Origin of the sequence: Burkholderia sp. HI2714 (genome assembly GCF_002223085.1) — a bacterium.
Lineage (GTDB): Bacteria > Pseudomonadota > Gammaproteobacteria > Burkholderiales > Burkholderiaceae > Burkholderia > Burkholderia lata_D.
On sequence record NZ_NKFM01000036.1, the window covers coordinates 1 to 57,671 of the forward strand.

General features: G+C 67.7%; 46 protein-coding genes, 1 rRNA gene, 1 pseudogene and 1 riboswitch (1 of these 49 running past the window's edge). Of the genes and pseudogenes, 26 read left to right on the forward strand and 22 right to left on the reverse strand.

Annotated features, from left to right (window positions below):
- The first annotated feature begins 2 nt into the window (after window positions 1–2).
- Window positions 3–115 (forward strand): 5S ribosomal RNA (gene rrf, locus CFB82_RS20225).
- A gap of 635 nt (window positions 116–750) precedes the next feature.
- A complete protein-coding gene (locus tag CFB82_RS20230; RefSeq protein ID WP_089485023.1) occupies window positions 751–2,175 on the forward strand; it encodes a DHA2 family efflux MFS transporter permease subunit in 1,425 nt (474 codons plus the stop codon).
- A gap of 274 nt (window positions 2,176–2,449) precedes the next feature.
- On the opposite strand, the gene CFB82_RS20235 is transcribed toward CFB82_RS20230, so the two are convergent.
- The 3 genes from CFB82_RS20235 to CFB82_RS20245 form a co-directional block, all read right to left on the reverse strand.
- Window positions 2,450–3,193 carry a 2OG-Fe(II) oxygenase gene (locus CFB82_RS20235; protein ID WP_089485024.1) on the reverse strand — a complete coding sequence of 248 codons (744 nt, stop codon included), beginning with the start codon at window positions 3,191–3,193 and terminating at the stop codon, window positions 2,450–2,452.
- Window positions 3,194–3,495: 302 nt separating this feature from the next.
- Window positions 3,496–5,088 carry an inorganic phosphate transporter gene (locus CFB82_RS20240; protein WP_089485025.1) on the reverse strand — a complete coding sequence of 531 codons (1,593 nt, stop codon included), beginning with the start codon at window positions 5,086–5,088 and terminating at the stop codon, window positions 3,496–3,498.
- 185 nt (window positions 5,089–5,273) lie between these two features.
- A complete protein-coding gene (locus CFB82_RS20245) occupies window positions 5,274–5,861 on the reverse strand; it encodes a histidine phosphatase family protein (RefSeq protein WP_089485026.1) in 588 nt (195 codons plus the stop codon).
- 49 nt (window positions 5,862–5,910) lie between these two features.
- A riboswitch (cobalamin riboswitch) is annotated at window positions 5,911–6,048 on the forward strand.
- Between the two features lie 33 nt (window positions 6,049–6,081).
- Here CFB82_RS20245 and CFB82_RS20250 point away from each other — a divergent pair.
- The 3 genes and pseudogenes from CFB82_RS20250 to CFB82_RS20260 form a co-directional block, all read left to right on the forward strand.
- On the forward strand, window positions 6,082–6,291 hold the full coding sequence (locus CFB82_RS20250; RefSeq protein WP_089485027.1) for a CbtB domain-containing protein: 210 nt from the start codon (window positions 6,082–6,084) through the stop codon (window positions 6,289–6,291).
- A gap of 13 nt (window positions 6,292–6,304) precedes the next feature.
- Entirely contained in the window at window positions 6,305–7,027 is a 723-nt protein-coding gene (locus tag CFB82_RS20255; protein ID WP_089485028.1) for a CbtA family protein, read from the forward strand.
- A 92-nt stretch (window positions 7,028–7,119) separates the two neighbouring features.
- A pseudogene (locus CFB82_RS20260) lies at window positions 7,120–7,453 on the forward strand (5-methyltetrahydropteroyltriglutamate--homocysteine S-methyltransferase); the annotation flags it as partial.
- Between the two features lie 86 nt (window positions 7,454–7,539).
- Here CFB82_RS20260 and CFB82_RS20265 read toward each other — a convergent pair.
- The 3 genes from CFB82_RS20265 to speB form a co-directional block, all read right to left on the reverse strand.
- Window positions 7,540–9,042 (reverse strand): purine-cytosine permease family protein, encoded by a 1,503-nt coding sequence (locus CFB82_RS20265; RefSeq protein ID WP_089485029.1) that lies wholly within the window; start codon window positions 9,040–9,042, stop codon window positions 7,540–7,542.
- Window positions 9,043–9,214: 172 nt separating this feature from the next.
- On the reverse strand, window positions 9,215–10,540 hold the full coding sequence (locus CFB82_RS20270; RefSeq protein ID WP_089485030.1) for an MFS transporter: 1,326 nt from the start codon (window positions 10,538–10,540) through the stop codon (window positions 9,215–9,217).
- Window positions 10,541–10,595: 55 nt separating this feature from the next.
- Window positions 10,596–11,552, reverse strand: a complete 957-nt coding sequence (gene speB, locus CFB82_RS20275; RefSeq protein WP_011353980.1) for an agmatinase — start codon at window positions 11,550–11,552, stop codon at window positions 10,596–10,598.
- Window positions 11,553–11,690: 138 nt separating this feature from the next.
- On the opposite strand from speB, the gene CFB82_RS20280 reads away from it, so the two are divergent.
- Window positions 11,691–12,602, forward strand: a complete 912-nt coding sequence (locus tag CFB82_RS20280) for a LysR family transcriptional regulator (RefSeq protein ID WP_069253045.1) — start codon at window positions 11,691–11,693, stop codon at window positions 12,600–12,602.
- Window positions 12,603–12,728: 126 nt separating this feature from the next.
- On the opposite strand, the gene CFB82_RS20285 is transcribed toward CFB82_RS20280, so the two are convergent.
- Entirely contained in the window at window positions 12,729–13,193 is a 465-nt protein-coding gene (locus CFB82_RS20285; RefSeq protein ID WP_046549763.1) for an Lrp/AsnC family transcriptional regulator, read from the reverse strand.
- A 134-nt stretch (window positions 13,194–13,327) separates the two neighbouring features.
- Between CFB82_RS20285 and CFB82_RS20290 the strand changes: the two genes are divergently transcribed.
- From CFB82_RS20290 to CFB82_RS20300, 3 genes are all read left to right on the forward strand, one after another.
- Entirely contained in the window at window positions 13,328–13,954 is a 627-nt protein-coding gene (locus CFB82_RS20290) for a LysE family translocator (RefSeq protein ID WP_089485031.1), read from the forward strand.
- 248 nt (window positions 13,955–14,202) lie between these two features.
- Window positions 14,203–15,795 carry a S53 family peptidase gene (locus CFB82_RS20295; RefSeq protein WP_089485032.1) on the forward strand — a complete coding sequence of 531 codons (1,593 nt, stop codon included), beginning with the start codon at window positions 14,203–14,205 and terminating at the stop codon, window positions 15,793–15,795.
- Between the two features lie 75 nt (window positions 15,796–15,870).
- The gene (locus CFB82_RS20300; protein WP_089448346.1) at window positions 15,871–17,547 is read left to right on the forward strand and encodes a S10 family peptidase; all 1,677 of its coding nucleotides are present in this window, start codon (window positions 15,871–15,873) and stop codon (window positions 17,545–17,547) included.
- Between the two features lie 75 nt (window positions 17,548–17,622).
- Here the strand turns inward: CFB82_RS20300 and nadE are convergent, their stop codons facing one another.
- From nadE to CFB82_RS20315, 3 genes are all read right to left on the reverse strand, one after another.
- Complete coding sequence (nadE, locus tag CFB82_RS20305; RefSeq protein ID WP_089485033.1) at window positions 17,623–18,471, reverse strand: ammonia-dependent NAD(+) synthetase; 849 nt, start codon at window positions 18,469–18,471, stop codon at window positions 17,623–17,625.
- A 242-nt stretch (window positions 18,472–18,713) separates the two neighbouring features.
- Entirely contained in the window at window positions 18,714–19,583 is an 870-nt protein-coding gene (locus tag CFB82_RS20310) for a DMT family transporter (protein WP_089485034.1), read from the reverse strand.
- Window positions 19,584–19,764: 181 nt separating this feature from the next.
- Window positions 19,765–19,950, reverse strand: a complete 186-nt coding sequence (locus tag CFB82_RS20315) for a hypothetical protein (protein WP_006480515.1) — start codon at window positions 19,948–19,950, stop codon at window positions 19,765–19,767.
- 208 nt (window positions 19,951–20,158) lie between these two features.
- Here CFB82_RS20315 and CFB82_RS20320 point away from each other — a divergent pair, with 208 nt between their 5' ends.
- Both CFB82_RS20320 and CFB82_RS20325 read left to right on the forward strand, forming a co-directional pair.
- Complete coding sequence (locus CFB82_RS20320) at window positions 20,159–20,917, forward strand: DeoR/GlpR family DNA-binding transcription regulator (RefSeq protein WP_069252505.1); 759 nt, start codon at window positions 20,159–20,161, stop codon at window positions 20,915–20,917.
- A 105-nt stretch (window positions 20,918–21,022) separates the two neighbouring features.
- Window positions 21,023–22,816, forward strand: coding sequence for a phospholipase D-like domain-containing protein (locus CFB82_RS20325; RefSeq protein WP_089485035.1), 1,794 nt, complete (start codon window positions 21,023–21,025; stop codon window positions 22,814–22,816).
- Window positions 22,817–22,891: 75 nt separating this feature from the next.
- Here CFB82_RS20325 and CFB82_RS20330 read toward each other — a convergent pair whose 3' ends face one another.
- The 3 genes from CFB82_RS20330 to CFB82_RS20340 form a co-directional block, all read right to left on the reverse strand.
- Window positions 22,892–23,566: a TetR family transcriptional regulator gene (locus CFB82_RS20330; RefSeq protein WP_069252503.1), complete on the reverse strand. Its 675-nt coding sequence runs from the start codon at window positions 23,564–23,566 to the stop codon at window positions 22,892–22,894.
- 116 nt (window positions 23,567–23,682) lie between these two features.
- Entirely contained in the window at window positions 23,683–24,951 is a 1,269-nt protein-coding gene (locus CFB82_RS20335; protein WP_089485036.1) for an NAD(P)/FAD-dependent oxidoreductase, read from the reverse strand.
- A 157-nt stretch (window positions 24,952–25,108) separates the two neighbouring features.
- The gene (locus CFB82_RS20340) at window positions 25,109–26,689 is read right to left on the reverse strand and encodes an amino acid permease (RefSeq protein ID WP_089485037.1); all 1,581 of its coding nucleotides are present in this window, start codon (window positions 26,687–26,689) and stop codon (window positions 25,109–25,111) included.
- A gap of 594 nt (window positions 26,690–27,283) precedes the next feature.
- Between CFB82_RS20340 and amaB the strand changes: the two genes are divergently transcribed.
- Window positions 27,284–28,795 carry an L-piperidine-6-carboxylate dehydrogenase gene (gene amaB / locus CFB82_RS20345; protein ID WP_069252500.1) on the forward strand — a complete coding sequence of 504 codons (1,512 nt, stop codon included), beginning with the start codon at window positions 27,284–27,286 and terminating at the stop codon, window positions 28,793–28,795.
- Window positions 28,796–28,900: 105 nt separating this feature from the next.
- On the opposite strand, the gene CFB82_RS20350 is transcribed toward amaB, so the two are convergent.
- On the reverse strand, window positions 28,901–31,348 hold the full coding sequence (locus CFB82_RS20350; RefSeq protein ID WP_089485038.1) for a DUF3772 domain-containing protein: 2,448 nt from the start codon (window positions 31,346–31,348) through the stop codon (window positions 28,901–28,903).
- Window positions 31,349–31,799: 451 nt separating this feature from the next.
- Between CFB82_RS20350 and CFB82_RS20360 the strand changes: the two genes are divergently transcribed.
- From CFB82_RS20360 to CFB82_RS20375, 4 genes are all read left to right on the forward strand, one after another.
- Window positions 31,800–33,218: an MFS transporter gene (locus tag CFB82_RS20360; RefSeq protein ID WP_089485040.1), complete on the forward strand. Its 1,419-nt coding sequence runs from the start codon at window positions 31,800–31,802 to the stop codon at window positions 33,216–33,218.
- Window positions 33,219–33,605: 387 nt separating this feature from the next.
- A complete protein-coding gene (locus CFB82_RS20365; RefSeq protein ID WP_089485041.1) occupies window positions 33,606–34,925 on the forward strand; it encodes a hypothetical protein in 1,320 nt (439 codons plus the stop codon).
- 160 nt (window positions 34,926–35,085) lie between these two features.
- Window positions 35,086–36,198 carry a porin gene (locus tag CFB82_RS20370; RefSeq protein WP_089485042.1) on the forward strand — a complete coding sequence of 371 codons (1,113 nt, stop codon included), beginning with the start codon at window positions 35,086–35,088 and terminating at the stop codon, window positions 36,196–36,198.
- 10 nt (window positions 36,199–36,208) lie between these two features.
- Window positions 36,209–37,261, forward strand: coding sequence for a nucleoside hydrolase (locus CFB82_RS20375; RefSeq protein ID WP_089485043.1), 1,053 nt, complete (start codon window positions 36,209–36,211; stop codon window positions 37,259–37,261).
- Between the two features lie 47 nt (window positions 37,262–37,308).
- On the opposite strand, the gene CFB82_RS20380 is transcribed toward CFB82_RS20375, so the two are convergent.
- The gene (locus tag CFB82_RS20380) at window positions 37,309–38,220 is read right to left on the reverse strand and encodes a LysR family transcriptional regulator (RefSeq protein WP_089448332.1); all 912 of its coding nucleotides are present in this window, start codon (window positions 38,218–38,220) and stop codon (window positions 37,309–37,311) included.
- Window positions 38,221–38,314: 94 nt separating this feature from the next.
- Here CFB82_RS20380 and CFB82_RS20385 point away from each other — a divergent pair, with 94 nt between their 5' ends.
- From CFB82_RS20385 to CFB82_RS20400, 4 genes are all read left to right on the forward strand, one after another.
- Complete coding sequence (locus tag CFB82_RS20385) at window positions 38,315–39,664, forward strand: NCS2 family permease (protein ID WP_089485044.1); 1,350 nt, start codon at window positions 38,315–38,317, stop codon at window positions 39,662–39,664.
- A 47-nt stretch (window positions 39,665–39,711) separates the two neighbouring features.
- Window positions 39,712–40,812, forward strand: a complete 1,101-nt coding sequence (gene add, locus CFB82_RS20390; protein ID WP_089485045.1) for an adenosine deaminase — start codon at window positions 39,712–39,714, stop codon at window positions 40,810–40,812.
- A gap of 403 nt (window positions 40,813–41,215) precedes the next feature.
- Window positions 41,216–42,478 (forward strand): hypothetical protein, encoded by a 1,263-nt coding sequence (locus tag CFB82_RS44035; protein ID WP_235986590.1) that lies wholly within the window; start codon window positions 41,216–41,218, stop codon window positions 42,476–42,478.
- 54 nt (window positions 42,479–42,532) lie between these two features.
- Entirely contained in the window at window positions 42,533–44,452 is a 1,920-nt protein-coding gene (locus CFB82_RS20400) for a WG repeat-containing protein (protein WP_089485046.1), read from the forward strand.
- 46 nt (window positions 44,453–44,498) lie between these two features.
- On the opposite strand, the gene CFB82_RS20405 is transcribed toward CFB82_RS20400, so the two are convergent.
- Together CFB82_RS20405 and pdxR are read right to left on the reverse strand one after the other, a co-directional pair.
- A complete protein-coding gene (locus tag CFB82_RS20405) occupies window positions 44,499–46,727 on the reverse strand; it encodes a penicillin-binding protein 1A (RefSeq protein WP_089485047.1) in 2,229 nt (742 codons plus the stop codon).
- A 192-nt stretch (window positions 46,728–46,919) separates the two neighbouring features.
- On the reverse strand, window positions 46,920–48,434 hold the full coding sequence (gene pdxR, locus CFB82_RS20410; RefSeq protein WP_089485048.1) for a MocR-like pyridoxine biosynthesis transcription factor PdxR: 1,515 nt from the start codon (window positions 48,432–48,434) through the stop codon (window positions 46,920–46,922).
- 123 nt (window positions 48,435–48,557) lie between these two features.
- Here pdxR and CFB82_RS20415 point away from each other — a divergent pair, with 123 nt between their 5' ends.
- Window positions 48,558–49,196 carry an FMN-binding negative transcriptional regulator gene (locus CFB82_RS20415; protein ID WP_089485049.1) on the forward strand — a complete coding sequence of 213 codons (639 nt, stop codon included), beginning with the start codon at window positions 48,558–48,560 and terminating at the stop codon, window positions 49,194–49,196.
- A gap of 55 nt (window positions 49,197–49,251) precedes the next feature.
- On the opposite strand, the gene CFB82_RS20420 is transcribed toward CFB82_RS20415, so the two are convergent.
- Window positions 49,252–49,833, reverse strand: coding sequence for a thioredoxin family protein (locus tag CFB82_RS20420; RefSeq protein ID WP_089448326.1), 582 nt, complete (start codon window positions 49,831–49,833; stop codon window positions 49,252–49,254).
- A 227-nt stretch (window positions 49,834–50,060) separates the two neighbouring features.
- Here CFB82_RS20420 and CFB82_RS20430 point away from each other — a divergent pair, with 227 nt between their 5' ends.
- The gene (locus CFB82_RS20430) at window positions 50,061–50,801 is read left to right on the forward strand and encodes a response regulator (RefSeq protein WP_034190595.1); all 741 of its coding nucleotides are present in this window, start codon (window positions 50,061–50,063) and stop codon (window positions 50,799–50,801) included.
- Window positions 50,798–52,120, forward strand: coding sequence for an ATP-binding protein (locus tag CFB82_RS20435; protein ID WP_089485050.1), 1,323 nt, complete (start codon window positions 50,798–50,800; stop codon window positions 52,118–52,120). The genes CFB82_RS20430 and CFB82_RS20435 overlap by 4 nt, the downstream gene beginning before the upstream one ends.
- A gap of 78 nt (window positions 52,121–52,198) precedes the next feature.
- On the opposite strand, the gene CFB82_RS20440 is transcribed toward CFB82_RS20435, so the two are convergent.
- The 4 genes from CFB82_RS20440 to CFB82_RS20455 all read right to left on the reverse strand — a co-directional run bounded on the left by CFB82_RS20440 (window position 52,199) and on the right by CFB82_RS20455 (window position 54,897).
- A complete protein-coding gene (locus CFB82_RS20440; protein WP_089485051.1) occupies window positions 52,199–52,810 on the reverse strand; it encodes an alpha/beta fold hydrolase in 612 nt (203 codons plus the stop codon).
- A gap of 62 nt (window positions 52,811–52,872) precedes the next feature.
- A complete protein-coding gene (locus CFB82_RS20445; RefSeq protein WP_089485052.1) occupies window positions 52,873–53,607 on the reverse strand; it encodes a metallophosphoesterase family protein in 735 nt (244 codons plus the stop codon).
- A 111-nt stretch (window positions 53,608–53,718) separates the two neighbouring features.
- Complete coding sequence (locus CFB82_RS20450; RefSeq protein ID WP_089485053.1) at window positions 53,719–54,252, reverse strand: GNAT family N-acetyltransferase; 534 nt, start codon at window positions 54,250–54,252, stop codon at window positions 53,719–53,721.
- A 12-nt stretch (window positions 54,253–54,264) separates the two neighbouring features.
- The gene (locus CFB82_RS20455) at window positions 54,265–54,897 is read right to left on the reverse strand and encodes a LysE family translocator (protein WP_089485054.1); all 633 of its coding nucleotides are present in this window, start codon (window positions 54,895–54,897) and stop codon (window positions 54,265–54,267) included.
- Between the two features lie 304 nt (window positions 54,898–55,201).
- Between CFB82_RS20455 and CFB82_RS20465 the strand changes: the two genes are divergently transcribed.
- The 3 genes from CFB82_RS20465 to CFB82_RS20475 form a co-directional block, all read left to right on the forward strand.
- Window positions 55,202–56,395 carry a porin gene (locus CFB82_RS20465; protein ID WP_089485055.1) on the forward strand — a complete coding sequence of 398 codons (1,194 nt, stop codon included), beginning with the start codon at window positions 55,202–55,204 and terminating at the stop codon, window positions 56,393–56,395.
- 100 nt (window positions 56,396–56,495) lie between these two features.
- The gene (locus CFB82_RS20470; protein ID WP_089485056.1) at window positions 56,496–56,927 is read left to right on the forward strand and encodes a GFA family protein; all 432 of its coding nucleotides are present in this window, start codon (window positions 56,496–56,498) and stop codon (window positions 56,925–56,927) included.
- 466 nt (window positions 56,928–57,393) lie between these two features.
- Window positions 57,394–57,671: the beginning of an SMP-30/gluconolactonase/LRE family protein gene (locus CFB82_RS20475; protein ID WP_089485057.1), read on the forward strand. 1,645 nt of this gene lie beyond the right edge of the window; the window shows 278 of its 1,923 coding nt (coding positions 1–278); it begins with the start codon at window positions 57,394–57,396; its stop codon lies beyond the right edge, outside the window.

Consider the following 57,671-nt stretch of genomic DNA (forward strand, 5'->3'; position numbering starts at 1 on the left):
TGCCTGATGACCATAGCGAGTCGGTCCCACCCCTTCCCATCCCGAACAGGACCGTGAAACGACTCTACGCCGATGATAGTGCGGATTCCCGTGTGAAAGTAGGTAATCGTCAGGCTCCCTAAGCCAGAAACCCCCGCCCGAAAGGCGGGGGTTTTTGCATTTGCGCGGCGGAATGAAAAGGGACCGGGGTGGACAGCAGGCTGGATACAGCTCCGCGTTACTCCTCCCTCCAGGCACGTTTCGCTGCGCTGCACGTCAACCTGGCGGAAACCAAGGTGTCGAATGCGCCGACCAGGCCTCCAATGTTCTCGGCCTTTCGCAGTGCCGCACGTCAATCTGGCTGGAATCGGTGCGTCGAATGCGGCGACGCAGATCCTCACTGTTCTCGAGCGATCTACAGCGCTGCACTACTGAAATCTCCCGACGCTCTCTCTGTACCACATATCACTCGACCTCCAATTAGTCCCCATCAGACGTCGATTTATCCACGAATGGCACTGTAATGGCTGACGATGAGCGACGTTTGTCGAAAATGGCTAGTGATTGATATGTTCGCGATCGTCGACGCACACAACGAGCTCAGCGCCAAATCGTCATAAAAATCTATGCGCATAAAGTCCATTCGGGCGACATGCGCGGCAGAGCGGGATGCAAGCCCTTCGGGGTAATATCGCCATTCGTCCCGATTCCCGGCGCTTCCAGGCAACCGCGGGTGATCGGTTCCTCCGTATTCCGTCTCCTGCACAGTTCATGACTGACAGCCCAGCCCAAGGTGGTCGGACGACCGACTTCTTGCCGTATCTCGTCGCCGCGACGTTCTTCATGGAGTACCTCGACACGACCGTGATCGCGACCGCGCTACCGCAAATGGCGCGCTCGTTCGGTGTCGGGCCGAACGCGTTGAGCCTCGGGATGACGGCCTACATGCTGGCGCTGGCAGTGTTCATCCCGATCAGCGGCTGGATCGCGGACCGCTATGGCTCGCGCACGGTATTCGCCAGTGCAATCGTCGTCTTTACCGGTGCGTCGGTGCTGTGCGGGTTGTCCGAGGGTGTCGTGACATTCACCGCCGCGCGCCTGCTGCAAGGCGTCGGCGGGGCGATGATGGTGCCGGTCGGGCGCATGATCGTCGTTCGCAGCACCGAGAAAGCGAAGCTGATGCGCGCGATCGCGACGATCACGTGGCCAGGCATCGTCGCACCTGTCGTCGGGCCGCCGATCGGCGGCTTCATCACGACCTATGCGTCATGGCGGTGGATCTTCCTGCTGAACGTCCCGTTCGGCATTGCCGCACTGGTCTGCACCTGGCTGATCGTCCGGAACACGCGGGCCGACGAGCAACGGCCGCTCGACTGGCTCGGCTTCGTGCTCGCCGGGGGCGCGCTGACCTGTCTGCTGATCGGCACCGAAGCGGCCGGCCAGCAGGACGTCCACTTTACGCGCGCAGCCGTCCTGGTGGGTGCAAGCGTGCTGTTCGGCGTCGCCGCCTGGTGGCATGCACAACGTTGCGCGCATCCGCTGCTCGATTTCACGACATTGAAAGTGCCGACGTTCTCGGTGACCGTGATCACCGGGTCGATCACGAGGATGGCCATCAATGCCGTACCGTACCTGCTGCCGCTGCTGTTCCAGATCGGTTTCGGGCTGTCGCCATTCCAATCCGGCCTGCTGCTGCTCGCGAGTGCGCTCGGCAATCTCGGGATGAAGGCGGGAACGTCGTGGATTCTCGACCGCTACGGCTTCCGGCGCGTCGCTCTCGTCGACGTGACGATAGTCGGCCTCTTCACGATCGCATGCGGCTGGCTGACTGCATCGACGCCGCTGGTGATCACGCTGTTCGTCGTATTCGTCTACGGACTGACGCGGTCGATGCAGTTCACGACGCTCGCCACGCTCGCCTATGCGGATATCCCGGCCCGGCAGACAAGCGCGGCCAGCACGCTGTGGAGCGCTGCGCAGCAGATGACGATCGGGATGGGCATCGCGTTCGGTGCATTGTCGCTTCGACTCGCGGCGTGGGTGCGGGGCGATGCGGTCGGCATGCACTACGTACTCGACGACTTCCGCTGGGCATTCGTCGCAGCGGGCGTACTCGCATTGCTGACGTTGCCGGGCTATGCACGGCTCGCCTCCGATGCGGGCGACCGGCTGCGGGCAAATGTGGCGCGCGGCTAGGCCGGGTTTTCTGTCGACTGTGTGCGGCGACAGGTGAGCGTCTGGGCTCTCTGTCGGGCACTCCAAACATGGGCCCTGCGCGCAGCGACGGTTTGACGAGAAGCGAAAAGGTCATCTGTCATGGTGGCTGACCGAACTGACCGCCTGGTAATACCCGTTCGCGAAGAACCCTGATCGATCACGCGCGATTGGCACGCCGGATGCGCAGTATGTCCCGCGAAAATTCACCGGCGTGGCGGATGGCGCGGCAGCGTCGTGTTCGTTCCGATAGCCGTCACTGCGCGTCATGGAAGATGATGCCGACCGTGTGGCGATGGCCGCTCCGAATCCGGCTGACGCCGTGGCGCAGGTTGACGCGATAGACGCCGCGCGTTCCCTGCACGGGCCTGCCGTGCACGGCGAAGATGACGGCGTCGCCTTGTGTCAGCGGCACCACTTCCGCGCGCGACTGCATGCGTGGCCGCTGTTCCGTCAGCACGAATTCGCCGCCGGTGAAATCGCGGCCCGGCGCCGACAGCAGGATCGCGACCTGGAGCGGAAACACGTGCTCGCCATACAGGTCCTGATGAAGGCAGTTGTAGTCGTCGGCGCCGTATTGCAGGATCAGCGGCGTCGGTCGTGTCTGTCCTGCCGCGTGGCAGCGATCGAGGAAGGCCGTGTGGTCTGCCGGATAGCGGACGTCGATCCCGAGTGCCTTGTTCCAGCGATTCGCGATTGGCGCGAGATGCGGGTAGAGCGTCGCACGCAGCTCGGCGATGACCGCGGGGAGCGGATACGCGAAATACTTGTATTCGCCGCGACCGAACCCGTGCCGCGCCATCACGACGCGCGAGCGATAGCGTGCATCGTGCGGATAGAGCGATGCAATCGCCGCGCACTCGCTTGCCGAGAGCAGGCCGGGGACGCGCGCGCATCCGTAGCGATCGAGATCGGCATCGACAGTCGTCCAGTCGATCGCGTCGACGCGTGGCGCAATGTCGAGCGATTCGACGGCAGGTTGCAGGTCGGCAATGTTCACGGGCGTACCTCGGTTCGTCAGCAATGTGGCGCCATGCGGTCGTGCGGAATGCTTCGGGCATGTCGTCCGCACGGTTGAGTCCACGGCAAATGTTGATGAGCCCAGTCTACGGATGTCCATGCGCCGGCGCGCTCCAGATCTTGCGCTTCAATTCGGGAAAGGAATAGGGTGAGCGCTCGCGACGGCATGGGCGCACCGAGTGCCTCGACGAGTCGAATTGGAGAGGCGGAGAAGCGGAGAAACGAGGGTCGAATTTTCTACGGCGGGTGGCCGGCTCCTGCCGGGCCCCGCCGCATCACCGCTTACGCCACCGACCGGAACAGCCAATAGAGCCCGCCGGCAAGCACGATCGACGCCGGCAGCGTCAGCACCCACGCCAGCACGAGGCTGCGCACCGTGCCCCACTGCAAGCCCGACCCGTTCGCCGCCATCGTGCCCGCGACACCCGACGACAACACGTGCGTCGTCGACACCGGCAATCCGTACACGTCGGCCGCGCCGATCGTGAGCATCGCGACGAGTTCGGCCGACGCGCCCTGTCCGTACGTCAAATGCTGCTTGCCGATTTTCTCGCCGACGGTCACGACGATCCGCTTCCAGCCCACCATCGTGCCGAGGCCCAGTGCGATCGCGACCGCCACCTTCACCCACGTCGGAATGAACTTGGTCGCGTGGTCGAGCTGCTTGCGATAGTTGTCGATCGCGAGCTTGTCGTCGGCGGCGAACGCGGGCTGACCGGACTTCTCGATCAGGCGGATGGCTTCGGATACCAGATACATCGTATTGCGCACGTTGTCGACGTCACGTTGCGGCACGGCCGCCATCGAGCCCGATGCACCGACCGCGGTCGCGAGCGACGCGGACAACTGCTGCACGGCGGGGATCACGGCAGGCGTCAGTTGGCGATGCTGTACGTAAAGCTCGACGTCGGCACGCGGGTTCGAGGATGGTGCAACGCCGTTCGTGTACTTCCCGAACGTCGCGGCTGCCTGGTTCGCGACCGCCACGAAGGTCTGTGTCTCGGCCGGCGTGACGGCCTTGTTCAGCGCATAGGCGGTGGGCACCGTGCCGATCAGGATCAGCATGATGAGTCTCATCCCTTTCTGCCCGTCGTTCGAGCCGTGCGCGAACGACACGCCCGTGCAGGTCAGGATCAGCAGGCAACGAATCCAGAACGGCGGCGGCTGGTCCTTCGGCGGCTCCTTGTACAGCTCCGGAATCCGCACGAGGGTTTTCAGCACGAGCAGCAGCAGCGCCGCGCACAGGAAGCCGACGAGCGGCGAGAGCAGCAGCGACTTGCCGACGCCGAGCGCCTGGCCCCAGTCGACGCCGCTCGTGCCGGACGGCCCGTGCATCAGCTGGTTCATCAGCCCGACGCCGATGATCGACCCGATCAGCGTATGCGAGCTCGACGACGGCAACCCGAAATACCAGGTCGCGAGGTTCCATACGATCGCGGCGATCAGCAGCGCGAACACCATCGCGAAGCCCGCACCACTGCCGACCTGCAGGATCAGCTCGACCGGCAGCAGTTGCAGGATGCCGAACGCGACGGCGCCGCTCGAGATCATCACGCCGAGGAAGTTCCACAGGCCGGACCAGATCACCGCGACGTTCGGTGTCAGCGAGTGCGTATAGATCACGGTGGCCACCGCGTTCGCGGTGTCGTGGAAACCGTTGACGAATTCGAAGCCGAGCGCGATCAGCAGCGCGGCGCCGAGCATCAGGTACGGGAACAGCGATCCTTCGCGCATCGGCGACAGATCGTCGATCAGGTGCGTGGCGATATAGATCGCGCCGATCGCGAGCACCAGCAGGAAGACGGCATAGCCGAGCTGCTTGGTACGCTCGACGGAACCCGAATTGCTCGGGGCAGACGAAGCAGGCTGATTCATGACGGTATCTCGTAAGGGAACCGCGACCGATCCTAGCTTCGGCTAGCAGTCAGTTTGATGACAGCAGGGACAACGGACGGCGTGTCTTACAGCGACGTAAGGTGAACATCGCCAGGCAATTGCGGTACGACGCGACACGTCGGCTGGTGTCGTGGTCGATATCGCGAACGCAACATGGCAGGCTGCTACGGCGCAGTGTCGCGCCGATCGTCGTCGGCGATCAACGTCCATCCGTGCGGCGCCGCAGCGAATGTCGTGCACGACAGCGGTGCGACGTCGATGCGGGTTGCCGCGCCGGGATCCAGTCGCATGGCATGTGCGACGGCCGCGCGAACGATCGGCGCATGCGTGATGGCGACGATGTCGCGGCCGTGTTGCAGCGCGTTCAACCATGTGCCGACGCGGCGCATCGCTGCATCGAACGATTCGCCGCCGTGCGGCGACGCGCAGGGATCGCCGATCCACGCGCCCAATGCGTCCGGCATGTCGCGCGCGAGGTCGTGCAGCTGCTTGCCGCGCCAGTTTCGGTAGTCGATGTCACGCAGCGCGTCATCGATGTCGGCATGCAGGCCGAGCGCATCGGCGGTCTGCACCGCGCAGCGGGCCGGGCTGCACAGCACGAGCGCGCCGGTCACGCGTGCCCACCGGTCGCGCAGCGCCGCGGCGTCGGCGAGCCCGTGCGCGTCGAGCGGGTCGTCGTCGGGAAACGTACCGGTGCGCATTGCCCGGGTCGAGGCGTGTGCGATCAGGCGCAGCGAGGCATGCGTGTTCATGTCGTTTTTCGGATGATCCGGGACGAGTGAATTCGATCACCTGTCGCCGCTTCAATACGCGAACGTTCGCGCGTACAATTCGCCCGATACGAAACGCGGAAGCCGGTGCAATCCCGGCGCGGTCGCGCCACTGTAACCGGTGATCCATGATCCCGGAAGCCAGACCTGCCTTCGTACCCATCCAACATTTGTCGGGGCGCGATTCCCCTGAGGTGCATCCATGAGCGAAGCAGTGCTGAAGCCGGCGATCGTGCCGGCACCCATCCCCGTCCGCGAACTGTTGCCGTGGGCCGTGTTCGTCGGCTTGATCCTGTTGCTCGCGCTGTATTTCGTCGGTGCGGAACAAGGGGCGACGTCGCTCGTGCCGGGCATGTATGTCCACGAGTTCGTCCACGACGGCCGCCATCTGCTCGGCTTCCCCTGCCACTGACGCGGAGTTCACGATGGTCGGAAAGCTGCTCATGCGCGGGATGCTCGCAGGCATCGCCGCAGGCCTCCTCACGTTCGGTTTCGCGAAAATCGTCGGCGAACCGCAAGTCGATCAGGCAATCGCCTTCGAGGAGAAAACCGAAGCCGCCCGAGGCGAAGCGCCGGAACCCGAATTGGTCAGCCGCCACACGCAAGCCGGCCTCGGTCTGCTGACGGGCGTCGTGACCTACGGCGCGGCATTCGGCGGCCTGTTCTCGCTGGTCTTTGCGTATGCGTATGGCCGAGGCAGCCGTCTCCCGGCACGGCCGCTGGCTGCGTGGCTTGCACTGGCGTCGTTCGTCTCGCTCGTGATCGTGCCGAACATCAAGTACCCGGCCAATCCGCCGTCGGTCGGCGACCCCGACACGATCGGCTATCGCACGGGGTTGTTCTTCCTGATGATCGCGATCTCGGTCGCGACGATGGTGTTCTCGGTCAGCGTGCGCCGCCATCTGCTGGCGAAGCTCGGGCAGTGGAACGCGTCGATCGTCGCCGGGCTCGTGTTCGTCGCGATCATCGCGGCCGTGCAGATCGGGCTGCCGTCGGTCAGCGAGTTGCCGGCCGATTTCCCGGCGGCCTTGCTGTGGAAGTTCCGCGTGGCGGCCATCGGCATGCAGGTGATCATGTGGACGACGATCGGCCTGCTGTTCGGCGCATGGGTCGAGCGCGGCGAACGCATTGGCATGCGCGCCGCCTGACGCGCATCACCCCGGAGCGCGCCTGGCGCAGCATGCGCGGCGCGCTCCACGTCGATTCGCGCGCCAGCGCGACGAACGCGGCCAGATAGTCGATCGACGAGGCCGCGCTGCGCGAAGGGCTGCCGCCGCGCCGCGCGCAGTGGGGCGAGTACTTGAAGTGGGCGGTCGAATCGTTCCGCATCACCGCGAACGGCGTGCAGGAATCCGAACGAAATCGGACCGGGCGTGTACGACATTCATTCGCCGAACATCCCGACGCAGGCGCACATCGTCGGCCTGATGAAGAAGGCGGCCGAGCGGATTCCGGCGGAACGCCTGTGGATGAACCCGGACTGCGGCCTGAAGACGCGCCAGTGGGCGGAAGTGATTCCGGCGCTGACGAACATGGTCGCCGCCGCGAAGACGCTGCGCAACGCGGTGCAATAACGCGCGAAGGCTGCGTGCCGGCCGCCGCGATCGATGGTCGGGCGGCGCGGCCGGCGACGTGATTCATTCCGTGACGGGCTACGTGATCATGCGCGCTCGTGTTCGAGCGAGTCCGCGAGCGTCTCGGGTGATGGTGTCTCGGCAATGATGCGGCGTTCGCGTGCGAGGTCGAGCGACCGCGACAGCAGCCAGTACGCAGCACCCGCGACGACCAGGCCGACGAGCCACGCGATATCCACGCCGCCGAGCATTCGAGCGAACGGCCCGACGAAAATCTCGTGGTTCGCCTCGGCGTCGAAGATGTAGAAGAACGGCACCATCGCCGCGAAGCCGACGAGGTAGGCGACGATGCCGAGCGGTTGCCATGCGCCGTAGAGCCCGTTCGGCACGAAGAAATGCGCGATCGCATAGTGACCGCGGCGCACGAAGAAATAGTCGACGAGATTCACGGCGGTCCACGGCACGAGGAAGTAGAGCATCAGCGTCAGGAACGTCTGCAGCAGCGCGATGCCGTTGCCGCGGATCGCGAATACGCAGGCAAGCACGAACGTGCTGATCGCGATGATCGATGCAACGCGCGCGCGGCGCGTCGGCCGGATCGGCACGATCGAATCGACGGCGGTCAGTACGGTCAGCATCGCGCTGTACGCGTTGAGCGCGATGATCGGCAGGAAGCCGACCAGCGAGACGATCGCGATCAGCTTGCCGAGGCCCGGCATGAGTGACGTGCCGACGTCGTTCATCGCGACCAGCGCATCGGCCGCATGCAGCTTCTGCGCGAGCCACGCGCCGAGGCCGATCATCCAGGTGCCCGACAGCGACGCGCCGGCGAAGATCACGGCGATCAGCTTCGCACGGCTCGTGTTTTTAGGCAGATAACGCGAATAGTCCGACACATACGGTGCATACGAAATGTTGTAGCTCGCGGCGATCGCGAATTGCGTTGCGAACGCGATCCAGTTGAAGCCCGGCGCGGCAACCGGTGCAATGGTGGCAGGTGCCGGCGTCGCATGGCCGAACGCGAGTGCGAGTGTCACGAGCGCATAGAGCGGCAGCGTCGCGATCAGCGCCCACGTGAAGGTCCGATGCATCAGGTCGTGGCCGTAGATGGCGAGCAGCGCGCCCGTCGTCACCGCGGCGACGGCGACGAAGCCGCCGTCGATGCCGAATACGTTGTGCACGCCGTCGACCATCAGCGATACGTTGACGACGTTGAAGCCCACGAACACGAACAACGTCGCGAGCAACGCAACGATCACGCCGCGATAGCCGAACTGCGCGCGCGACTGGATCATCTGCGGCAGCCCCATCTCGGGCCCCTGCGAGCCGTGAAACGCCATGAAGATCGTGCCGAACATGATCCCGAGCGCGCCTGCGAGCGTCGTCCAGCCGGCGGACAGGCCCATGCCGGGCCCGACGAAGCCGATCGAGATCGTGAAGAAATGGAAGTTGCCGAGGAACCAGAACGGGCCCTGGCTGGCGAGCTTCGCGTGGCGCTCGTGTTCGGGAATGTAGTCGATCGAGTGGTGCTCGATCGCAAGGCCGGCCGATTCGGTGCGACCGAGATCGAGCGTGTCGGGGCGGGTCATGACGACTTGTCTCCTGGGTCGTGCGCGGTTCGGCAGTGCGACCGCGTGCGCCAGCCTGCCGCGACGTCTGCGTGGCAAGCGATGAATAGCGTGGAACCGGGAGGCGGTGCGACGCACCGCCGAGGCGTACAACGAAAAACGGGCAGGCGAAGTGCCTGCCCGTTGCGAGAGGTTACGCGGTGCGTGCGCCGCGCGGCAGCGGCGTTTCCTTCCGGTTCGTCGCGCCCGAATCGTCGATGCTCACGCGGCGCGAGATCAGCCACACGCACAGCGACGACACGATCGCGGCGCTCGTGTACTGGAGCGCGAGCGGCCACCATTGCGGCGCGGTGTTCTGCGCGATGATGGTCGCGACGAGCGGCGTGAGGCCGCCGGCGAGCGCGCCGCACACCTGGTATGCGATCGAGATCGCCGTGTAGCGGATGCGCGCGACGAAGATGCCGCTGACGAAGCCCGCGACCACCGAGTAGTAGCCGGATTCCGCGAGCGTCGCGAGGCCGACGCCGACCGTGATCGACAGCGGCGTGCCCATGTGCACGAGCGGCAGCATGACGAACGGGACGACCGCGGCCCATGCGCCGGTGATCAGCAGCACGCGCGTGGTGCCGAAGCGCTGCGCGAGGAACGCGGCCGCGAGCTGCACGACGAACTGCAGCACGGCGACGATCGTCATGCAATGCAGCACCATCGACCGGTCGAGCGACAGGAACTGCGTCGCGTAGCTGATCATGAAGATGTTGCTGAAATACACGCCGGCGATGCCGTACACGTTCGCACCGATCGCGAGCAGCAGCAGCGGCCAGTACTTGAGCGCTTCGCGCAGCGGCTTTTGCGCGATGTTGCCGCTCTTCTTGACTTCCTCGAACTCGGGCGACTCGGACACGCTCGCGCGGATCACGAAGCCGACGATCAGCAGTACGGAACTTGCCAGGAACGGCACGCGCCAGCCCCAGCTCATCATGTCTTCCTTCGACAGCGTGCTGATTGCGCCGAACGCGAGCATCGACAGGATCAGGCCGCTCGCGCTGCCGAGCTGCGCGAACGACGCGAAGAACGTGCGCTTGCCTTCCGGCGCATGCTCGCCGGCGAGCAGCACCGCGCCGCCCCATTCACCGCCGACCGCGATGCCCTGCAGCACGCGCATCAGCACGAGCAGGATCGGTGCGATCACGCCGGCTTGCGCATGCGTCGGCAGCAGGCCGATCGCGACCGTCGACACGGCCATCAGCATCAGCGTCGCGAGCAGCGAGCGCTTGCGGCCGAAGCGGTCACCGAGGTAGCCGAACATCACGCCGCCGAGCGGCCGCGCGAAGAAGCCGACCGCGAACGAACCGAACGACGCGAGCAGGCTGATGAAGCGGTTTTCGCCGGGAAAGAACAGCGGCCCGAACACGATGGCGGCGGCGGTCGCGTAGCTATAGAAGTCGTACCACTCGATCGTGGTGCCGACGAACGACGCGAGCGCCGCCCGCTTGGGTTGCTTGACGGAAGTCCCCATCTTTATGTGTGCTCCTCTGGAATCCTCTGATTTGGAATAGGTGGCGGCGCGGGGATCAGTCGCGGTACGCGACGCCCGGCAGCACGCACAGCAGCTCGTACGCGAGGTTCGCGCCGAGCAGCGCCGTGGTGCCGAACGGGTCGTACGGCGGCGCGACTTCGACGAGATCGCAGCCGACGATGTTCAGCCCCTTCGCGCCGCGGATGATCTCGAGCGCCTGCGGCACCGTGAGGCCCGCGATTTCCGGCGTGCCGGTGCCCGGCGCGTAGGCCGGATCGATGCCGTCGATGTCGAAGCTGATGTAGACGGGCGTGTCGCCGACGCGCGCGCGCACTTCTTCCATCAGCGGCGCGAGCGACTTGTTCCAGCACTCCTCGGCCTGGACGACGCGGAAGCCCTGCTCGCGGCACCAGTCGAAATCCTCGGCGGCGTAACCCGTGCCGCGCAGGCCGATCTGCGTGACCTTGTCGCCGTGCAGCAGGCCTTCCTCGACCGCGCGGCGGAACGGCGTGCCGTGCGCGATCTTTTCGCCCATCATCGTGTCGTTCACGTCGGCGTGGGCATCGACGTGGATCAATGCAACCTTGCCGTGCTTGCGGTGGATCGCGCGCAGGATCGGCAGCGCGATCGTATGGTCGCCGCCGAGCGTGATCGGCTTGCAGTCGTGCTCGAGGATCGCGTCGTACGCCGCTTCGATGCGCGCGATGGAATCGTGCAGGTTGTACGGATTGATCGCGACGTCGCCGATGTCGGCGATCTGCAGCGAATCGAACGGTGCCGCGCGCGTGGCCATGTTGTACGGGCGCAGCAGCACGGATTCGGTACGGATCTGGCGCGGGCCGAAGCGCGCGCCGGTGCGGTTGGAGGTGCCGAGATCGAACGGCACGCCGACGAAACAGGCGTCGAGGCCTTCGGCGCTCGCCACGTGCGGCAGGCGCATCATCGTCGCGATGCCGCCGCAGCGCGGCATTTCATTGCCGCCGAGCGGCTGGAAATGGGTGTGGTCGTTCATGGCTGTCTCTTCCGATGTGGGGTTGCCGTATCATGCGACGCGGCTTGACGCACAGTTTTACGCGCTCGGCCCGGAAAGAAGAATGCGAAGATATCGACGTAAACATCGATTTTCATCGATGTATGGAAGGGGATGAACGTGCTGGGGAATCTGTCGACCCTCGATCTGCGGTTGATCCGCGTGTTTCTCGCGGTCACGGACGCGGGTGGCGTCTCGGCCGCGCAGGCCGTGCTGAATGTCGGGCAGTCGACGATCAGCGCGCAGCTGTCGTCGCTCGAGACGCGGCTCGGCTACCGGCTCTGCGAGCGCGGCCGCAGCGGTTTCCGGCTCACGCCGAAGGGCGAGCGCTTCCATGCGATGAGCCGCAAGCTGCTCGCGGCGCTCGACGAATTCGGGATGGCCGCGCGGCACATGGACCGCCAACTGGTCGGCACGCTGCACATCGGCCTGATCGGCCATACACCGGTGAGCCAGAACGCGCGGATCGCCGAGGCGATCGCCGCGTTCCGCACCCGCGACGAGGCCGTGCGTTTCTCGATTTCCGTGCGCGCGCCGGGCGATCTCGAGGAGAAGCTGCTGAGCGACGAGATCCAGATCGCGGTCGGCTACTTCTGGCACCGCGTGCCGACGCTGCACTACACGCCGCTGTTCATCGAGCGCCAGGTCGCGTACTGCGGGCGCGGCCATCCGCTGTTCGACGGTGCCGGCGCGCTGACGCCGGCCGACGTCGCGGGCTTCGAATGGGCGTGGCGCTCGTATCCGCTGCCCGAAGCGCAAATGTCGACGACGCCCGACCGCGTGACCGCGACGGCCGACAACATGGAGGCCGTCGCGCTGCTGATCCTGTCCGGGCACCACCTCGGCTATCTGCCGCAGCACTTCGCGGCGCCGTACGTCGCGCAGGGGCTGCTCACGCCGCTCAATCCGGAGCAGCTGCGCTACGACGTGACGTTTCACATGGTCGTCGCGCGCAACGGGCGCGGCAATCCGCTCGTGGAAGCGTTTCTCGAGGATCTCGAACACGCGCACCAGCCGCCCGACATCGCATAGGCTGCCGGCCTCAACAATGTGGACGAGTGTTGTGGCAACGTGCTCCGACGCGGCCCACATCGATCGGTGTCGAAGTGACGAACCGGGCGACGGGTTCGGCTTGCGTGTGCCGACCGCCCGGCGGCATCACGGCACCGGCAGCCCCGCGTCGTGCTTGACCTCGCGCAGCGACAGCGCCGATTCGATCGACGTCACGCCCGGCAGCATTCGCAGCGATTCGCGCAGGAACGTGCCGTAGTCGTCGAGGTCACGCGCCACGACCTGCAGCAGATAGTCGGCCGTACCCGCCACGTTGTGGCACGCCAGGATCCGCTCGATGCCGAGCACCTCCCGCTCGAAGCGGTCGGCGGTCTTGCGGTCGTGCGTCGCGAACCGCACGAGCACGAATGCGACGACACCGAAGCCGAGTGCCTGGCGCGACAGCTGCGCGCGGTAGCGCTCGATGTAGCCGTCGTTTTCGAGGCGCTTCAGGCGCCGCGCGCAAGGGGTCTCGGAAAGACCCACGGAATCGGCGAGGCGGGCGATCGGCAGGCGGCCGTCGCGCTGCACCGCGGCGAGGATGGCGCGGTCGGTTTTGTCGAGTTCGGTCATGTTGGCGGAATCCTTTTCTGGATTTCGAGATTGTGGCGGATTCCCCTATGGATCGCCAATCCTGAACCAAAGATGGCCAATAATCCCTCGCCCTCTGGCGGCACCATATCGTCGTAAGAGGACAGGGGCAGACCATGATTTCCACGCATTTGCTGTTGATTTATCTCGCCGCGCTGGCGGCCGTCTATGCCGTGCCGGGGCCGGACATGGCGCTGGTGCTGCAGACCAGCATCGGCCGCGGCGTGCGGCCGGGGATGGCGGCGGCGGCCGGCCTGTCGCTCGCGCGCACCGCGCACGTGACGCTGTCCGCCTGCGGCGTCGCGGCGCTGATCCGCAGCGCGCCGTGGCTGTACGAAGTGATCCGTTACGGCGGCGCGCTCTATCTCGCCTATGTCGCGATCCAGGTGTTCCGTTCGCCCGTGTTCGCGCTCGGCGACGGCGATGCGGCGGCGACGGCGGGCGAGCTGCGCCAGTCGTTCGTGAAGGGTCTGCTCACCAACCTGCTGAACCCGAAGGCGCTGCTGTTCTGCTCGGTGCTGCTGCCGCAGTTCGTGCGCCCCGAGGCCGGGCCGGTCGTGTTGCAGATGTTCGAGCTCGGCGCGCTGCTGGTGGCGGCCGGCGTGTGCTTCGACCTCGCGTGCGTGTTCGGCGCGTCGCGGATCGCCGCGTGGATGCGCGCGCATCCGCTCGCGCAGACGGTGCAGCGCTGGACGTTTTCCGCGGCGCTGATCGGCTTCGCGCTGCGCCTGTCGATGGACTGAGTACCGATGCTGTGTCGCGCCGTCGCGGGTCGCGCGGCGCGTCGCCGCACCCGAGGCAGGCCGCGCGCAACGCCGGCCCGCGCGTGCGCCCCGTCGCGGAAGGGCGTGCGCGAAAATCGTCTGACTGTTCTAAACTCCCTGTTACTTCGCGCTGCGCGAACCCGACCGACCGAACGGAACCGTCTCCCGCCGGCCCTGTCCGATTGCCTGGTTGTTCCGTGCAACGCGGTACCAAGGAGGGTCTGAACATGGCAAGGCATCTTCACGCCGACCGTGAACCCCGAATCGTCGCCGAGTCCAAGTGCCTCGGCCCGTGCGATCCGGCAGAACGCATCCACGTCACGATCATGTTGCGGCGGCAGGAAGAAGGGCAACTCGATACGCTGCTACACCAGCTCGCCACCGGCGACGCGCAAGCGAAACCGGTGTCGCGCGCAACCTTCGCGCAACGCTTTTCCGCCAATCCCGACGACATTCGCAAGGCCGAGGACTTCGCGCATCGTCATCAGCTGACGGTCGATCGTGTCGATCCGGTCGAAAGCGTCGTGGTGGTGTCCGGCACGATCCAGCAGTTCGAAGCCGCGTTCAGCGTCAAGCTCGAGCGCTTCGAGCACAAGTCGATCGGCCAGTATCGCGGCCGCTCCGGCCCGATCGCGCTGCCCGACGAACTCGGCGATGCCGTCACGGCCGTGCTCGGCCTCGACAGCCGTCCGCAGGCGCGGCCGCACTTCCGGCTGCGGCCGCCGTTCAGGCCCGCGCGCGGCGGCGCGGCGGCCGTCACGTTCACCCCGATCCAGCTGGCATCGCTGTACGGCTTCCCGGCCGGCGACGGCGCCGGGCAATGCATCGCGATCATCGAGCTCGGCGGCGGCTATCGCGCGGCCGACATCCAGCAGTATTTCCGCGGGCTCGGCATCACGACGCCGCCGACGCTCGTCGACGTGAACGTCGGCACCGGCCGCAACACGCCGACCGGCGACCCGAGCGGCCCGGACGGCGAAGTCGCGCTCGACATCGAGATCGCCGGCGCGATCGCGCCGGCCGCGAAGATCGCCGTCTACTTCGCGCCGAACAGCGACGCGGGCTTCATCCAGGCCGTCAACGCGGCCGTCAGCGACACGACCAACAAGCCGTCGGTGATCTCGATCAGCTGGGGCGGCCCGGAAGCGATCTGGCAGGCGCAGTCCGCGCAGGCGTTCAACCGCGTGCTGCAGGCGGCGGCCGCACAGGGCATCACGGTGTGCGCGGCATCGGGCGACAGCGGCTCGGGCGACGGGCTGCAGGACGGCGCCGATCATGTCGACTTCCCCGCATCGAGCCCGTACGTGCTCGGCTGCGGCGGCACGCAGCTCGACGCGTTGCCCGGGCAGGGCATCCGCAGCGAGGTCACGTGGAACGACGAGGCGGCCGGCGGCGGCGCGGGCGGGGGCGGCGTCAGCACGCTGTTCGACCTGCCGTCGTGGCAGCAGGGGCTGAAGCTCACGCGCGCCGACGGCAGCAGCACACCGCTCGCGAAGCGCGGCGTGCCGGATGTGGCGGGCGATGCATCGCCGCAGACGGGCTACGAAGTGTCGATCGCGGGCACGGCCACGGTGATGGGCGGCACGAGCGCGGTCGCGCCGCTGTGGGCCGCGCTGATTGCACGGATCAATGTGGCGGCCGGTGCGACTGCCGGCTGGGTCAATCCGGTGCTCTACAAGAATCCGGGTGCGCTGCGCGACATCACGCAAGGATCGAACGGTACGTACGCGGCCGCGCAGGGCTGGGATGCGTGCACGGGCCTCGGCAGCCCGAACGGCGCGCAGCTCGCCGCGATCCTGACGCGCAAGCCGTCGAGCTGACGGCCGCGGGACACGTCTTTCCGTATGGCGCGGGCTTCCTGTCCGCGCCTTTTTCTCACCTCCAGGAGCAGCACGATGGGCATCGATTCCGCATCTTCCGGCGGCGTGTATCCGCTGCATCACGGCGACCACAACTCGCATGGCGTGCCGCCGACCATCAACCCGGTCGCGCTGAGCCACGGGCGCGACCAGCCGTTCTTCGATCCGGTCGCGTACGGCAACGGCCCTGACGACTCGGTGACCGACACGACCGAGGCGGCCGCGATCACGCATCACACGATCCTGATCGACGGGAAGCGCATCGCGTACACGGCGACGGCCGGCCATCTCGTGACGGTCGACCCGAGCAGCTCGCAGCCGGCCGCGAAGCTCTTCTACGTCGCGTTCACGGCCGATGGCGCGAAGGAGGAAACGCGGCCCGTGACGTTCTTCTATAACGGCGGGCCGGGCTCGTCGTCGGTATTCGTGCTGCTGGGCTCGTTCGCGCCGAAGCGCATCAAGACGTCGATGCCGGGGTTCACGCCGCCCGCGCCGTACCAGATGGAAGACAACCCGGACAGCATGATCGATCACAGCGACCTGGTGTTCATCAACCCCGTCGGCACCGGCTATTCGGCAGCCGTCGCACCGAACAAGAACCGCGACTTCTGGGGCGTCGACCAGGATGCGAATTCGCTGAAGCAGTTCATCAAGCGTTACCTGACGAAGAACAACCGCTGGAATTCGCCGAAATACCTGTTCGGCGAATCGTACGGCACCGCGCGCAGCTGCGTGCTCGCGTACAAACTGCACGAGGACGGCGTCGACCTGAACGGCATCACGCTGCAGTCGTCGATCCTCGACTACCGGCAGGCCGGCAACCCGGTCGGCGCGCTGCCGACCGCGGCGGCCGATGCGTGGTATCACAAGAAACTCGGCGTCACGCCGGCGCCCGCCGACCTCGGCGCGTTCGTCGAGGAAGTCGCGCAGTTCGCGCGCACCGACTACCTGACCGCATTGCGCAACGTGCCGCATGCCGACCCGGCCGCGGTGAAGAAGCTGTCGCAATACACGGGCATCGACACGGCGACGCTGCAGACGTGGGGGCTCGACATTGCGGGTTACAACGCGCGCGGCAATTCGCTGTTCCTGACGACGTTGCTGCAGGCGCAGGGGCTGGCGCTCGGTTCGTACGACGGCCGCGTGACCGGGATCTCGTCGGGCATCGCCGGCAAGATCGACCCGAACTCCGGCGGCAACGATCCGACGATGACGGCGGTGACGGGCGTCTATACGGCGATGTGGAACAGCTACCTGAACGAGCAGTTGAAGTTCACGTCGAGTTCCGCGTTCACCGACCTGAACGACCAGGCGTTCCAGAACTGGGATTTCCACCACACCGACCCGACCGGCGCGCAGCAGGGCATCGACGCGCAGGGGAACGTGATCCTCTATACGGCCGGCGATCTCGCGGCGGTGATGGCGTTGAACGTCGACCTGAAGGTGCTGTCGGCGAACGGCCTCTACGATTTCGTCACGCCGTTCTACCAGACGGTGATCGACCTGCAGCAGATGCCGCTCGAGGATCAGAAGGTGCGGCAGAACCTGTCCGCGCGTTTCTATCCGTCGGGGCACATGGTGTATCTCGACGGCGGCTCGCGCACCGCGCTCAAGCGCGATCTCGCGGCGATGTACGACGCAACGGTCAGCGATACGGGTGCGCGGATGCGGATTCGTGCGCTGCAGGCGACGAAGACGGGCGGGCACGCGTAGCGGTGCCCGTCGGCGGGACGCCGCGCGCAGCCGTGACGGTGCGCGCGGCGTTATTTTTCAGCGTGGGCGGCCGGCTTATGCCGACGGCCAGTCGAACATCGTGTACGGCAGCGCGCGCTTGTGGCGCGACGCGTCGTAGAAGCGCAGCACCGTTTCGTACACGCGATCGGCGACCGGCTTGCCTTCGAGGAAATCGTCGATCTCGTCGTAGGTGACGCCATACGCGTGCTCGTCGGGGCGCAGCGGGCGCAGCTCCTCGAGGTCGGCCGTCGGCACCTTCATCACGATCAGTTCGTCGCCGCCGAGCGCACGGGCCACCGCGCGCACGCGACGCTTGTTCAGCCCCGCGAGCGGCAGGATGTCCGCGCCGCCGTCACCGAACTTCGTGAAGAAACCCATCAGCGACTCGGCCGCGTGATCGGTGCCGATCACGATGCCGTGCCGCGCGCCGGCCACCGCGTACTGCGCGATCATGCGCTCGCGCGCCTTGACGTTGCCGTGCACGAAGTCCTGCTGGGCCGGCGTCTCGAACGCATGGCCGGACGCGACCAGCGCGCCGAGCATCGCGTCGGCGGCCGGCTTCACGTTGACGGTCAGTTCCTCGTCCGCGCGGACGAACGCGAGCGCGCGCTGCGCATCGGCTTCGTCGTTCTGCACGCCGTTCGGCAAGCGCATCGCGATGAAGCGGGCGTCGTAGCCGCCGGCGCGCAGCTTTTCGACCGACAGCTGTGCGAGCCGGCCGGCCGTCGACGAATCGACGCCGCCACTGATGCCGAGCACGTAGGTCCGCAGGCCGGTCGAACGAAGGTATTGCGCGAGGAACTCGACGCGGCGGGCGATTTCGGCCTCGGCGTCGAAGTGCGGGGCGACGTTCAGTTCGGCAATGATCGCGCGTTGGCGGCTGGCGTAATCGGCGGATGTCATGAAAGGAGTTCCGGAACGAAATCAAGGCGCCCATCATAAGCGCAATCGCGCCGCGGTGCCGCGCCGGGCGTGCGTTTCGGCGATTTCGCGTTGCTTCGGCGAGACGGGCCGCCTCGCCGTGGTGCACGGTGCGCCGGGCGGGTGCAACGATGCCGCGTAACGGGCGTTCGCGCGGCCGGTATTCGATGCACGTGGCGGCCGGCATGCATGCACCCGAGCGACCGCACACACGGGCGGCCGCGTCAGCGCCGCGCGAGCACGACGCCCACCAGCGCGAGCGCGAAGCCGGCGAGCTGGATCGCCGCGAGCGTTTCGCCGAACAGCCAGTAGCCCTGTAGTGCCGCCAGCGGCGGCGCGAGAAACAGCAGCGACGTCGCGCGTGCGGCATTGCCGCGCCGCAGCATCCACATCAGCATCGTGACCGCGCCGCCGGACAGGAACACGACGCCCCACACGAGCGACACCCACAGCGCCGGCGCGCCGATCCAGCGCGTCTCGTGCAGCAGCGCGACGAAGACGGCCGCGACGATCGCCGCACCGAAGTTCTGGATGGCAACCGCCGTGCGCAGGTCGCTTTGCGCGAGCTTGCCTTTCTGGTACAGCGAGCCGGCCGTGATCGACCCGACCGCGAGCACCGAGACGGCGACGACGAGCCACGCCGGCGCGGCGCCCGGCGGCGGCGCGACGCCGCCCGTGACCTTCGGCGCCAGCACGAGCGCGACGCCGGCGAGGCCGAGCGCCATCCCGAACCAGCCGCGCGCCGGCAGGCGCTCGTTGAACAGCGGGACGGCGAGCACGGCGGTGGCGAGCGGCTGCAGTGCGCCGAGCAGTGCCATGACGCCGGCGTTCAGCCCTTGCGCGACGGCCCAGTAGCTCGCGCCGAGATAGACGCCCTGCAGCAGCGCGCCCGCGATCAGGTGGCGCGGCCATTCGCGGCGGGCCGGCCACGGCGCGCGGGAAACGAGCGCCACCACGCCGAACAGCGCGGCCGTGCCGGCGAAACGCGCGAGCAGGAACAGGTTGGGATCGGCGTAGGGCTTGATTGCGCGCGCAACGATGAAGCCGGTGGACCAGAGGGCGACGAAAGCGGCGGCGACGAGCGAGGTCAGCATGCGTGGCGGGCCGCGACGCGGCCGGACAGAATCGTGAAGTCGGCCAGTATCGGGGGAAGCGCTGCGGGTGTCTTGTCGAATCCTGCACTCATGCTGCGTGCCGCGTATGCGGCCGCCGGTGCCGGAAGAAGGCGGGGCGCCGCCCCGGGACGCGGAGCGGGCGAGCGTGAAGCCGCGGAGATCAGTCGATCGAGAACGTGTCGAGCGGCTGGTTGGCGCGTGCGTCGGTCGCGAAGCGCGCGGCGAGCTGTTCGTAGAGCCGGCGGGCCTCGTCGAGCGTCAGGTCGATCCAGTACGGATCGCCGGCCGCGTCGTTGAGACGTTCGGGCGGAAACTGGATTTCGATCACACTGCCTTTGCGATACATGGCGCGAGCCCCTTTGCTTGGTCTGTCGTTCGGCGAAGCGCAAAGTGTAGCAACCGGCGCCGCGCCGATTCGCGCGCGTCAGGCAATACAGAATTTCCCTTTCGTGAAACGCGGCCCGGCGGGTTTCCCGGCGCAGTCAAATGCCCGTCAAACGGCCGTAATACAATGGGCGGCTTACCCATTACCAGTCGCCTCGGGCGCACACGCGATGCTGGCGGAACAACGTCATCAATTCATCCTGTCGGAACTCGGACGGTCGGGCGCATTGTCGGTCGCGGAACTCGTCCGCTCGCTCGACGTGTCGCGCGAGACCGTGCGGCGCGACCTGAACGCACTGGCCGCACGCGGCCTGCTCGTGATGACGCACGGCGGCGCGCTGGCCGCGGATCGCCGCGAGCCGAGCCTGTCCGAGCGCGAAGCCGCGAACGCGGAGGCGAAGCGCACGATCGGGCGGCGCGCAGCGGAGTTCGTGCCCGACGATGCATCGGTGCTGATCGATTCGGGCAGCACGCCGCATGCGGTTGCGCTCGCGCTCGCCGACCGGCACCGGCTGTCGATCTATACGAACGACTGGCGCACCGCGTTCGTGCTCGCGCGGCGCAACGGCAACCGCGTGACGCTGCTCGGCGGTGAGCTGTCCGACGACGAGGACGCCACCTTCGGGCTCGACACGATCCAGCAGCTTGCGCAGTACCACGTCGATTTCGCGTTCGTCGGCGCCGGCGGCATCACGCCCGACGGCGAATGCACCGATTACTCGCGGCTCGCGGCCGAGGTGCGCAGCCGGATGATCGCGGCGGCCGGCACCGCGATGATCGTCGCCGATCATTCGAAATTCGGCCGCGTGACGCCGGTGCGGATCAACGGTACCGGCGCGGCCCGCTATCTCGTGACCGAACGCGCGCCCGACAAGGCCGTGCGCCGCGCGCTGACCGCACGCGGCATCGAGCTGCTCGTGTGCGACTGACGCGCGTCCGACATACAAGGTTCATCGAACCGTCATTCGCAGGGAAGATCCGCCGTCAAGACTGACCCATTCACCTCGACCGGCCGCCAGGCCAGGGAGCAACGAATGACCGTCAGCGTGCGCAGCTATCTTTCCCCCACCCTGGTCTTGCTGGCCTTCGACTGGCCCGACGCGGCGTCGCGGTCCGATTTCCTCGGCTTCGCGATCCGGCGCACGCCGGGCTTCTGGTCGGCCGACGGCAAGACGCGCGCGCCGAACAGCTGGCTGCCGAACCGCCTGACGTTCGATGGCCCGGCCGCCCACACGCAGGGCGATGCGCCGACCGACCAGGCGCCGATCCAGAAATTCATGTGGTGGGATGCACGCATCGATCCGCAGGATCGCGGTGCGGCGTTCCGCTACGACGTCTATCCGGTCGTCGGCACGCCGGCGAACCTGCAGGTGCTCGACGCGCAAGCCGGCGTGTGCGACGTCGTGCTGCCCGCGCACATCGAGGACGGCATCGGCACGTGGTTCAACCGTGCGGTGGTCAGCTCGCAGGCCTTCGCGAAGCAGGTGGCGGCGCTCGGCCTCGCGCCGAATGCGGCGCCGAGCGCCGCGCAGGCGCTGAAGCTGCGCACGTGGCTCGCGAACGACATGGAGCAGGTGTTCGCGGAGATGCTCGACCCCGCGTCGCGCGCGGCGTCGGCCGTCTATCACCTGACCGACACGCTGTGGGCGCTGCCCGCGTTCGAAGCGTTCGGGCGCACGCACGGCGAAGCGTCGCTCGCGATCGTCTACGACGCGCACACGACGGCGCGCAAGGGCAAGCCGCCGCTGCCGTCGCCGAACCAGCCGGCCGTCGATGCGCTGCAGGGTCTCGCGACGCTCGCGCCGCGCGACAAGACGCACATCATGCACGACAAGTTCATCGTGACCGATGCGTCGTCGAATGCGGTGCCTTCGCGCGTGCTGACCGGTTCCGCGAACTTCACGACCGAAGGGCTCACGGAGCAGGCGAACGTGCTGCACGCGTTCGACTCGCCCGAGCTCGCCGTGCTGTACAACGATCGTGCGCATGCGCTGGCCGGGAATCCGTCGATCGCGGAGACGGCGCGGCTGTCGCCGGGCTGGTCGGAACCGGTGACGATCGGCAGCGCGCAGGTGCGGCTCGCGTTTTCGCCGGAGCCGGCGGGGCAGCGCACCGAGATCGACACGATCGTCGCCGCGATCGCGGCCGCGAAGCATTCGGTGTCGTTCTGCCTGTTCATGCCGACCGACGCGGCGCTGCGCGACGCGTGCTTCGCGGCCGGCGACCGCGGGCTGATGATGTTCGGGCTGGTGAACAAGATCAACGTCGGCAGCGCGACGAAGGCCGATGCCGAGCAGCAGGCCGGCCAGACGCTCGATGCCGCGACGCTCGCGAACCTCGAGCTGTATCACCGCAGCCGCGACAACCACGACGTGATCGATGCCCAGTATTTCTCGCCGGCCACCGTGCCGCAGGGTTTCGAGCCCGAGCTGCGCCTCTTTCCGGGTGAACCGGCGCCGGCTTTTCCGCCCGTCGCGATCCATCACAAGTTCATCGTGATCGATGCGGAGGGCGCGAATCCGGTCGTCTATACGGGCTCGGCGAACATGAGCCGCAATTCCGAGCAGTACAACGACGAGAACCTGCTCGAGATCCGCGACCAGCGGATCGCGGCGATCTATCTCGCGGAATTCCTGCGGCTTTACGAGCACTATCGCGCGCGGGCACTGGCGATCAATGCGAAGCAGCGCGGCACGGACGGCGGCACGGGCGCGCATGCGCGGCTTGCGCTTGCGCCCGATTCGAGCTGGGCGAAGAAGTATTACGTGGCGGGAAGCCCGGAAGAGAAGGCGCGGATCGCACTGGCGTCGACCGCGCCGACGGATTGACCCACGCGAGAACGACGGGCGCGGATGTCGCGCGCCCGGCTTGAATCTGGCCGGGAAACCGGCTGATGCCGCCGTTTATGCGGCGACGTAGCGCAGCACGGCGTCGGCGATCGTGTCGCGGTGCCGCACGCGCAGGCGCGGCGCCGACGGATCGCGGCCGAATGCGGCGCCGAACGTGTAGCGGTTCGACACGCGGTGGAAGCAGAACGAACTGATCAGCAGGTGCAGGTCGAACGCGTCGATGTCCTTGCGGAACGCGCCGCTTGCCGCGCCGCGCTCGACCAGTTCCTCGAGCGTCTTGATGATGCTGACGTTGCGGTTCTTGAACGACTTGAGCTGTTCGAGATACTTCGCGCCGTGGATGTTCTCGATCGACACCAGGCGAACGAAGTCGCGATGCTTGTCGTGATAGTCGAACGTGAATTCGACGAGGCGGCGCATGCCCTCGCGCGGCTCCATGTCGCCGACGTGCAGCTCCTGCTCGAGTGCGCGGATGTCGCCGTACACCTTCTCCAGCACGGCCTCGTACAAGCCTTCCTTGCTTTCGAAGTAGTAGTAGAGCATGCGCTTCGTCGTGTTCGTGCGCTCGGCGATGGCGTCGACGCGCGCACCGGCGAGGCCCATCGCGGAGAATTCCTGCGTGGCGACGTCGAGGATGTTGCGCTTGGTTTGCTCGGGATCGTATTTGCGCCGCGCATCGGACGGAAGCGCGCGGGTGTCGGACGTGGCGGCCTTGCTTCCTGCTTTCATGTGAATTTATTGTGGCTTCGGCGGCTTGGAAAAGCCATTCTAACATGTGGGAAATCCCCGTCCGGCCGACCTTCCGCTCTAATCGGCAGGGCGGTTTCTGCCGCCGTGGCCGCCGCTCAGCGGCGGCAGGATGCGAGCGCGTCGCGGGCCTGGTACGCCGTATACGTGAGTTGCGCGGCGGCAAGGCCCGCCAGCCCGAACGTGCGCGTGAGCCCGAACGCGTTGAAGCCTTCCGGCACCGGCCGGCCTTCGGCCAGCGCGGCCGCGAGCGCTTCGCCGGCCACCGTGGTCGGCGCCATCCCGTGGCCGCCGAACGCGATCGCGTGCCACACGCCGTCCGCGTCGCGGCCGATCTGCGGCATCTTGTGCCGCGCATAGCTCATCAGCCCGCCCCACGCGTAGTCGACCTTCACGCCCTCCAGTTGCGGATAGACGCGCAGCAGGTCGCGCCGCAGCAGGCGCGCGATCGCGTCGGGGCCGCGGTCGAGCACGGAGATCCGGCCACCCCACAGGATGCGCGTGTCCTTCAGCGGGCGGTAATAGTCGAACGCGAAACGCGTGTCGTAGATCGCGTACGGTGCGTCGATCGCGTCCGGCAGGCGTGCGCCGAGCGGTTCGGTCGCGATCACGTAGGTCGCGATCGGCAGCACCGCGCGCTCGATGCGCGGCGACACGCCGCGCGCGTAGCCGCCACCGGCGAACACGACGTCCTTCGCGCGCACCGTGCCCTGCGCCGTGCGCACGACGTACCCGGCGCCTTCGCGCGCGATGCCGAGCGCGGCCGAGCGTTCGTACACGCGTGCGCCGCCGTGCGAGGCGGCCGCCGCGACGCCGAGCACGTACTTGAGCGGATGGAAGTGGAACGCGTTCGGCTCGAACAGGCCGCCGTAGTAGCGCTGCGTCTTCAGCCGCTTGCGCAGCGCGTCCGTCGAAACGGGTTCCCAGTCGACGCCGAGTTCGTCCTTCATCAGCGTGCGCACGCTGTCGAGGCGGGAAGGATCGTCGAACCAGTTCGCGAGCATCACGCCCTGGTCGACGATGTCGCAGTCGATCCCGTAGCGTGCAATGCGCGCGCGGATCAGGTCGACCGCATCGACGGTGAGCCGGTACAGCCGGCGCCCTTCGTCGCGGCCGAGCGTGCGCAGCAGGTCGGCGTTGTCGAGGCTGTAACCGCCGAAGACGAAGCCGCCGTTGCGGCCCGATGCGCCGAAGCCTACCCGTTCGCTGTCGAGCACGACGACGTCATGCACGCCGCGCTCGACGAGGCCGAGCGCCGTGCACAGGCCGGCGAGGCCACCGCCGACGATGCAGACCTGCGTGTCGATCGTGCCGGTCAGTTGCGGGTAGGGCTGGCGGGTAACGGTGGCTTCGTAGAAGTTCTGCATGCGATTTCGTTGACTCTTGACGGCGGAAAAACAGGCGGCGCGCGTCGATCTTGCCTGAACGTGCGCGCCGCGTCGAATGGGGCGGTGTCGGGGCGCCGGCCGCCGTGTTCGCATGGCGGCAGGTGCGATCCGGGTTGATCCGGGCCGATCCGCGCGATCAGGCGCCCGGCGTCGGGTTGGCCGGCCGGGCGACGTAGCCCGCGTAGCCGGCTTCAGCCTGCGGCGCGGATTCGGGCGTCGCGTTGCGTTCGATCCAGGGAGCGATCTCCATGTCTTCGTAGCGCACGAGACGGCATTTGCGCACGATCGCGTAGCCGAGCCAGATCGCGAGGAAGAACGGCAGGCCGATGTAGGTCGCGGCGACGCCGACCCAGTCGATCTTGTCGGAGAGGAACGCCTGGTAATCCTGGCCGAGCGCGATCACCGCGCACAGCGCGAACGCGAACAGCGGACCGAACGGGAACCACTTCGACCGGTACGGCAGCTGGTCGAGCCGGTAGCCCTGCTTCAGGAAGCCCTTGCGGAAGCGGTAGTGGCTGACCGCGATGCCGAGCCACGTGATGAAGCCGGCCATGCCCGACGTGTTCAGCAGCCACAGGTACACGGTCTTGTCGCCGTACAGCGACGTGAGGAAACACAAGGCGCCGACGGCCGTCGTCGCATACAGCGCGTTGCGCGGCACGCCGCCGCGCGACAGCTTCGCGAAGATCTTCGGCGCACGGCCTTCGACCGCGAGGTTGTAGAGCATCCGCGTCGATGCATACATGCCCGAGTTGCCGGCCGACAGCACGGCCGTCAGGATCACCGCGTTCATCACGCCGGCGGCGAATGCGAGGCCCGCGTGGCGGAACACGAGCGTGAACGGGCTCACGCCGATGTCGGTCACGTCGCTCTTCAGCAGGCTCGGGTCGGTATAGGGAATCAGCACGCCGATCACGAAGATCGCCAGCACGTAGAACAGCAGGATGCGCCAGAAGATCTGGCTCACCGCGCGCGGGATCGTCGTGCGCGGATTTTCCGATTCGCCGGCCGCGACGCCGATCATTTCGGTGCCCTGGAACGAGAAGCCCGCGATCATCGCGACGCCGAGCATCGTCGCCCAGCCGCCGGCGAACGGCGCGTCGCCGATCGTGAAGTTGCCCCAGCCCGCGCTCGGGCCGCCCTGCATGATCCCGAAGATCATCAGCAGGCCGACGCCGACGAACGCGAGCACCGTCAGCACCTTGATCAGCGCGAACCAGTATTCGGCTTCACCGAAGCCGCGCACCGACAGCGCGTTGAGCGCGAAGATCAGCGTGAGGAACAGCGCGCTCCACCAGACGCCCGGCACGTGCGGGAACCAGTAGTTCATCACGAGCTGCCCGGCGACGAGCTCCACCGCCAATGTCACGGCCCAGCTGTACCAGTAGTTCCAGCCGAGTGCGAAGCCGAAGCCTTCGTCGACGAACTTCGCGCCGTAGGTTGCGAACGAGCCCGACACGGGCATGAACGCGGCCATTTCGCCGAGGCTCGTCATCAGGAAATAGACCATCAGGCCGATCACCATGTACGCGAGCATCGCGCCGCCGGGGCCGGCCTGCGAGATCGACGCGCCGGACGCGACGAACAGGCCCGTGCCGATCGAGCCGCCGATCGCGATCATCCGCAGATGGCGTGCCTGCAACGCACGGTGGAGGGACGGCTTCGCGGGCGGCGAGCCGGAGGGGCGGGGCGAATCGGGGCGGGCGTCTGAATGCATGGCGGGCGCTGGGCGCTGTCTCCGGGATTGTTTTTCGGTGACGAAGCGCGACGCGTTGCCGGCCGCGGGCCGGGCAGCGGTGATGCGGTGCTGAAACGGACCGGATGAACCGGGCCGCGATGCGTGTCGCCTTCGTCTGTCGTCCGGCAGCCGTGATGGCGGCCGGCGGCGCGCCGGGTGCGGTGCACCCCGACGTCGCCACGATTGTGTGTGCCCGGTGCGCGGGCGGCAAACGATATTTCCGAACAGGGTGATGCGGGATTGTCATCAACTTGCGGCGTGCCGCGATGCGTCCGATGGCCCCGCCGCGGGCTTTGGAAACGTCCCATGTCGACGCCAATCCGCATCCGGTCGATCCGTCGAGGTATTGCGTTTTCGGAATGAAGTCGTGAGTTAATATCAATAGCGGGCCGACTTGTGGCCACCGACAATGTGTTTCATGGATCGTGCCCTGCGAGGCGGGGCCGCGCCGGACGGCGCACCGGGCCTGCCGCGCGGCGCATCCGCTTGCACAGGGCGCGCGAACGCGCTCCAATCGAATCACGCGGGCGGCGCTGCCGCCGCACCGATCAATCTGTCCCTGAAGAGGAAGTGATGCAATTCAACGACATTCTTGCCGCGCTCGACATCGATCTCGCCCAGTGGAAAGGCAATGCGCTGACCGCGCGTTCGCCGCTCGACGGCGCGACGCTCGCGACGCTGGCTGTCGACACGCCCGCCGACGCCGAGCGCAAGATCGACGCCGCGCACGACGCATTCCTCAAGTGGCGCACGGTGCCGGCGCCGGTGCGCGGCGAACTCGTGCGCGTGTTCGGCAACGTGCTGCGCGAGCACAAGGCCGAGCTCGGCCGCCTCGTCACGCTCGAAGCCGGCAAGATCACGTCGGAAGGCCTCGGCGAAGTGCAGGAAATGATCGACATCTGCGATTTCGCGGTCGGTCTGTCGCGCCAGCTTTACGGCCTCACGATCGCCTCGGAGCGCCCGGGCCACCGGATGATGGAAACGTGGCACCCGATCGGCGTGTGCGGCGTGATCTCGGCGTTCAACTTCCCGGTCGCCGTGTGGGCGTGGAACGCCGCGCTCGCATTCGTGTGCGGCGATTCGGTCGTGTGGAAGCCGTCCGAGAAGACGCCGCTGACCGCGATCGCATGCCACGTGCTGCTGCAGAAGGCGATCCGCGAATTCGAGAAGACCCACCCGGGCGTCGCGCCGGCGGAACTGAGCCAGCTGGTGCTCGGCATGCGCGATGTCGGCGAGGTGCTGACGGCATCGAAGAAGGTGCCGGTCGTCAGCGCGACGGGCAGCGTGCGGATGGGCCAGGAAGTCGCGAAGGTGCTGAGCCAGCGTCTCGCGCGCGGCATCCTCGAACTCGGCGGCAACAACGGGATGATCGTTGCACCGAGCGCCGATCTGGATCTCGTGGTGCGCGCGGTCACGTTCGCGGCGGTCGGCACGGCCGGCCAGCGCTGCACGACGCTGCGCCGCCTGATCGTGCATCGCAGCCTGGTCGAGCAGCTGCTGCCGCGCATCGAGAAGGCCTACGCGTCGGTGAAGGTCGGCAACCCGCTTGAAGAAGGCACGCTGGTCGGTCCGCTGGTCGATCGCGCGTCGTTCGATGCGATGCAGAAGGCGCTGGGCGATGCACGCGAGCAGGGCGGCGAAGTGAAGGGCGGCGAGCGCGTCGACGTCGGTCACGCGGATGCGTACTACGTCCGTCCGGCCATCGTGCGGATGCCGAAGCAATCGGCGGTGGTCGAGCGCGAAACGTTCGCACCGATCCTGTACGTGATGGTCTACGACAACTTCGACGACGCGATCGAACTGCACAACGCGGTGCCGCAAGGCCTGTCGTCGGCGATCTTCACGAACGACATGCGCGAGGCCGAGCAGTTCATGTCGGCAGCGGGCAGCGACTGCGGGATCGTCAACGTGAACATCGGCACGAGCGGCGCGGAAATCGGCGGCGCGTTCGGCGGCGAGAAGGAAACGGGCGGCGGCCGCGAGTCGGGTTCGGATGCGTGGAAGGCTTACATGCGCCGCGCGACGAACACGATCAACTACAGCCGTCAGTTGCCGCTGGCGCAGGGCGTGAAGTTCGACGTTTGATGCGGGGCGCCCGGATGGGCGCTGCGCGGGCGTAGAAAGGGCCGGCTGCCGCGTTGCGGTGCCGGCCCTTCGTTCATCTGCGCGACGGCAAGCGCGCGAGCCGCGTCATGCGTCTCCTGCCACCGGCATGTTCTGCACCACCAGCATCTGCGGGCTCGACAGCGTGATTTTCGCCGCGCGCAACTGCTTCAGGATCTCGAACAGCAGGTCGCTCTTCGTCGAACCGGCGATCCGCGGGCTCGACACGTAGCCCGTCACGCTCAGCGTGATGCCGTCCGGCGTGAGCTGGCTGAACGTGACCGACGGGGCCGGCTTCTCGAGAATCGCCGCATGCGAGCCATAGGCTTCGAGCAGCAGGTCGCGCACCTGCTCGGGATCGGTGTTCAGCGGGAACGTCAGCACCAGTGTCGCGACGCCCTGCGTGCTGTTGCCCATCGTCACGTTGCGCAAGTTCTGCGAGATCAGTTGCGAGTTCGGCACGATCACGGTCGAGCGGTCGCTGAGCTGGATCTCGGTCGCGCGCACGTTGATGCGGCGGATGTCGCCTTCGACGCCCGCGATGCTGATCATGTCGCCCACCTTCACCGGGCGCTCGGTCAACAGGATCAGCCCCGACACGAAGTTCTTCACGATCTCCTGCAGGCCGAAACCGATACCCACCGACAACGCACTGACGATCCATGCGAGGTTGTTCCACCGGACGCCGAGCAGCCCGAGCGTCATCAGCACGAGCAGCACGTAGCCGACGTTGGTGAACAGCGTGATCAGCGACACGCGCATCCCGGTATCCATGCCGAGCGCGGGCATGAACTCGTTGTCGAGCCAGCGGCGCAGCGAGCGCAGCAGGTAGAAGCCGATCGCGAACCCGATCACGGCGTTCATGATCCGGTCGGGCATGATGTTCAGGCTCTGCAGCCGCTGGCTGCCGATCATCGCGACTGCACTGTCCATCAGGTCGCCCGGCGTCGTGCCGAAGCCGCCCGTCAGCAGCGCAATGGCCGCGATCAGCATCAGCAGGCTCGTGCCGAAGCCGGACAGGACCGTGCGGGCCTGGTCGAGGTGACGATCCTCGAGTGCGAACAGGTGCTTGATCTGCTGGCCCGTCGTCAGGCTCGACGAGAACAGGCTTTCGCTCGCGTCGCGCGTCAACTGGATCAGGATGTAGGTGGCGCCCAGCACGATCTCGAACCACACGAGCTCGTAGGTAATGAAGCGCGCGACCGTGATGTAGCCGATCAGGAGTGCGATCAGGGTCGCGACGATGGCCAGCGTGACGGCGGCATGGATCAGCCCGGCGAGCGTCGAGCGCTGCTCGGGCGCTTCGCCGGCGGCCGCGAGCGCGCTGCGCGCGCGGTTCGAGCGCAGCAGCGACGCACCGACCGTCACCGCGACGACGAGCGACACGATCCCGCGGCCGAACAGCGTGACCGACAGGCTGGTGTCGACGATCCGGTTGATCGATTCGAGCGTGCCGGACACCAGCAGCAGCGCGGCCAGGATGCCGGGGAACGGCTTCATCGCGAGCGCGACGGGATCGGCGAGCGCGGGCAGGCGCCACGACGGATGCTTCGTGCAGAGCAGCGCACGGCCGAGCCCGGCGATCAGCGCGCAGGTCGTGGCGAGCTTCGCGAACTGGTCCCACAGATCGTTCAGCGCCGGCGTGAGGTCGTAATGGCGCGCGACGGCGAGGTAAAAGATCTGGACGGCGATGGCGGTTGCCAGCAGCGTCGCCAGCGCGGTCGACAACGCCAGTGCGCTGCGGCGCAAACGGGTGGCCGGCAGGCGGTTCACGCAGAACCACGCGAGCCCGCGCTCGATGAGCCGGCGGCCGCCCATCCATGCCGCGAACGCGGCGACCAGCAGCAGCACCGTGATCGCCTTTTGTCCGGGCACCCACGACGAGCGCAGCATGTCGAGCATTTCTTCGTCGAAATCCCCGAGCCGCTGGGTGTCGTCCGGCGAAAGATGGAACAGCGGCAGCCAGAACTGCGCGCTGAAAATGCCGCCCGAACGGAACGCGAGCTGGTTCTTCAACAGGCCGCGATGCAGCTTCGCGAACTGCTCGTTCAGGTTCGTGAGGCTGGCCTTCTGGTCGGCGGCCTGCTTCAGCGCTGCATCGAGCTGCGTCTTGCGTGCGTTGAGCGTGGCCCGTTGCTTCGCGACGGCCGGCGTTTCCGGCGCGGCGCCTTCCGCAGGGGCGGGGCCGAGCACGTCGAGCTGCCCCTGGATCTGCGCGCGCTGCGGCACGAGATCGCTCTGCAGCTTCTCGACATCGGTGCTCAGCTCCTGCGTCGAGTCGCTGAGCCCGTCCAGCTCCTTGCTGTTGGACGCGGTCGAGGTCTGCTGCTTGATGCGGTCCAGTTCGGCCTGCATCTGCTTGAGTTGCGCGACCGCGTCGTTCAGCGAGATGGTCGGGACGGGCGCGCCGACGCCGCTCGCGTTCGGGGCCGAGGCGGCCGCCGGAAACGCCGACGCGGTTGCGATTGCCGCAAACTGCAGCAGCGCGATCAGGGCGATCCGGCGAGCGTAGGTGGATAGTCGTTGTATGGACATGGAATGCTTACGATTTGCCGACAATTCAGGTCGCCGAAAGGCGCCCGGAAGCCGGTGGTTGGCCCGGTAGCATGTTACCGGGGTGTGGAACGCGTGGTTGTACCGATTGCGTACCCCGTTTGTGGCGATTCCGATGGTGCGTGCCCGCGCGAAACGGCGCACCAGGCCCGGACAGTGGGGCCGGCGCCGCCGCGATGTGGCGCCGGATAGCCGTTCCGGCGCGTTTCCCGTACCCGACAGACGGTTACGCAAGTTACACAATATCTGGCGCAACAATGGGGTATCCGAAGCGGTTCGGTGGCCGGGGGCTGCACGTCATCGCATTCGAGATATATCGGGGCCGGGGTGCGCTCGCACCGGACGGACCTGCCGGTACAATGCAGCGATTCGCCCGACGGCGGCTCGCGGGTCGCCGGACAACAACACGACACGATCAGGAGACGCGCCCACGATGGCCTCAACGGACAGCCTTTCGCAGGCACCTGCCCAATCCCCACCCGTCGATCCCGGCGCCATCTCGGCCCGCCTCGACCGCCTGCCGCCCACCCGCACCGTCTGGAAACTCGTCGTCCTGCTGAGCCTCGGCTTCTTCTTCGAGCTCTACGACCTGCTCTATAGCGGCTACGTCGCCCCCGGCCTCGTGAAAAGCGGGATCCTGTCGGCGACGACGCACGGCCTGTTCGGCACCACGGGCGTCGCGAGCTTCATCGCCGCGCTGTTCTCCGGGCTCTTCATCGGCACGATCGCATGCGGCTTCCTCGCCGACCGTTTCGGCCGCCGCGCGATCTTCACCTGGTCACTGCTGTGGTACACGGCCGCCAACGTCGTGATGGCGTTCCAGGACACCGCCGCCGGGCTGAACTTCTGGCGCTTCGTCGTCGGTCTCGGCCTCGGCGTCGAGATGGTGACGATCGGCACGTACATCTCCGAACTCGTCCCGAAGCAGATCCGCGGTCGCGCATTCGCGTGCGAGCAGGCGGTCGGGTTCGTCGCGGTGCCGGTGGTCGCGTTCCTCGCGTACCTGCTCGTGCCGCACGCCCCGTTCGGCCTCGACGGCTGGCGCTGGGTCGTGCTGATCGGCGCGCACGGCGCGCTGTTCGTGTGGTGGATTCGCCGCGAACTGCCGGAAAGCCCGCGCTGGCTCGCGCAGCAGGGCCGGGTCGAAGAAGCCGATCGCATCATGCGTGCGCTCGAGGCGAAGGTCGAAGCCGAATACGGCCGGCCGCTGCCGCCGCCCGCGCCTGCCGAACCCGTGCCGCCGCGCGGCAGCTTCCGCGACATGTGGGTGCAGCCGTATCGCAGCCGCACGATCATGATGACGATCTTCAACGTGTTCCAGACGGTCGGCTTCTACGGCTTCGCGAACTGGGTGCCGACGCTGCTGATCAAGCAGGGCATCACGATCACGTCGAGCCTGATGTATTCGAGCGTGATCGCGCTCGCCGCGCCGATCGGCCCGCTGATCGGCCTCGTGATCGCCGACCGCTTCGAGCGCAAGTCGGTGATCGTCGCGATGGCGGCGGCGATCGTCGTCTGCGGGCTGCTGTTCAGCCAGACGACGGTGGGCGCATTCCTGATCGTGCTCGGCATCGGCCTCACGCTCGCCAGCAACATCATGTCGTACAGCTTCCACGCGTATCAGGCCGAGCTGTTCCCGACGTCGATCCGCGCACGGGCGGTCGGTTTCGTCTATTCGTGGAGCCGCTTCTCGGCGATCTTCTCGTCGTTCGTGATCGCGGCCGTGTTGAAGGGCTTCGGTACGTTCGGCGTGTTCGCGTTCATCGCGGGCGCGATGGTGATCGTGATGGCCGCGATCGGGTTCATGGGGCCGCGCACGAAAGGCATCGCGCTCGAAACCATCTCGAAGTAACCGGAGGTTGCGCACGCACGCCGCGAGATTCGTGCAGCGTGCGTGCGATGCGATGGCGATTGCATCGCGCGCAGGGCGTGTACCGCATATCGGGAATGATCTGGCATACGAATCGATTTTGAAGATCCTGTCGTGCCTTGGCGAAACACACCGCTTCCTGTCGATCTCGAACGCTCAATAAACCAGACTGCCACGTAACGAAAAAGCGAGCGGCAACGAGTTGAAACAAAGCGTGACGAAGCGAAAAACCGCGACGTTCGTCCCTGCCGATTCTTGCCGGGACGCGTAAAATGAAGGGCCTGACGACTCATTAGCCGCCATCGGACCGACCGCGTTGCAACAGCGAACGGCTCCGCCGCGAAGAGGCGTCGGCGCCGGGCGCACACGATGCGCCGGACGTGTCGATGGCTCGCGCGGAAGATGCGCCGCCCGCAACAGCAGCATGCGGCGGCCGGATCGGCCGATGGCTTCGAACGTATGATGCCTTTCAGCTTCACGCGGCGATTTGCGAAGCCGCGTTGCCTTGCCCGTGTCGCCGCTGCGTGTATTGGGATCGCCGCGGCACTGCCGATCTCCATGCTCGTCGAGCGGCCTGCCTTTGCGGCATCCGACGCATCGGCGCCCGTCGCTACGTCGTCCTCATCAGTCGAGTCGCCCGCATCGGCAGCTTCTCGGGCGCATCCCGCTTCGGCGGCGCATGCATCGTCGGGTGCGCCGGCGGCCAAGCCCGCGCCTGCCGCATCACACGCGCATCCCGTGGAGCCTGCCAGCCCGGCGTCGGGCGCATCGAGTGCATCGGGCGCATCCGCAGCATCCGCAGCATCCGCCGCCGCACCTGCATCGGCCGCTTCTGCCGCGCCCGCCAGCGAAGCCGAGGCCCCCGCACCGACACCGCCGCGCCAGCATCCGCCCCTGTCGGCCGAAGAGGCAAAAAATGCGACGGCGCACGCGATCGACATGCGCAAGCGCTTCACGCAGGAAGTCACGCGGCGCCTGAACGTGCCGGCAAGCGAGCAGCGCGCGTACGGCGAGCGGCTCCAGAAGGCGCTCGCCGACGCGGACCTCGGCGACCTCGCCGGCGAATACATCGCGATGGTCGACCGCGCGCCGAACGTCCAGGCGCTGTTCATCTACTTCCGCGCGACGCCGGCCAACGCGTGGATGATGATCGGCGCATCGCCGGTCGGCACCGGGCTGCCGGGCAAGTACGACCATTTCCTGACGCCGCTCGGCGTGTTCCATCACTCGCCGGACAACATGGATTTCCGCGCGGAAGGCACGACGAACGAGAACGGCATTCGCGGCTATGGGCACCGCGACATGCGCATCTACGACTTCGGCTGGGTGGACGGCGAGCGTGGGTGGGGCAAGGGCGGCGTGTCGGCGATGCGCTTCCAGATGCATGCGACCGATCCCGATCGCCTCGAAGCGCTGCTGGGCATCCGGCACTCGAAAGGGTGCGTGCGTATTCCCGCATCGCTGAACACGTTCTTCGACCAGCACGGCCTGCTCGACGACGACTACCAGGCGCGCGTCGAGGCCGGCAAGTCGCTGTGGGTGCTGCGCCGCGATCGCGACATCACGCCGATCGCGGGCCGCTACCTGGTCGTGATCGACAGCGCACGCAAGACGCGGCCGGCGTGGTCGCCGTTGCCGGGGCGCAAGGCGTGGTCGAAGCTGCCGAAGGGCGGCGACACGGCGGACTGACAGCCGGCGTGGCGGGCACGGGAGCGATCCGGATGAGAATAAATCCGTTTTATTGAACCATAATAAAAGCAAACTTTTATTATCCGATCCGGGTTCGTATAGTCGAGGCCAGTTTCGCGGAACCCTGCCGCGCCTGGACCACCACCGATCACACGACCCGATGAAAACTCTCTACAAGCTCGCCCCGCTCGCGATGCTCGGCGCCTTCGCGACGCATGCCTGTGCGCAAAGCAGCATCACGCTGTACGGTCTGATCTCGGCCGGTGTCGGGTTCGCGACCAACCAGGGCGGCAAGAACGCCTGGCAGGCGCTGTCCGGCACGAACCAGAACCCGCGCTGGGGGCTGAAGGGCAAGGAGGATCTCGGGCAGGGGCTGTCCGCGGTCTTCCAGCTGGAGAACGGCTTCAACGTGATGACGGGCACGGCCGCGCAGAACGGCCGCGAGTTCGGGCGGATGGCCTACGTCGGCCTCGCCGACCGCACCTACGGCTCGCTGACGTTCGGCCGCCAGTACGACGCGATCCACGACTACATCGGGCCGGTGATCATCGCGAGCAACGGCGTGAACATCGGCGACAACGACAACGGCTACAACGACATCCGCGTGCAGAACTCGGTGAAGTACGTGAGCCCCGTCTACTACGGCCTGAAACTCACCGCGCTGTACGGCTTCAGCAACGCGACGGGCTTCGCGAACAACAGTGCATACAGCTTCGGGCTCGGCTACGAGCAGGGCCCGCTGCGCTGGAGCGCGGTCTACGCGCAGTACAACCATCCGTACAGCGCGACGAACCAGGACGGCGCGATCGCCAACGACTACGCGTCGCCGCTGCTGATCTTCAGCAAGAGCGCGATGTCGCCGGCGGCTTACGCGAGCCGGCAGCGGATCGCGGGCACGGGCGGCTTCTACACGATCGGCCGCGCGCAGTTCGCGGCGATGTTTACCGACGTGCGCTACGATTACCTCGACAATTCGCACCTGCACCTGCAGAACCTCGGCGTGAACGTCGTCTACACGATGACGCCGCAGCTCTTCCTCGGCGCCGCGTATGCGTTCACGAACGGCAAGTACGACGTGATCGACAAGCGGCCGAAATGGCACCAGGTGAACCTGCAGGCCGATTACTTCCTGTCGAAACGCACCGACGTCGCGCTGACGGTGATCGCGCAGCAGGTGGCCGGCGACGCGGACCATGCGCAGATCTTCGCGTATGCGCGCTCGACCGGCACGCGCCAGATGATGGCGACGCTCGGCGTCCGGCATGTTTTCTGAGCGCCCGACCATGACCCATCCGATCGCATCCCGCCGCACCTTCCTGAAGCTTTCCGCCGCGCTGGCCGGCAGCGCGCTGCTGCCCGAAACGGGCGCGTTCGCGGCCGGCGGCGAGGCCGCGCGCCGCACGGTGATCATCGATACCGACCCGGGGCAGGACGACGCCATCGCGATCCTGTTCGCGCTGGGCGCGCAAGACCGGCTCGACGTGCGCGCGTTGACCGCCGTCGCGGGCAACGTGCCGCTCGACCTGACCGAACGCAATGCGCGCATCATTCGCGACTGGGCCGGCCGCACGAAGACGCTGCCCGTCTATGCTGGCTGCCCGCGTCCGCTCGTGCGCGACCTCGTGACGGCCGCGAACGTGCACGGCAAGACGGGGCTCGAAGGCGTCGAACTGCACGAGCCGCGCGCACCGCTGGCCGCCGGTCACGCGGTGTCGTATCTCGTCGATACGCTGAGCCGCGCGGCGCCGGGTAGCGTGACGCTGTGCGCGCTCGGCCCGTTGACGAACATCGCGACCGCGTTGGTCGAAGCGCCGCAGATTCGCGGCGCGCTGCGCGAAATCGTGCTGATGGGCGGCGCGTTCTTCGAGCGCGGCAACATCACGCCGGCGGCCGAATTCAACATCTACGTCGATCCGCAGGCGGCCGAAGTCGTATTCGGCAGCGGCGTGCCGATCGTCGTGCTGCCGCGCGATGTCGCGGTGAAAGCGCCGATCACGCCGGCGCGCGTCGCGCCGTTCCGCGCGCTCGGCAACCGCTGCGGCGCGATCGTCGCGGACATCATGGATGCCGAACTCGCGTACAACAAGAAGCGGCGCGGCGTCGAAGACGCGCCGATGTACGACCCGACCGCGGTCGGCTATCTCGTCGATCCGACGCTGTTCGGCGGCCGCAAGGTGAACGTGATGGTCGAGACGACCGGGCAGTGGACGCTTGGCGAAACCATCGTCGACTGGAACGGACGCAGCGGCCGTACGGCGAACGCGACGTGGATCAACGAGGTCGATGCGGACCGCTTCTACGCAGTGCTCGTCGAGCGCATCGCGAAGCTGCCCTGAAGGCGGGCAGTCACGCGGCGAACCATGAACGGTGAACGTGGAAGCAATCAGATGTGCTTCGCAATCCACTCGCGGCACGCGCGCACGTGCGGGCCGCGATCGTCGCCGGCGAGCGAGATCAACGAGATCGCGCGCGTGACGCGCGGCTTGTCGACGCGCAGCGCGACGAGTTCGGGATCGTGCAGATGCATCGTGTAGAGGCTCGGCAGCACGGCGGTCGCGAGGCCGTTGCGTGCGAGCGCGTAGAGCGGCTCGGTGTATTCCATCCGGTACGTGACGTTCAGGCGCAGCTTCTCGGCGCCACCGGTGCGATGCAGCGATTCGCTGACGCTGCCGCGCACGAACACCGCGAGCTCGCGATCGACGAGCTTGGCCCACGTGACGCTCTTCGCACGGGCAAGCGGATCGTCATGCCGCACGACGATCACGATCTCGTCCTCGAAGAGCTGCTGGTAGCGCAGCGTGCCGTCGTCGCTGTCCGGTTCGCGCACGCCGATGCCGAGATCCGCGACGCTGTCGCGCACGGCTTCGACGAGCGCGCTGTTCGGCAGGTCGGTGAGCGTGAAACGCAGCGTCGGATGCGCGTCGCGCAGTGCGTTGAGCGCGGGCAGCAGGCGGCCCGCGACCGACGGGATGAACGCGATGCGCACGGTCTGGATGCGTTCGCCGATGAGCCGCGTCATGTCGTCGAAGGTGCCGCGCGCCTGGTTGAGCAGGCGTTCGGCGAGCGGCAGCACGGCTTCGCCGGCAGAGGTGAGGGTGAGCCGGTGCGCGGAACGCGCGAACAGGCGCCCGCCGAGGAGGAACTCGATCTGTCGGATCGACGCGGTGAGCGCGGGCTGCGTGAGCGACAGCGCCTGCGCGGCCTGCGTGAAGCTGCGTGCGTGAGCGAGCACGACGAAGTGCTGGACCTGCCGCAGCGTGAGCGCGGGCAGCAGCGACGAGCGGTCGGACGACATCGGGCAATAACGGTCGGGATGCGGTACGCGGCAGTATAAGACCGCACTGCGTGAATCGACACAGGACAATATTCGGAATCACAGGAGAACCACCATGTCAGCGACTGACACGATGCCGGCGCGAGCGCCGGCCAACTGGCTCGAACGCCGCTTCGCGCTCGCCGCGCGCGGCACGAGCGTGCGCACCGAGACGATCGCGGGCGTCACGTCGTTTCTCGCGGCCGCGTACCTGCTCGTCGTGATCCCGTCGCTGCTCGCGACGGGCGGCATGGAGCGCGGCGCGGCGACGACCGCGACGATCATCGTGTTCGTGCTGTTCACCACGCTGATGGGGCTCTACGCGAACCTGCCGTTCCTCGTCGGCCCCGGCATCGGCGGCTCGGTCATCATCGGCGTGACGCTCGCGACGACCGAGCACGTCGGCTGGCAGACGGGCCTCGGCATCGCCTGCGTATCGGGCGTGCTGTTCTTCCTGCTGACGATCCTCGGCGCGCGCGGCGTGGTGGTGCGGCTGATACCGGTGCAGATCAAGCTCGGGCTCGGCGCGTCGATCGGGCTGTTCGTCACGATGCTCGGGCTGCGCAACGCGGGGATGGTCGTCGCGAACGCGAAGACCAACGCGTTCGCGCTCGGCGATTTCTCGCGGCCGGGCGCGCTCGTCGCGCTGATCGGCCTCGCGGTCGCGATCGTGCTGCAGGCGCGCAAGGTGCCCGGCGCGATCCTGATCGCGATCCTCGTCGCGGCTGCGGCCGGCGTGCCGCTCGGCGTCACGCATTTGCCCGCGTCGTTCGTGTCGCTGCCGCACAGCATCGCGCCGATTGCGTTCAAGCTCGACATCGGCAGCGCGTTGAGCCTCGCAGCCGCGCCGTACCTGTTCGCGTTCTTCGCGGCGGAATTCTTCTCGACGCTCGGCACGGCGCTCGCGGTCGGCGCGAAGGCGAACCTGCTCGACGAACAGGGCAACCTGCCGAACATCAACCGGCCGTTCCTCGTCGATTCGCTCGCGGCGACGCTTGGGCCCGTGTTCGGCATTCCCGCGCTGACCGCGCTGATCGAATCGGCGGCAGGCGTCGAGGCCGGCGGCCGCAGCGGGCTGTCGTCGCTGGCGGCGGCCGTGCTGTTCGCCGCGATGCTGCTGTTCGTGCCGGTCGCGCTCGCGATCCCGAAAGAGGCGACGGCGCCGGCGCTGATCCTGATCGGGCTGTCGATGTTCGCGACGATCCGCCATACGCATTTCGACGACTTCACCGATGCGCTGCCCGTGATGTCGATGGTGCTGCTCACGCTGATGTCGAACAGCTTCGGCACCGGCATCGCGGGCGGGCTGCTGTGCTACGTGCTCGTCAAGCTGCTGGCCGGCCGCTGGCGCGACGTGTCGTGGGGGCTCGTCGTGCTCGCGCTTCCGCTCGGCTACTACTTCTGGACCGTCGTGAAGGCGCACTGAGAGACGGCTTTCGCGACGCATCGGCACTACCAAAAAAAGAGACTGCAATGAAGGGAACACCAGGTAACGTCCCGGCCGCGCGCACGGGCATCGAGATCACGCCGGCCCATCGGGCCTTCTTCCACGCGCTGCCGAAGGTCGAGCTGCATTGCCACCTGCTTGGCGCGGTGCGGCACGACACGTTCGTCGCACTCGCGGAGCGCAGCGGCGCGCCGATCGAGCGTGCGGAGATCGACGCGTTCTATGCGCGCGGCGAGAAGTCGGTCGGCGTGCTGCACGTGCTGCGCGCGCTCGACCAGTATCTGCTCACGCAGCCCGACGACCTGCGGCGGATCGCATACGAGTATCTGGAGGATGCGGCCGCGCACAACGTCCTGCATGCGGAATTCTTCTGGAATCCGACAGGTACGGTGCGTGTGTCGGGTATCGCGTATGCGGATGCACAGGCCGCGATCGTGACGGGTATTCGCGACGCCGCACGCGACTTCGGGATCGGCGCGCGCCTGATCCCGAGCATCGACCGCGAGCAGGATCCCGACGAAGCGGTGGCGATCGTCGAATGGATGAAGGCGACTCGCGCGGACGAAGTCGCGGGAATCGGGATCGACTATCGCGAGAACGACCGGCCGCCGGAGCTGTTCTGGAAGGCTTACCGCAATGCACGCGCGGCGGGCTTTCGCACGACCGCGCATGCGGGCGAGTTCGGGATGCCGTGGCGCAACGTCGAGACGGCCGTCGATCTGTTGCAGGTCGATCGCGTCGATCACGGCTATACGATCGTCGACAACCCGGAGCTGTGCGCCCGCTATGCGGAGCGCGGGATCGTCTTCACCGTCGTGCCGACGAATTCGTACTACCTGCGCACGCTGCCGCCGGAGCAATGGGCGGAACGGCACCCGATGCGCAAGATGCCGGGCCTCGGGCTGAAGATCCATCCGAACACCGATGATCCGACGCTGCACAAGGTCAATCCGTCGGAGGCGTGGGAGCTGATGTTCAGCCATTTCGGCTTCACCGTGGCCGAGCTGAAGCAGTTCATGCTGAACGGGATCGATGGCGCGTGGGTGGACGACACGACGAAGGCTGCGTGGCATGCGGCGTGGGCGCCGGAGTTCGACATGCTGGCAGGTACGCTCGCGGGGGGCTGAGCGCGGCTGCGTTTTACGCTGGCCGGTGCTTCAACCGGCCGGCGACTCGTTGTGACGGAACAGCTGTGAGACGCCCGGCAGGCCGCCAGCGTCGAGCAATTCCGCGTAGCGGTACAGCAGGTTCGCGATCGCGACTGCGCCGTGGGTCATTCGGGCTCAGCCGTCGTTGAACGATGACGACGATGGTGCGCGGCGGCTCCGCTTCGTCCGGGTGGCCTGAGCCGGCACACGCCACTCCACACCTTTTCATTTCCCTGCACATCGCCGTTATGTGCCCGCGCCGGCTGGCACACGTCGCCCGCGTTCGCTATATTGGCGTCCGGTAGCGATGGGTCGTGTCGCAGCCGCCGTGCGCTGTCGCGCCGGATATTCCCAAAACAATTCGAAGAGAGAGGCTTCAGCCGTGCGTACCCCCTTGTTCTGTCTGCTGTTGCTCGCGTCGCTGTCCGCGCGGGCCGGCACTGCCTGTGATGCGTTGCTCGGCGATTACGCGCCGGCGGCCGGCAAACCCGCGACGCTGCGCGTCGAGAAAGTGGGCGGCGAGATCGTGCTGCGTGTGCGCGACGCCGGCCAGTGGAGTGTCGAAACGGCGCCAACGCACGAGGCCGAGCTGGAAACCGACGGTCCCGACAAGGCGCCGCCGGGCACCTGCGTGCTCGACGTGCCGGGCGGCGAACTGATCAAGCTGCCGATCGGCGCGCCGTATCAGGTCACATCGATTGCCGGCAAGAACTTCGAGACGAAGCATTCGACGACTGGCGTCGTGATGCTGGCGATGCAGGGTTTTCAGGTCAACGGCATGGAACTGTATCCGGTCGCGCGCAGCGGCGATTCGCCGCCGGAGCCCGTGAAGGCGGTGGCGGGGCGGGAGATTGCCGGCGCGGGCCCGTGCCCGGGCCACCGTCCGCCCGACATGAGCCAGGCCGACTTCGATGCGCTGCCGGAACCCGCGCGCACGTATTTCGCCGAACTCGATCCGGTGCGGCAGCGCGCGTTCGTGTGCGGCCAGGCGCTCGACGAGATCGTTGGCGACGGCCTGACGTCGAACGACGACAAGGAAATCGATACGATGTGGCGCCGGCTCGGCATGCTGTTGCGCGCGCATCAGGTGCCGCGTGACGAACTCGGCCGCGACGATCGCTGGCGCGTGGCCGGCCAGTTGCTGCGGCAGAACCGGCCCGACGCCGGCGCGCAGGCGTCGCCCGATCGCGCGCGCCGGCAGGCACTCGTGCTCGACGCGCTGGTGCCGAACCTGCCGCCGCCCGACACGCTGCGCGATGGCCGCGAAGAGCAGGCGAGCGACCTCGTCGCCGAAATCGTGAAACTGCCGGAACCGGATGCGCTCGCCGTGCTCGGCAAGTTGCAGGCGCGCAGCGTGCTGCGCTGGCAACTCCATGACAACAACCCGTACCGGCTCGCCGACGTCGCATTGCCGGACGCATTGAATCCGCCCGTGGCGGCTTCGGTCTTCGTACTGCTCGCGAAGGAGGCGAACCCGGACGTGCTGCATGACGATGCGCTGCTCGACGGTGAGGTGACGGCGCGCCGTGTCGACGGCGTGCAGCGCCTGCTCGACGCCGGCGTGAAGCCGTCCGCGAAAGTGCTGGCGGACGCCGCCGACACGCCGGAAATCCTGCGGCTGCTGAAGGCATCCACCGCACGCTGACGGCGGGCGAACCGACGCAATACGACGACAACAAGAACGAGGGCGACCCTTCCGATGGGCAATCGATCATGGCTGTATCTCCAGGCCGGTGACGGCGACGACGCGCGAACGATCGCGCTCGCGGAATCCAACAATCACTTTCCGCTGCTGTGGCGCGTGCTGCTCGCCGACGGCGGCGCGGGCGAGGCGATCACCGATCAGCGCGTGTTCGGCGATGCCGGCACGCCGAATCTCACCAGCGACGCGCGCGCCGCGCTTGCGCGACTCAGCCGACTCGCGTCGTTCGTCGTCGCGTATCCGCTGCCGGGCGACGATCCGGCGCTCGCGCGCCAGTTCGATGCGGTCGTGCGTCATCTCGGCGAATCGATCGACGCGCTCGGCGACGCGCACGGCGCACCCCGGTTTTCCGCGAATCTCGACGAGTTGTCGTGGCTCGACGGCGGCGATCCGAACGACTACATCGACCAGGAACGCGATACCTGCACGCGGCTGTGGTGGCAGGTGGCGAACTGCATGGATTTCCGCGACGTGCGCGGCGTGCGCGATGTGCTCGAGATCGAGTCGCCGCCCGACTGGCGCGACTGGGCGTGGGGTTTCGGGTTCGGCGGCATGTTGCATCACTATTTCGTTCGTCAGGAGCCGCCGCGCGGCGTGACGTTTGCCGAGCTGTTCGACGCCGGCGAAGTGCACGGCGACCGGCTCGGCTACGGCATGTTCAGCTTTCGCGCAAGCAACGGGCTGTGGGGTGTGCGACGTGAAACCAACGATGCGTGGCACGTGATCGTGCCGCCCGAATGGACGAACCTGTGGGCGAGCGGCGCGCGTGACGACCGGCTGCTGTGGGCCGAGCGCGACGGGAAGGTCGGCCTGCTGTTCGCCGATGGCGATGTCGACCGCGATGGCGACGAGATGCGGGTCGTGTGCGAGCCGTCATTCGACGCCGTGTGGGATTTCAGCGGCGACGTCGCCTGCGTACGCGTCGGTGAGCGGTTCGGACTCGTGCGCACGGACGGCACGTGGGTGCTCGAACCGTCGCTCGACGATTTCGGCGATTTCACGGGCGGGGTCGCATCCGCGAGCCTGGACGGCCGTTGGGGCTTCGTCGACACGCGCGGCGCATGGGCGATTCCGCCGCGTTTCGACGATGCGCATGAATTCGAGAACGGCACCGTCGCGGCGGTATCCGAAGGCGAACGGTGGGGGCTGATCGGGCGCGACGGGCAATGGCGCGCGCAGCCCGAGTGGGACGCGCTCGAATGGTCGTCCGAATGCGGCGCCTTCGTCGCACGGCGCAACGGTCACGTCGGCCTCGTCGATGCGAAAGGCCGCGTCGTCGTCGAGTCGCACTATGCGGAAGTCGCCCGGCTGACCGACGACGAACGGACGGACATGCTGACCGAGCTCGGCGCGATCCGCCACATCGTGCGGCGTGACGACGGGCGTTGCGCGATCGTGGACGGGCAGGGCCGCGTGCTGACGCCGTTCGACTTCGTCAACATGGCGGCGCTGCCATGGTTGCCCGATGACGAAGCCGTGCCGGGCGAGCTGTTCACGCGTTACGCGATCGGTGTCCTGCCGGGCGAGCCGGTGCAGCTCGCGATCTGCGATCTCGAGACGGGCGCGACGCTCGTGCAGGGGCGCTACGACGACGTGGCCGGCCTGTTCTGGGGCGCCGATCACGGCTGGCTGGCCTGTGTGGAGGATGAGGGCGGCGGCGGCGACGTGCGGGCGACGGTGCTTCGTGCGGACGGCACCGTGCTGCATCCGGCGCGTTACACGCGGATCGGTGACGATGCACTGTTCGAAGACGATCGCGATGCCGCCGACGGACACGCGATGCTGATGCCGTGGTTCGTCCGCCGTGTCGCGGTCGCGCAGCACTGGAGCCTGGACGAACCGGTCGCCGCATTGCGCGACGACGGCGTGCCCGTTTGGCTGTACGCGGACGGGCAAGCGACGACGACGCTTCGATAGGCCGCGCCGTCGTCGTGGATGCCGGCGTGGCGCGCCGGCACCCCGATCAGCGGAAGAACTTCAGCCAGTCGAACAGGCCCGGATGCGGCGTGCGCCGCCGCGGCACCGGCGCGCTGCGCGGCCGGAAGTCCGGCGAGAACTGCACGTGCGGATCGATCGCCTTCGCGCGCAGCGCCGCATCGTAGAACGTGCCGACGATCGGCAGCGCGCTGTGCGCGCCCGCACCCCAGTAGTCGCTGCGCAGCGTCACGCTGCCGTCGTCGAAGCCGACCCACGCACCGGCCACCAGCTGCGGATGCATCAGGATGAACCAGCCGTCCGCGTTGTCCTGCGTCGTGCCCGTCTTGCCGGCGACGTCGACGCGAATGCCATACCGTGAACGAATGTCGGCGCCGGTGCCGCGATCGACGACATCGCGCATCACGTCGACCAGCGTCTGCGCGGCGGGCTCGGGCAATGCACGTTCGGGCGGCGCGCTGCCGAAGACGGCGAGCACCTTGCCGTCGCGATCCTCGATGCGCGTGATCATCTGCGGCGCGACGTACACGCCGCGGTTCGCGATCGTGCCGTACGCGGACACCATCTCCTTCAGCGTGACGGGGCTCGTGCCGAGCGCCAGCGACGGCACCGCGTCGAGCGGGCTCTCGCGCACGCCCATCGCGCGGGCGAGCTGCGCGACCTTCGCGGCGCCTTCGTGCTGCATCACCTGCGCAGTGATGCGGTTGCGCGACAGCGCGAGCGCATCGCGCAGCGTCATCGGCTCATCGGTCGGCGGCTCGGCATCGGTCGGGCGCCAGACCGCGCGCCCGTCGATCGGGATCGCCACGGGGCGGTCGACGAACGTATCGCCCGGCCGCATGCCGTCCGCGAACGCGGCGCCATAGACGAACGGCTTGAACGTCGAGCCGGGCTGGCGCCGCGCCTGCGACACGTGATCGAACGGCTCGCTGCCGAAATCGGGGCTGCCGACCCACGCACGGATCGCGCCGTTGCGCGGATCGATCGCGACGAAGCCGGCCTGCACCTGCGTCTTGCGCTCGCACAGCGCGCGCATGAAATCCCGATTGGCGCCGAGCCGCTTCAGCGCCGCGACGTCGGTCAGCCCCGTGTCGCGCGCCTGCCGATAGTCGGGCGTCTGGCGGATGAAGCCGCGGAACAGGTCGTTGCGCAGCCCGCAGCCGGACGGGCCGCGCCATGCGCTGTCGGCGATCGCCTGCAGCCGTTCGGTCTGCCGCGTCAGCGCCTGCGTCGCCATGTCCTGCAGCCGCGCGTCGAGCGTCGTGCGCACGACGAGGCCGTCCGAGTAGAGGTCGTAGTTGTTGCGATCGGCCCACGCGATCAGCCATTTGCGCAACTGCACCGCGAAGTGCGGGGCAAGGCCGGGCTGCCCCGACTGCGGCTCGAAGTCGACGCGCAGCGGCTGGCGCTGCAGTTTCGCGAGCTGCGGCGGCGTCAGCATGTGCATCTGCGCCATCCGGTCGAGCACGATGTTGCGCCGCTGTACCGCGCGCTCCGGGTTCAGCACCGGGTTGTAGTAGCTGTTGCCCTTCAGCATCCCGACGAGCGTCGCGCTTTCGACGATGTCGAGCTGGTCGGCCGATTTGCCGAAGTAGGTGCGCGTGGCCATTTCGACGCCGTACGCGTTGTACAGGAACGGCACGGTGTTCAGGTAGGTCTCGAGAATCTCGTCCTTGCTGTACACCGACTCGATCTTGAACGCGGTGATCAGCTCCTTCATCTTGCGCGTGAGCGTCGGCGCGCGGCCGACTTCATCCGGATACAGGTTGCGCGCGAGCTGCTGCGTGATCGTCGAGCCGCCCTGGCGGTCGCCCGAGAAAGTATGCAGCCCGGCCGCGATCGTGCGGCGCAGGTCGATGCCGTGATGCGCGTAGAAACGGTGGTCCTCGGTCGCGATCAGCGCGTCGACCATGTGCGGCGAGATCTGCTTGAGCGGCACCCATTCGCGGTTGACGGGCCGGAACTCGGCGATCAGCTGGCCGTCGGCGGAGAGCACGCGTGCGGGACGGTCGATGCGCGCCTTGCGGATGTCGCCGATGCTCGGCGTGAACGGGACGAACGCGAGCAGCACCAGCAGGCCCAGCGCCGGGATCGCGGCGAGCGTCAGCGCGACGCCGCGGCGCGTCGGATGGCGCAGGCGATGCAGCGCGCCGGCGCCCAGCGCGCGGATGCGCGCGCCGCAGGCGGCGGCGAACGGTGCGACGCGGGCGCGGCAACGGCGCCACGCGTCTCGGAGAAGCGGCACGAAGCGATTCAAGGCGGCAGGAGCGCGGATGGAAGAGGCGCGATCCTAGCAAACGGCACACGGGCGACGCCCGCCAAAACGGCCGTTTGCTTGCAGGATTTACAGACGATTACGTTTGTTGCCCGCCGACAACCATTTACGGCGCGGCGCGGCGCGATTCTCCCGACGAATCGTGGCCGACCCGCCAGCGCTCGACGTCGTCTGTCAGCGCGGCACGGCGTCGTCGGCGGCCATCGCGACCACATCCGCGAGCCGCTGCGCGGCCGCCTCCATCTGCGCGCGGCCGAAGCCGCCGAAGCCCAGCACGAGCCCCGGGCGGGCCGTACCGGGCGCGAACATCGGCGACACGGCACGCACCGCGACGCCGGCTTGCGCGGCGCGCTCGACCACGTCGAGATCGTCGATCCCTTCCGCGAGCCACAGCACGACGTGCATGCCCTGATCGCCCGGCTGCACCCATGCGCGTTCGCGCGGCAGCCGCGCACCGAGCGTGTCGAGCAGCAGCGTGCGCTGTTCCGCATACACGCCGCGCACGCGGCGGATGTGGCGGTCGAGGTGGCCTTCCGCGATGAACGCGGCCAGCACGTGCTGGTCGGCGGTCGGCACATGACGATCCATCAGCACGCGGGCGCCGCAGAACGCCGGCACGAGATCGTCGGGCGCGATCACGTAGCCGAGCCGCAGCGACGGAAACAGGATCTTGCTGAACGTGCCGAGGTAGATCACGCGGTCGGGGTCGAGCCCCTGCAGCGACGGGAACGGATGGCCTTCGTAGCGCAGCTCGCTGTCGTAATCGTCCTCGACCACCCACGCGTGCTGCCCACGCGCCCATGCGAGCAGCGCATTGCGCCGCGCCATGCTGAGCGGCATGCCGAGCGGATACTGGTGCGACGGCGTGACGAACGCGACCCGCGCATGCGGCGCGAGACGGATGCCGGCGTCGACGTCGATACCGTCGGCGTCGACCGGCACCCGCACCATCGCGTCGCGCCGCCCGGTGCTGTCGAGCAACGCGGTGATGCCGCGATAGGCCGGATTCTCGACCCATGCCCGATCGCCTGCGCCGAGCAGCAGCTGGCTCGCGAGATGCAGCCCCTGCTGCGTGCCGCTCGTGATCACGACCTGATCGGCATGGCAGCGCACCGAGCGCGAGCGGCGCACGTAGTCGGCGATCGCCTCGCGCAGCGGCAGCGCGCCTTGCGGATCGGCATAGCCGGACGGCGCGCCGGCGCCGCGCGCGCGCAGGCGGTTGCCGAGCCGGCGCCAGATGTCGTCGGGCGCGGTGAGGCCGATCGGCACCGAGATCGCGAACGGCATGGCCGGCAGCGGACGGAATTCGCCGGCGATCCGCGCGAAGGCGGCGGCCGGCTCGGGGAGGCCGGTGCGTGCCGGCGGGCGGTGTCGGGCGGGCGGTTCGGGCGCGTTGACGGGCGGCGGCTCGGCGAGCGCGAGCGCGTTCGCGACCCGCGTGCCCGCGCCGCCGCGGGATTCGAGGAAGCCTTCGGCGATGAGCTGCGCGTACGCATCGACGACGGTGCCGCGCGCCACCTGCAGCGACGCGGCGAGCAGCCGGGTGGACGGCAGCGCGTCGCCCGGATGGACGTCGCCGCGCCGCACGGCTTCGCGCAGCGCCTGCGCGAGCTGGCGGCTCAGGTCGCCGGCTGCACGATCGAGTGCGCCGAGTGACGGGATGTCGACGTTCCGGGCCGTTCTTGCCATGATTCTGGTCTGCTGAAATTGTTTCAAACCGGCTCTACAGCATAAACCAGTTTGGCGCGACAATCGGCGCATGACGGGCCAGCGCCCGATCCATTCCAACCCCCGCATGACCGTGGAGCCGCCATGTACGTCCCCGCCGAATTCAACGAACCCAACCCCGACGCGCTGCGCGATCTGATCGTGCAGCATCCGTTCGGCAGCCTGATCACGCATGGCAAGAGCGGGCTCGACGCGAATCACATCCCGTTCGAGCTTCTGCCCGGCGATGGCGGGCTCGGCGAACTGCACGCGCACGTCTCGCGCGCGAATCCGGTCTGGCAGGACGTCGCGAACGGTGACGAGGTGCTCGTGATCTTCCGTGCGGGCGACGCGTATATCTCGCCGACCTGGTATCCGAGCAAGCATGTCGCGCACCGGCAGGTGCCGACGTGGAACTACGTGGTCGTGCATGCGCACGGCCGCATCACGGTGCGCGACGACGCGAAGTTCGTGCGCGGCGTGGTCGCCCGGCTGACGCGCACGCACGAGGCGTCGCAGCCGGTGCCGTGGAAGATGGGCGACGCGCCGGCGGATTATCTCGACGCGATGCTGCAGTCGATCGTCGGGCTGCAGATCGAGATCACGCGGCTCGTCGGCAAGCGCAAGCTCGGGCAGAACAAGGACGAGGCCGATATCCGCGGCGCCGGCGACGCGCTGGTCGCGAACGGCAACCTCGCGATCGGCGAAGCGATGACCGCGGCGGCCGACGCGAAGCGCGGGTGAGCGCCTGCGACGGGCAGGCATGCGCGGGCAAGCGCCACGCCCGCGCACTGGTGCGTCACTGCGTGCGCGTCGCGCCCTTCGCGCCTTCACCGGCCTGCGCGAGCGCGCCGCGGATCGCGGCCTCGGTCTTGTCGTACTCGCCTTCGCCGTAGCGCGTATAGACGACCTTCCCGTTCGCGTCGATCAGGTACAGCGCGGGCCAGTACTGGTTGCCGTACGCGCGCCACGTGTCGTAGCGGTTGTCCTGCGCGACCGGATACTGGATGCCGAAGCGCTTGATCGCATCGGCGACGTTGCCCGCGTCGCGCTCGAACGGATACTCGGGCGTATGCACGCCGACCACGACGAGCCCCTGGTCGCGATACTTCCGGTCCCACGCCTTCACGTACGGAATCGTATGAATGCAGTTGATGCACGAGTACGTCCAGAAGTCGACGAGCACGACCTTGCCGCGCAACTGGCCGAGCGTCAGCGGCGCGCTGTTGTGCCAGCGGTCGATGCCGGTGAAATCGGGTGCGGACATGCCGGCCTGCGAAGTCGGCATGCCCGCGTCGTCGCGGGTGCCCGCGAAGGCGGCGAGCCCGGCCGTGGCGGCGAGGGCGAAGACGAGGGCGGCGATCTTGAGTCGGGGCAGCATGGCGTTCTCCTGAGCGGGAGGCCGCCGCGCGGTGGCGGCGGCCGGACGGGTTTCGACAGGCCCCATTAAGCGGCGCCGACGTATCTGCGATGTGTCCGGCGAGCCACGCGTATGCAATGTTGTGTGTCGTCACGGCGGCGCGATACATTGGGATACAAACGCGTGCCCGCCGTGCGGTATAAAAGCGGACATCACCTGCCCGAATACCTCGACACCGACAACGACTCATGGACAAGATCGACCACGTGCTGATCGTCGACGACGACCGCGCGATCCGCGAACTGATTGCGGATTACCTGGAGAAGAACGGCATGCGCGTTTCGCTGGCCGCGAACGGCCGCGAGATGCGCAACGTGCTGGACGACGGCGCGCCGGACCTGATCGTGCTCGACCTGATGATGCCGGGCGAGGACGGCCTCACGCTGTGCCGCGACCTGCGCGCCGGCAAGTTCCGTACGGTGCCCGTGCTGATGCTGACTGCGCGCGGCGAGGAAACCGACCGCATCATCGGCCTCGAGATGGGCGCCGACGATTACCTGGCCAAGCCGTTCGCGGTGCGCGAACTGCTCGCGCGGATCCGCTCGGTGCTGCGCCGCGCGCGCATGCTGCCGCCCGGCATGCAGGTGACGGAAACCGCGGAGATGCTTGCGTTCGGCGAATGGCGGCTCGACACGACCGGGCGCCACCTGCTCGATGCGGAAGGCACGCTGGTCGCGCTGAGCGGCGCCGAATACCGGCTGCTGCGCGTGTTCCTCGACAACCCGCAGCGCGTGCTGACGCGCGACCAGTTGCTCAATCTCACGCAGGGTCGGCAGTCCGATCCGTTCGACCGGTCGATCGACCTGCTCGTGAGCCGGCTGCGCCAGCGCCTGCGCGACGGCGCGCGCGAACCGCGCTACATCAAGACGCTGCGCAACGAGGGCTATGTGTTCTCGTCGGCCGTGACCGCCGTCGACGGTACGCCATGAGCGCGCGCATGCCGTGGCACTGGCCGCGCTCGCTGTTCGCGCGGCTCGCGCTGATCCTGTGCGTGGGCCTCGCGCTCGCGCAGACGCTGTCGTTCTGGCTCACCGTGACCGAGCGCGACCAGGCGACCACCAACCTGATGATGGGTTACATCGAGCGCGAGGTCGCGAGCTCGGTCGCGCTGCTCGACCATCTGCCGCCGGCCGAGCGGGCCGCGTGGCTGCCGCGTCTCGCGCGGCGCAGCTACGCGTTCATCCTCGGGCCCGGCGAGACCGGCACGCCGCCGGAAGCGCGGCTGTCGGCGCGCGTCGAGCGGTCGATTTCCGACGGCATCGGCGGCGACTACCCGCTGACCGCGAACGCGATTCCCGGTGACCGCGAACATCTGCAGGTGCATCTGCGCCTGACCGACGGGTCGCCGCTGACGATCGACATCCACCCGATGTCGACGGTGCCGCTGTCGGGCTGGCTGCCGGTCGTGCTCGTGGTGCAGCTCGCGGTGCTGGCCGCGTGCTGCTGGCTCGCGGTGCGGCTCGCGACGCGGCCGCTCAAGCAGCTCGCGCAGGCCGCCGACGCGCTCGGCCCCGACCTGAAGGGCGAGCGGCTGAACGAAAGCGGGCCGTCGGAAGTCGCGCGCGCCGCGCGGGCGTTCAACGCGATGCAGGATCGCATCGCGCAGTACATGGCCGAGCGCATGCAGATCCTCGCGTCGATCTCGCACGACCTGCAGACGCCGATCACGCGGATGCGCTTGCGCGCCGACATGATGGACGACGACGCGCAGGGCGCGAAGCTGCGCCAGGACCTGCTCGAGATGGAGCATCTGGTGAAGGAGGGCGTCGCGTACGCGCGGACGCTGCACGGCAACGAGGAAGCCGCGCGCCGCATCGATCTCGATGCGCTGCTCGACAGCATCGTGTGCGACTACACGGATGCGGGGCAGGACGTCGCGCTGCACAGCCGCGCGCCGCTCGCGCTCGTCACGCGGCCGAAGGCACTGCGCCGCATCGTCGGCAATCTCGTCGACAACGCGCTGAAGTTCGCGGGCGCGGCCGAGATCGACGTGCACGCCGCGCCGGACGGCGGCGCGGTGATCGCGGTGCTCGACCGCGGGCCCGGCATTCCGGACGATCAGCTCGACGCGGTGTTCGAGCCGTTCCGGCGCGTGGAGACGTCGCGCAACCGCGAGACGGGCGGCACGGGGCTGGGCCTCGCGATCGCGCGGCAGCTCGCGCTGGCGATGGGCGGCACGCTCACGCTGAACAACCGGGCGGACGGTGGCGGGCTGGAGGCGCGGCTGACGCTGAGGAATGCGGGGTGACAGCGTGCGGCGTGTGAGCGCCGCGGCTTCAGGTTTGTGCTGAAGCCGAAGCTGACGCCGTCGCCGACGCGCGCGACGTCACCCGCGCTGCAGATGCGCATCGACGAGCGACGCGAGCGTCGCTGCATGAACGGCCGCGAGATCGTGCCGGCCGCCCGGCACGACATGCAGCTGCGCGTCGGGCAACCGCTCGAGCAGGCGCCGGCCGGCCGCGACGGGGCTGATCGGATCTTCGTCGCCCCACAGCAGCAGCGTCGGCTGCACGATGCGGCCGATATCCCGCGACAGGTCGGCACGGAACGTCAGGAACCAGTCGGGAAGCTGCGGGTTGGCTTCCGTGAAACCGGCGCGCCAGTCCTGCGCGCCGAGCCCGGCCATGTCGAGGCCGCCGGACGTGACCGTCAGCACGAGGTGCGTGATCAGTTCGGGCTTGTCGAGCGCCGCGCGCATCGCGATCACGCCGCCCATCGATTGCGCGATCACGGCGGTCGGCCGGTCGATCGTTTCCAGCACATGGCGCACGAGGCTGTCGAAATCGTCGACGGCCGGATCGCGAGGCGTGTCGCCGAAGCCCGGATAGCCGACGATCCGGCGCTCGGCCGGATGTGTCAGCAGGCTGGCGAGCGGTTGCCAGAAGGCGGTGCTGCCCGATGCGCCGGGCAGGAAGAGCAGTTGCGACGGAATGGGCACGGCGGTGCGGTTTTCCGATGAGTGAAGTGAAGCGGAAGGGGGCGCGAGGTGAGCCGGGCGGATCAGCACCGGCCGGTGCGCAGCGCGACGGTCCAGTCGTCGCGCCCGCGCGTTGCCGCGGTGGCGGCCGCCGTGTGCCAGTCGTATTCGACCGCATGGAATTCGACGTTCCAGCCGGCGGCCGTGCGCGTCACCATCGCGTAGCGCGCGTGCGGCGAGCCCGTCTCGATGCGGTGCGGATGCGGCAGGTCGTCCGTATAGGCCTGCAGCCCGACGCTGCCCGGATTGACGACCAGCCGGCCGTCGTCGAGCTTGGCCGTCCGCGGGAGGTGCGTGTGGCCGCACAGGATCAGCGATGCCGGTGCGTCGCCCGCGCGCTGCGCGATTTCATCGGGCGTGGCCGCACGGCAGCCGTCGGGCGTGACCGTTTCGAGGAAATAAACGAGGTCGCTGTCGGGCGTGCCGTGCACCATCAGCACGTCGTCGCCGAGCGTCATGCGTTCGGGCAGCGCGGCGATCCAGTCGAGATGATCGGCGCGCAGCGTCTCGTGCGCCCAGCGATCCGACAGCCGCATCGACTCGCGATCGCCGGTGAGCAGTTGCCGTTCGTGATTGCCCTTGATGGTCGGCAGGTCGAGCGCGATCAGGCGGTCGGCTGTTTCGGGCGGATGGAGCGCGCCCGACAGGATGTCGCCGAGATTGACGATCACGTCGGCGCCGCGGCGGCGGACGTCGTCGAGCACCGCGTCGAGGGCGGCGAGGTTGCCGTGGATGTCGGACAGCGCGGCGATTTTCATGGGGGATGGTCGAGGAAGGGAACGGCGATTGTCGCCAATTCGGCGCAGGCCGTCCAATGGCGTGCGCATGCGACGCGGTGAGCGGTTTGACGTGAAACCGCGGGTGGTGTGTCAGTCGGTCGCGAGGCGCGCGTACATCGCGAAATCGCCCGGCGTGCCGCGCACCAGCTTGTACGCGCGCAACAGCCCTTCGTAGCGGTAGCCGCATTTCTGCAGCACGCGCGCGGAGCCTGCGTTGCTGGTCAGCACGACGGCCTGCATGCGCATGAAGCCCTCGACGAATGCCCACTCGGTGACGGCCGTGCACAGCGCGCTCGCGATCCCGCGCCCCCAGTGCGACGGCGCGAGATCGTACGCGATTTCCGCCGAGCGGTTCACGGTCGATACGGTATGCAGGCCGATCGTCCCGGCGAGCGCGCCCGATGCGTCGTCGATCACGGCGAGACGCCGGATCGAATCGGGGTCCGTCGATTCGATGGCGTCGAACAGCGGCAGCAGATCGTCGGGCGAGCGCAGGTTCCAGCTCGTGTGGCGGTAGACGTCGGGGTTCGTCAGGTACGCGTACCACGCGTCGAGGTCGGCGCGTTCGATCTGGCGGAGCGACAGGCCGGGAAAGCCGGCGCGGGGCGGCGCAGCGATTTTCATCGGAATCCGCGCCTATGCCGCATGACGCCGGTACAGCGCCAGCGACCCGGCGAGCGCGAGCAGCATCGCACCGCAGGTGCGTTCGAGCCACAGCGCCCCCGCGCGCTTCAGCAGGCGCACCGCGCGTGCGCCGAGCAGCGCGTAGCCGAACATCACGACCCCGTCGAGCAGCGCGAACGTGATCGCGAGCGCGACGTATTGCGGCGCGAGCGGCGCGGACGGATCGAGGAACTGCGGCAAAAAGGCGGAGAAGAACAGATAGCCCTTCGGGTTCGTCACCGCCGTGAGGAAACTCTTCGCGAAGATCGACGCGTTGTGCCCGGATGTGTCGCCGGCGTGCGCGGCGGCGACGTCGAGCGAGCCCTTCGACATCAGCAGCCGGATGCCGACGTACGCGAGGTACGCGGCGCCGAGCCACTTCACCACCGAGAACCAGAACGCCGACGCCATCAGCAGCGCGCCGAGGCCGAGCGCGACCGCGACGATCAGCACGAAGTCGGACAGCATCGCGCCCGCGAAGCCGTAGGCCGCCCGGCGCACGCCGTAACGCGAGCCGTTGGTCAGCGCGAGCAGCACGGTCGGGCCGGGTGTCGCGATACCGACGAACGCGACGGCGGCGAAGATCAGCAGGGTCGTTTCATGCATGAAGGCACTCCCGATGGATGGTGCGCGCTCGATTATCGGTTGCGCCCGCCCGGGCTGTACAGGTGCGGCGCGCTGCGCACACGGCCGCCCGCCCGACTATCTCGATTTTGGCAAAAAACTGTTTTCATTATTCCGCTTTCGATCGGAACCGGTTCCATCTACCATGGCGGCCGCAGTGGGCATGCCCGCCGCGTCGTCGCGCGCGGACGCGGCCGGCCCGCACCGCCGGCAGATCTCGCCGCCCGCGCGCTACTCGCAACTGACAGCCAGAACAACGGGTTCAACGCCCGGAGACACGACAATCATGAACAAGCAACTGATCGCAGCCCCGCTGCTGCTCTCGCTCGCGGGCATCGCCGCCGCGCAAAGCTCCGTCACGCTGTACGGCATCGTCGATGCGGGCGTGACCTATCGCAGCAACGAGCGGGTCGGCTCCGCGGGCGCGTACACCGGCCATTCGAGCGTCGGGCTCACGACCGGCAACCTGTCCGGCAGCCGCTGGGGGATCAAGGGTTCCGAGGATCTCGGCGGCGGGATGCGCGCGCTGTTCGTCCTCGAGAACGGCTTCGACATCACGAACGGCACGTCGGGGCAGGGTGGCCGCCAGTTCGGCCGCCAGGCGTTCGTCGGCCTCGGCAGCGACCGCTACGGCACGGTCACGCTCGGCCGCCAGTACACGTCGCTCGACGACTTCGTGAGCCCGGTCGGCCCGTCGTCGTTCATCGGCGGCTTCGGCGCGCACCCGGGCGACATCGACGACCTCGACCAGACCGCGCGGGTCGACAGCTCGATCAAGTACACGAGCGCCAACTACTCGGGCTTCACGTTCGGCGCGCTGTACGGCTTCGGCAGCCAGCCGGGCAGCATGAAGCAGCGCAACACGTGGAGCGTCGGCGCGGCGTACGCGGCGGGCCCGCTGCGCGTCGGCGTCGGCTACGAGCGGTCGGACAACAGCAAGACGGGCGCGACCGACCCGACGGCCGGCAAGTGGCAGAGCACCGACGACGGGCTGTTCAACTCGTCGATCAACGAGGGCTATGCGAGCGCGCAATCGCAGCAGATCATCGCGACCGGCGCGACCTACGACTTCGGCCCGGCCGTCGTCGGCGTGAACTACAGCAACGTGCAGTACCGCAGCGGCGGCCAGTCGCTGTTCACCGGCCATGCGACGTTCAACGTCGCGGGCGTGTTCACGCGCTGGAACGTGCAGCCGCAGACGCAACTGTTCGCCGGCTACAGCTACACGCGCGGCAGCGACGTCGACGGCGTGGACGACCGCGCGCAGTATCACAACGTCACGCTCGGCGCCGTGTATGACCTGTCGAAGCGCACCAGCGTGTACCTGCTCGGCGCGTACCAGCATGCATCGGGCATGACGCTCGACGCGCTCGGCCGGCCGGTGGCCGCGACCGCGTCGGTGTCGGACAAGGCGAACGGCCACTCGTCCGATTCGCGCTCGCAGGCCATCGTCAGTCTCGGCCTGCGCCAGAAGTTCTGACGTAAAGCGATCGTTGCGGCTGCAACGTTGCCCGCAGCCGATGCAGGCAACGTTGCACGCAGGCTCCCATACTGTCGCCTCCTTTCCTGGCGGAGACGACATGACCCGAACGCATTCCGCGAGCTGCCTGTGCGGAACCGTCACCGTGACGCTGCGCGGCGAGCCGGCGGCGCGCGCGAACCGCCATTGCGCGACCTGCCGCGATTTCTACGGCACGCCGGTGCTGTCGGCGACCGCGTGGCCGCCCGAGCGGGTGGCCGTCGAAGGCGGTAGCGCGACGTTCCCGCATCCGGCGAAGTCGATGTCGCGCACGTACTGCGCGTCGTGCGGCGAGATCGTGTTCGGCACCAACCGGCTCGGCATGCGCGTCGTGCCGAACAGCCTGGCCGCACGTGCGCACGGCGGGCAATTGCCCGACGACCTGCAGCCGACGATGCACCTGTTCTACCGGCAACGCGTGATCGACGTCGTCGACACGCTGCCGACATTCCTCGACGGCTGGGACGGCCCGACGCTCGACGACGCGAACTGAACGATCGCAGCCGCGTGCCGGCACGGCCGGCGCGCCGGTATTGGGTTTTCTCCACCGTATCCCGCTTTCCTCTTCCTTCCTCCCGCCGCATGCCGCTGCGCTGAGTCGCGACGACGCGATTGCGCCCGGACATTATTTTTTTCTTTCATTTCAATTTCTATTTGTAATCATTTGGCCCATTTCCGGGGAATGAAAAAGACAATGCGGGCATTTCAGAAAAAATGACATATTCGCATTGAGTGGGCCGGAAGAAAATGCCGGGGAAAAATGCGCCGAAACCGTGCGCCCGGCAAGCTGCTGAGGCGCGGTGAGCGGGTTTGACCATCGTTGACGGAAAAGCGCCGGACAGCAAAAAGAACGGGGTGAATAATTCGTGAGGACGGCGAATGCGTTTTAACCGAAATCACCAATATTTCACGCGCCGCGATTTACAGTGTCGACCATTGAACATTCGGGAGCATTATTCATGTCAATGAAACAAATTCGGGCGGCGTTGCTGGGAATGTGCATGGCAATGCTGGCGCCGGCGAGTCACGCGCAGGTGCAATACTCGACCGACTGGCTCGCGAACACGTACGGCACGCTGGCCCAGCACGTCGGCAATGCCGCGCGCTCGATGTGGGTCGCGCCCGAGGGCGTGATCTACACGTCGTCGCGCTGGGACGAGAACGCGGGCGGCGTCGCGCTCTACCAGAACGGCCAGACGATGGGCACGATCGGCATCCACGACGAATTCCAGGGCGG

Coding starts and splice junctions, on each gene's coding strand:
- CFB82_RS20265 (WP_089485029.1), bottom strand. CDS start 9,042: ATGACCCGCCCCGACACGCTCGATCTCGGTCGCACCGAATCGGCCGGC.
- CFB82_RS20470 (WP_089485056.1), top strand. CDS start 56,496: ATGACCCGAACGCATTCCGCGAGCTGCCTGTGCGGAACCGTCACCGTG.
- CFB82_RS20465 (WP_089485055.1), top strand. CDS start 55,202: ATGAACAAGCAACTGATCGCAGCCCCGCTGCTGCTCTCGCTCGCGGGC.
- CFB82_RS20285 (WP_046549763.1), bottom strand. CDS start 13,193: ATGACCGAACTCGACAAAACCGACCGCGCCATCCTCGCCGCGGTGCAG.
- CFB82_RS20385 (WP_089485044.1), top strand. CDS start 38,315: ATGTCAGCGACTGACACGATGCCGGCGCGAGCGCCGGCCAACTGGCTC.
- CFB82_RS20420 (WP_089448326.1), bottom strand. CDS start 49,833: ATGCTGCCCCGACTCAAGATCGCCGCCCTCGTCTTCGCCCTCGCCGCC.
- CFB82_RS20365 (WP_089485041.1), top strand. CDS start 33,606: ATGCGCCGGACGTGTCGATGGCTCGCGCGGAAGATGCGCCGCCCGCAA.
- CFB82_RS20335 (WP_089485036.1), bottom strand. CDS start 24,951: ATGCAGAACTTCTACGAAGCCACCGTTACCCGCCAGCCCTACCCGCAA.
- CFB82_RS20255 (WP_089485028.1), top strand. CDS start 6,305: ATGGTCGGAAAGCTGCTCATGCGCGGGATGCTCGCAGGCATCGCCGCA.
- CFB82_RS20445 (WP_089485052.1), bottom strand. CDS start 53,607: ATGAAAATCGCCGCGCTGTCCGACATCCACGGCAACCTCGCCGCCCTC.
- CFB82_RS20310 (WP_089485034.1), bottom strand. CDS start 19,583: ATGCTGACCTCGCTCGTCGCCGCCGCTTTCGTCGCCCTCTGGTCCACC.
- amaB (WP_069252500.1), top strand. CDS start 27,284: ATGCAATTCAACGACATTCTTGCCGCGCTCGACATCGATCTCGCCCAG.
- speB (WP_011353980.1), bottom strand. CDS start 11,552: ATGAACGACCACACCCATTTCCAGCCGCTCGGCGGCAATGAAATGCCG.
- CFB82_RS20325 (WP_089485035.1), top strand. CDS start 21,023: ATGACCGTCAGCGTGCGCAGCTATCTTTCCCCCACCCTGGTCTTGCTG.
- CFB82_RS20450 (WP_089485053.1), bottom strand. CDS start 54,252: ATGAAAATCGCTGCGCCGCCCCGCGCCGGCTTTCCCGGCCTGTCGCTC.
- CFB82_RS20375 (WP_089485043.1), top strand. CDS start 36,209: ATGACCCATCCGATCGCATCCCGCCGCACCTTCCTGAAGCTTTCCGCC.
- CFB82_RS20350 (WP_089485038.1), bottom strand. CDS start 31,348: ATGTCCATACAACGACTATCCACCTACGCTCGCCGGATCGCCCTGATC.
- CFB82_RS20245 (WP_089485026.1), bottom strand. CDS start 5,861: ATGAACACGCATGCCTCGCTGCGCCTGATCGCACACGCCTCGACCCGG.
- CFB82_RS20455 (WP_089485054.1), bottom strand. CDS start 54,897: ATGCATGAAACGACCCTGCTGATCTTCGCCGCCGTCGCGTTCGTCGGT.
- CFB82_RS20250 (WP_089485027.1), top strand. CDS start 6,082: ATGAGCGAAGCAGTGCTGAAGCCGGCGATCGTGCCGGCACCCATCCCC.
- CFB82_RS20230 (WP_089485023.1), top strand. CDS start 751: ATGACTGACAGCCCAGCCCAAGGTGGTCGGACGACCGACTTCTTGCCG.
- CFB82_RS20300 (WP_089448346.1), top strand. CDS start 15,871: ATGGGCATCGATTCCGCATCTTCCGGCGGCGTGTATCCGCTGCATCAC.
- CFB82_RS20340 (WP_089485037.1), bottom strand. CDS start 26,689: ATGCATTCAGACGCCCGCCCCGATTCGCCCCGCCCCTCCGGCTCGCCG.
- CFB82_RS20290 (WP_089485031.1), top strand. CDS start 13,328: ATGATTTCCACGCATTTGCTGTTGATTTATCTCGCCGCGCTGGCGGCC.
- CFB82_RS20315 (WP_006480515.1), bottom strand. CDS start 19,950: ATGTATCGCAAAGGCAGTGTGATCGAAATCCAGTTTCCGCCCGAACGT.
- CFB82_RS20430 (WP_034190595.1), top strand. CDS start 50,061: ATGGACAAGATCGACCACGTGCTGATCGTCGACGACGACCGCGCGATC.
- CFB82_RS20270 (WP_089485030.1), bottom strand. CDS start 10,540: ATGGGGACTTCCGTCAAGCAACCCAAGCGGGCGGCGCTCGCGTCGTTC.
- pdxR (WP_089485048.1), bottom strand. CDS start 48,434: ATGGCAAGAACGGCCCGGAACGTCGACATCCCGTCACTCGGCGCACTC.
- CFB82_RS20320 (WP_069252505.1), top strand. CDS start 20,159: ATGCTGGCGGAACAACGTCATCAATTCATCCTGTCGGAACTCGGACGG.
- CFB82_RS20435 (WP_089485050.1), top strand. CDS start 50,798: ATGAGCGCGCGCATGCCGTGGCACTGGCCGCGCTCGCTGTTCGCGCGG.
- CFB82_RS20400 (WP_089485046.1), top strand. CDS start 42,533: ATGGGCAATCGATCATGGCTGTATCTCCAGGCCGGTGACGGCGACGAC.
- CFB82_RS20370 (WP_089485042.1), top strand. CDS start 35,086: ATGAAAACTCTCTACAAGCTCGCCCCGCTCGCGATGCTCGGCGCCTTC.
- CFB82_RS20380 (WP_089448332.1), bottom strand. CDS start 38,220: ATGTCGTCCGACCGCTCGTCGCTGCTGCCCGCGCTCACGCTGCGGCAG.
- CFB82_RS20415 (WP_089485049.1), top strand. CDS start 48,558: ATGTACGTCCCCGCCGAATTCAACGAACCCAACCCCGACGCGCTGCGC.
- add (WP_089485045.1), top strand. CDS start 39,712: ATGAAGGGAACACCAGGTAACGTCCCGGCCGCGCGCACGGGCATCGAG.
- CFB82_RS20295 (WP_089485032.1), top strand. CDS start 14,203: ATGGCAAGGCATCTTCACGCCGACCGTGAACCCCGAATCGTCGCCGAG.
- CFB82_RS20240 (WP_089485025.1), bottom strand. CDS start 5,088: ATGAATCAGCCTGCTTCGTCTGCCCCGAGCAATTCGGGTTCCGTCGAG.
- nadE (WP_089485033.1), bottom strand. CDS start 18,471: ATGACATCCGCCGATTACGCCAGCCGCCAACGCGCGATCATTGCCGAA.
- CFB82_RS20330 (WP_069252503.1), bottom strand. CDS start 23,566: ATGAAAGCAGGAAGCAAGGCCGCCACGTCCGACACCCGCGCGCTTCCG.
- CFB82_RS20360 (WP_089485040.1), top strand. CDS start 31,800: ATGGCCTCAACGGACAGCCTTTCGCAGGCACCTGCCCAATCCCCACCC.